The 55,824-nt window shown below is 69.9% G+C and carries 54 protein-coding genes and 1 tRNA gene (1 of these 55 only partly in view); 22 read left to right on the top strand and 33 right to left on the bottom strand.

Translation table 11 applies throughout. The features are described from left to right. The 8 genes from ACZ63D_RS40105 to ACZ63D_RS40070 form a co-directional block, all read right to left on the bottom strand. Positions 1–121, bottom strand: partial view of an IucA/IucC family protein gene (locus ACZ63D_RS40105; protein ID WP_465359561.1) — the 5' portion only. 3,557 nt of this gene lie to the left of the window's left edge; only the first 121 of its 3,678 coding nucleotides appear in the window; its start codon is at positions 119–121; the stop codon falls past the left edge of the window. Between the two features lie 420 nt (positions 122–541). Next, positions 542–1,612 carry a serine hydrolase domain-containing protein gene (locus ACZ63D_RS40100; RefSeq protein WP_465359560.1) on the bottom strand — a complete coding sequence of 357 codons (1,071 nt, stop codon included), beginning with the start codon at positions 1,610–1,612 and terminating at the stop codon, positions 542–544. Between the two features lie 15 nt (positions 1,613–1,627). After that, positions 1,628–2,830: a vWA domain-containing protein gene (locus ACZ63D_RS40095; protein WP_465359559.1), complete on the bottom strand. Its 1,203-nt coding sequence runs from the start codon at positions 2,828–2,830 to the stop codon at positions 1,628–1,630. Beyond that, positions 2,830–4,032 (bottom strand): AAA family ATPase, encoded by a 1,203-nt coding sequence (locus tag ACZ63D_RS40090; protein ID WP_465359558.1) that lies wholly within the window; start codon positions 4,030–4,032, stop codon positions 2,830–2,832. The genes ACZ63D_RS40095 and ACZ63D_RS40090 overlap by 1 nt, the downstream gene beginning before the upstream one ends. A 40-nt stretch (positions 4,033–4,072) precedes the next feature. Beyond that, positions 4,073–5,341 (bottom strand): hypothetical protein, encoded by a 1,269-nt coding sequence (locus ACZ63D_RS40085; protein WP_465359557.1) that lies wholly within the window; start codon positions 5,339–5,341, stop codon positions 4,073–4,075. Positions 5,342–5,499: 158 nt separating this feature from the next. Further along, on the bottom strand, positions 5,500–6,366 hold the full coding sequence (locus ACZ63D_RS40080; protein ID WP_465359556.1) for a manganese catalase: 867 nt from the start codon (positions 6,364–6,366) through the stop codon (positions 5,500–5,502). 100 nt (positions 6,367–6,466) lie between these two features. After that, positions 6,467–7,954, bottom strand: a complete 1,488-nt coding sequence (locus ACZ63D_RS40075) for an FAD-dependent oxidoreductase (protein WP_465359555.1) — start codon at positions 7,952–7,954, stop codon at positions 6,467–6,469. Then, positions 7,954–8,388: a DUF4383 domain-containing protein gene (locus tag ACZ63D_RS40070; RefSeq protein WP_465359554.1), complete on the bottom strand. Its 435-nt coding sequence runs from the start codon at positions 8,386–8,388 to the stop codon at positions 7,954–7,956. Before ACZ63D_RS40070 ends, ACZ63D_RS40075 begins: the two co-directional genes overlap by 1 nt. A gap of 163 nt (positions 8,389–8,551) precedes the next feature. Between ACZ63D_RS40070 and ACZ63D_RS40065 the strand changes: the two genes are divergently transcribed. Next, positions 8,552–9,571 carry a DNA topoisomerase IB gene (locus tag ACZ63D_RS40065; RefSeq protein ID WP_465359553.1) on the top strand — a complete coding sequence of 340 codons (1,020 nt, stop codon included), beginning with the start codon at positions 8,552–8,554 and terminating at the stop codon, positions 9,569–9,571. Positions 9,572–9,798: 227 nt separating this feature from the next. Here ACZ63D_RS40065 and ACZ63D_RS40060 read toward each other — a convergent pair whose 3' ends face one another. Continuing rightward, complete coding sequence (locus ACZ63D_RS40060; protein WP_465359552.1) at positions 9,799–10,653, bottom strand: alpha/beta fold hydrolase; 855 nt, start codon at positions 10,651–10,653, stop codon at positions 9,799–9,801. Between the two features lie 57 nt (positions 10,654–10,710). On the opposite strand from ACZ63D_RS40060, the gene ACZ63D_RS40055 reads away from it, so the two are divergent. Then, on the top strand, positions 10,711–11,490 hold the full coding sequence (locus tag ACZ63D_RS40055; protein ID WP_465359551.1) for a helix-turn-helix domain-containing protein: 780 nt from the start codon (positions 10,711–10,713) through the stop codon (positions 11,488–11,490). Here the strand turns inward: ACZ63D_RS40055 and ACZ63D_RS40050 are convergent. The 7 genes from ACZ63D_RS40050 to ACZ63D_RS40020 form a co-directional block, all read right to left on the bottom strand. Further along, a complete protein-coding gene (locus tag ACZ63D_RS40050) occupies positions 11,480–12,283 on the bottom strand; it encodes a SigB/SigF/SigG family RNA polymerase sigma factor (RefSeq protein ID WP_465359550.1) in 804 nt (267 codons plus the stop codon). The two genes, ACZ63D_RS40055 and ACZ63D_RS40050, sit on opposite strands and share 11 nt — an antisense overlap. A 211-nt stretch (positions 12,284–12,494) precedes the next feature. Beyond that, positions 12,495–12,929, bottom strand: a complete 435-nt coding sequence (locus tag ACZ63D_RS40045) for a DUF6292 family protein (RefSeq protein ID WP_465359549.1) — start codon at positions 12,927–12,929, stop codon at positions 12,495–12,497. Beyond that, positions 12,926–13,444 (bottom strand): hypothetical protein, encoded by a 519-nt coding sequence (locus ACZ63D_RS40040; RefSeq protein ID WP_465359548.1) that lies wholly within the window; start codon positions 13,442–13,444, stop codon positions 12,926–12,928. The genes ACZ63D_RS40045 and ACZ63D_RS40040 overlap by 4 nt, the downstream gene beginning before the upstream one ends. A 97-nt stretch (positions 13,445–13,541) precedes the next feature. Beyond that, positions 13,542–14,987 (bottom strand): CYTH and CHAD domain-containing protein, encoded by a 1,446-nt coding sequence (locus ACZ63D_RS40035; RefSeq protein WP_465359547.1) that lies wholly within the window; start codon positions 14,985–14,987, stop codon positions 13,542–13,544. 14 nt (positions 14,988–15,001) lie between these two features. Next, positions 15,002–16,126, bottom strand: coding sequence for an NAD(P)-dependent malic enzyme (locus tag ACZ63D_RS40030; protein ID WP_465359546.1), 1,125 nt, complete (start codon positions 16,124–16,126; stop codon positions 15,002–15,004). Positions 16,127–16,323: 197 nt separating this feature from the next. Then, the gene (locus ACZ63D_RS40025; RefSeq protein WP_465359545.1) at positions 16,324–17,136 is read right to left on the bottom strand and encodes a family 1 encapsulin nanocompartment shell protein; all 813 of its coding nucleotides are present in this window, start codon (positions 17,134–17,136) and stop codon (positions 16,324–16,326) included. Further along, positions 17,133–17,696, bottom strand: a complete 564-nt coding sequence (locus ACZ63D_RS40020; protein ID WP_465359544.1) for a hemerythrin domain-containing protein — start codon at positions 17,694–17,696, stop codon at positions 17,133–17,135. Before ACZ63D_RS40020 ends, ACZ63D_RS40025 begins: the two co-directional genes overlap by 4 nt. A gap of 77 nt (positions 17,697–17,773) precedes the next feature. Between ACZ63D_RS40020 and ACZ63D_RS40015 the strand changes: the two genes are divergently transcribed. Together ACZ63D_RS40015 and ACZ63D_RS40010 are read left to right on the top strand one after the other, a co-directional pair. After that, complete coding sequence (locus tag ACZ63D_RS40015; protein ID WP_465359543.1) at positions 17,774–18,391, top strand: UdgX family uracil-DNA binding protein; 618 nt, start codon at positions 17,774–17,776, stop codon at positions 18,389–18,391. A gap of 43 nt (positions 18,392–18,434) precedes the next feature. Then, positions 18,435–19,625 (top strand): zinc-dependent alcohol dehydrogenase, encoded by a 1,191-nt coding sequence (locus ACZ63D_RS40010; RefSeq protein WP_465359542.1) that lies wholly within the window; start codon positions 18,435–18,437, stop codon positions 19,623–19,625. A gap of 26 nt (positions 19,626–19,651) precedes the next feature. Here the strand turns inward: ACZ63D_RS40010 and nrfD are convergent, their stop codons facing one another. From nrfD to ACZ63D_RS39980, 6 genes are all read right to left on the bottom strand, one after another. Further along, positions 19,652–20,587: an NrfD/PsrC family molybdoenzyme membrane anchor subunit gene (gene nrfD / locus ACZ63D_RS40005; RefSeq protein ID WP_465359541.1), complete on the bottom strand. Its 936-nt coding sequence runs from the start codon at positions 20,585–20,587 to the stop codon at positions 19,652–19,654. Continuing rightward, a complete protein-coding gene (locus ACZ63D_RS40000; RefSeq protein WP_465359540.1) occupies positions 20,584–21,420 on the bottom strand; it encodes a 4Fe-4S dicluster domain-containing protein in 837 nt (278 codons plus the stop codon). Before ACZ63D_RS40000 ends, nrfD begins: the two co-directional genes overlap by 4 nt. Then, a complete protein-coding gene (fdh, locus tag ACZ63D_RS39995) occupies positions 21,413–24,625 on the bottom strand; it encodes a formate dehydrogenase (protein ID WP_465359539.1) in 3,213 nt (1,070 codons plus the stop codon). The genes ACZ63D_RS40000 and fdh overlap by 8 nt, the downstream gene beginning before the upstream one ends. 4 nt (positions 24,626–24,629) lie before the next feature. Further along, a complete protein-coding gene (gene selB / locus ACZ63D_RS39990; RefSeq protein ID WP_465359538.1) occupies positions 24,630–26,384 on the bottom strand; it encodes a selenocysteine-specific translation elongation factor in 1,755 nt (584 codons plus the stop codon). Then, positions 26,375–27,664, bottom strand: a complete 1,290-nt coding sequence (gene selA / locus ACZ63D_RS39985; protein WP_465359537.1) for an L-seryl-tRNA(Sec) selenium transferase — start codon at positions 27,662–27,664, stop codon at positions 26,375–26,377. Before selA ends, selB begins: the two co-directional genes overlap by 10 nt. Continuing rightward, positions 27,664–27,758, bottom strand: a tRNA-Sec gene (locus ACZ63D_RS39980). The genes selA and ACZ63D_RS39980 overlap by 1 nt, the downstream gene beginning before the upstream one ends. Before the next feature lie 54 nt (positions 27,759–27,812). Here ACZ63D_RS39980 and selD point away from each other — a divergent pair. From selD to ACZ63D_RS39935, 9 genes are all read left to right on the top strand, one after another. After that, the gene (gene selD, locus ACZ63D_RS39975; RefSeq protein ID WP_465359536.1) at positions 27,813–28,805 is read left to right on the top strand and encodes a selenide, water dikinase SelD; all 993 of its coding nucleotides are present in this window, start codon (positions 27,813–27,815) and stop codon (positions 28,803–28,805) included. A 146-nt stretch (positions 28,806–28,951) separates the two neighbouring features. Beyond that, positions 28,952–29,407 carry a Na+/H+ antiporter subunit E gene (locus ACZ63D_RS39970; protein WP_465359535.1) on the top strand — a complete coding sequence of 152 codons (456 nt, stop codon included), beginning with the start codon at positions 28,952–28,954 and terminating at the stop codon, positions 29,405–29,407. Then, the gene (locus ACZ63D_RS39965) at positions 29,404–29,655 is read left to right on the top strand and encodes a monovalent cation/H+ antiporter complex subunit F (RefSeq protein ID WP_465359534.1); all 252 of its coding nucleotides are present in this window, start codon (positions 29,404–29,406) and stop codon (positions 29,653–29,655) included. The genes ACZ63D_RS39970 and ACZ63D_RS39965 overlap by 4 nt, the downstream gene beginning before the upstream one ends. Beyond that, entirely contained in the window at positions 29,652–29,951 is a 300-nt protein-coding gene (locus tag ACZ63D_RS39960) for a cation:proton antiporter (protein WP_465359533.1), read from the top strand. The genes ACZ63D_RS39965 and ACZ63D_RS39960 overlap by 4 nt, the downstream gene beginning before the upstream one ends. Next, positions 29,948–30,184: a Na(+)/H(+) antiporter subunit B gene (locus ACZ63D_RS39955; protein ID WP_465359532.1), complete on the top strand. Its 237-nt coding sequence runs from the start codon at positions 29,948–29,950 to the stop codon at positions 30,182–30,184. Before ACZ63D_RS39960 ends, ACZ63D_RS39955 begins: the two co-directional genes overlap by 4 nt. Further along, positions 30,181–30,897 carry an MnhB domain-containing protein gene (locus ACZ63D_RS39950; protein ID WP_465359531.1) on the top strand — a complete coding sequence of 239 codons (717 nt, stop codon included), beginning with the start codon at positions 30,181–30,183 and terminating at the stop codon, positions 30,895–30,897. The genes ACZ63D_RS39955 and ACZ63D_RS39950 overlap by 4 nt, the downstream gene beginning before the upstream one ends. Continuing rightward, positions 30,894–31,247: an NADH-quinone oxidoreductase subunit K gene (locus ACZ63D_RS39945; protein ID WP_465359530.1), complete on the top strand. Its 354-nt coding sequence runs from the start codon at positions 30,894–30,896 to the stop codon at positions 31,245–31,247. Before ACZ63D_RS39950 ends, ACZ63D_RS39945 begins: the two co-directional genes overlap by 4 nt. 2 nt (positions 31,248–31,249) lie before the next feature. Beyond that, positions 31,250–33,031 (top strand): complex I subunit 5 family protein, encoded by a 1,782-nt coding sequence (locus tag ACZ63D_RS39940; protein WP_465359529.1) that lies wholly within the window; start codon positions 31,250–31,252, stop codon positions 33,029–33,031. 86 nt (positions 33,032–33,117) lie between these two features. Then, positions 33,118–33,555, top strand: a complete 438-nt coding sequence (locus ACZ63D_RS39935; RefSeq protein ID WP_465359528.1) for a TIGR03618 family F420-dependent PPOX class oxidoreductase — start codon at positions 33,118–33,120, stop codon at positions 33,553–33,555. 132 nt (positions 33,556–33,687) lie between these two features. Here the strand turns inward: ACZ63D_RS39935 and ACZ63D_RS39930 are convergent, their stop codons facing one another. Beyond that, positions 33,688–33,879 carry a DUF2795 domain-containing protein gene (locus ACZ63D_RS39930; protein ID WP_465359527.1) on the bottom strand — a complete coding sequence of 64 codons (192 nt, stop codon included), beginning with the start codon at positions 33,877–33,879 and terminating at the stop codon, positions 33,688–33,690. Between the two features lie 72 nt (positions 33,880–33,951). Between ACZ63D_RS39930 and ACZ63D_RS39925 the strand changes: the two genes are divergently transcribed. Both ACZ63D_RS39925 and ACZ63D_RS39920 read left to right on the top strand, forming a co-directional pair. Further along, positions 33,952–34,317, top strand: coding sequence for a VOC family protein (locus tag ACZ63D_RS39925; RefSeq protein WP_465359526.1), 366 nt, complete (start codon positions 33,952–33,954; stop codon positions 34,315–34,317). Positions 34,318–34,653: 336 nt separating this feature from the next. Beyond that, positions 34,654–35,037 (top strand): histone-like nucleoid-structuring protein Lsr2, encoded by a 384-nt coding sequence (locus tag ACZ63D_RS39920; protein ID WP_465359525.1) that lies wholly within the window; start codon positions 34,654–34,656, stop codon positions 35,035–35,037. A gap of 257 nt (positions 35,038–35,294) precedes the next feature. On the opposite strand, the gene ACZ63D_RS39915 is transcribed toward ACZ63D_RS39920, so the two are convergent. Beyond that, positions 35,295–35,417, bottom strand: a complete 123-nt coding sequence (locus tag ACZ63D_RS39915; protein WP_465359524.1) for a hypothetical protein — start codon at positions 35,415–35,417, stop codon at positions 35,295–35,297. A 73-nt stretch (positions 35,418–35,490) separates the two neighbouring features. Between ACZ63D_RS39915 and ACZ63D_RS39910 the strand changes: the two genes are divergently transcribed. From ACZ63D_RS39910 to sbnA, 6 genes are all read left to right on the top strand, one after another. Next, positions 35,491–36,078 (top strand): nitroreductase family protein, encoded by a 588-nt coding sequence (locus ACZ63D_RS39910; protein ID WP_465359523.1) that lies wholly within the window; start codon positions 35,491–35,493, stop codon positions 36,076–36,078. A 1,963-nt stretch (positions 36,079–38,041) separates the two neighbouring features. Beyond that, entirely contained in the window at positions 38,042–40,543 is a 2,502-nt protein-coding gene (locus tag ACZ63D_RS39905; RefSeq protein ID WP_465359522.1) for a Pls/PosA family non-ribosomal peptide synthetase, read from the top strand. Between the two features lie 32 nt (positions 40,544–40,575). Continuing rightward, positions 40,576–43,047, top strand: a complete 2,472-nt coding sequence (locus tag ACZ63D_RS39900) for a non-ribosomal peptide synthetase (RefSeq protein WP_465359521.1) — start codon at positions 40,576–40,578, stop codon at positions 43,045–43,047. Positions 43,048–43,090: 43 nt separating this feature from the next. Next, positions 43,091–44,104 carry a TauD/TfdA family dioxygenase gene (locus ACZ63D_RS39895; RefSeq protein ID WP_465359520.1) on the top strand — a complete coding sequence of 338 codons (1,014 nt, stop codon included), beginning with the start codon at positions 43,091–43,093 and terminating at the stop codon, positions 44,102–44,104. Continuing rightward, positions 44,101–45,168 (top strand): 2,3-diaminopropionate biosynthesis protein SbnB, encoded by a 1,068-nt coding sequence (sbnB, locus tag ACZ63D_RS39890; RefSeq protein ID WP_465359519.1) that lies wholly within the window; start codon positions 44,101–44,103, stop codon positions 45,166–45,168. Before ACZ63D_RS39895 ends, sbnB begins: the two co-directional genes overlap by 4 nt. 41 nt (positions 45,169–45,209) lie before the next feature. Next, a complete protein-coding gene (gene sbnA / locus ACZ63D_RS39885; protein WP_465359518.1) occupies positions 45,210–46,184 on the top strand; it encodes a 2,3-diaminopropionate biosynthesis protein SbnA in 975 nt (324 codons plus the stop codon). Positions 46,185–46,227: 43 nt separating this feature from the next. Here sbnA and ACZ63D_RS39880 read toward each other — a convergent pair whose 3' ends face one another. From ACZ63D_RS39880 to ACZ63D_RS39850, 7 genes are all read right to left on the bottom strand, one after another. Beyond that, positions 46,228–47,400: a L,D-transpeptidase gene (locus ACZ63D_RS39880; protein WP_465359517.1), complete on the bottom strand. Its 1,173-nt coding sequence runs from the start codon at positions 47,398–47,400 to the stop codon at positions 46,228–46,230. A gap of 49 nt (positions 47,401–47,449) precedes the next feature. Beyond that, positions 47,450–48,349, bottom strand: coding sequence for a M56 family metallopeptidase (locus tag ACZ63D_RS39875; RefSeq protein ID WP_465359516.1), 900 nt, complete (start codon positions 48,347–48,349; stop codon positions 47,450–47,452). Then, on the bottom strand, positions 48,346–48,693 hold the full coding sequence (locus tag ACZ63D_RS39870) for a BlaI/MecI/CopY family transcriptional regulator (RefSeq protein ID WP_465359515.1): 348 nt from the start codon (positions 48,691–48,693) through the stop codon (positions 48,346–48,348). Before ACZ63D_RS39870 ends, ACZ63D_RS39875 begins: the two co-directional genes overlap by 4 nt. 69 nt (positions 48,694–48,762) lie before the next feature. Further along, positions 48,763–49,710: a cation diffusion facilitator family transporter gene (locus ACZ63D_RS39865; protein ID WP_465359514.1), complete on the bottom strand. Its 948-nt coding sequence runs from the start codon at positions 49,708–49,710 to the stop codon at positions 48,763–48,765. Between the two features lie 73 nt (positions 49,711–49,783). Further along, on the bottom strand, positions 49,784–50,452 hold the full coding sequence (locus ACZ63D_RS39860) for a M23 family metallopeptidase (protein ID WP_465359513.1): 669 nt from the start codon (positions 50,450–50,452) through the stop codon (positions 49,784–49,786). A gap of 59 nt (positions 50,453–50,511) precedes the next feature. Continuing rightward, positions 50,512–51,252 carry an SDR family NAD(P)-dependent oxidoreductase gene (locus tag ACZ63D_RS39855; protein ID WP_465359512.1) on the bottom strand — a complete coding sequence of 247 codons (741 nt, stop codon included), beginning with the start codon at positions 51,250–51,252 and terminating at the stop codon, positions 50,512–50,514. A gap of 25 nt (positions 51,253–51,277) precedes the next feature. Then, positions 51,278–52,018 carry an SDR family NAD(P)-dependent oxidoreductase gene (locus ACZ63D_RS39850; protein ID WP_465359511.1) on the bottom strand — a complete coding sequence of 247 codons (741 nt, stop codon included), beginning with the start codon at positions 52,016–52,018 and terminating at the stop codon, positions 51,278–51,280. Between the two features lie 78 nt (positions 52,019–52,096). Between ACZ63D_RS39850 and ACZ63D_RS39845 the strand changes: the two genes are divergently transcribed. Beyond that, positions 52,097–52,912: a helix-turn-helix transcriptional regulator gene (locus tag ACZ63D_RS39845; protein WP_465359510.1), complete on the top strand. Its 816-nt coding sequence runs from the start codon at positions 52,097–52,099 to the stop codon at positions 52,910–52,912. On the opposite strand, the gene ACZ63D_RS39840 is transcribed toward ACZ63D_RS39845, so the two are convergent. Then, a complete protein-coding gene (locus tag ACZ63D_RS39840) occupies positions 52,909–53,607 on the bottom strand; it encodes an SGNH/GDSL hydrolase family protein (protein ID WP_465359509.1) in 699 nt (232 codons plus the stop codon). The genes ACZ63D_RS39845 and ACZ63D_RS39840 overlap by 4 nt on opposite strands. 392 nt (positions 53,608–53,999) lie before the next feature. After that, complete coding sequence (locus tag ACZ63D_RS39835) at positions 54,000–54,695, bottom strand: LysM peptidoglycan-binding domain-containing protein (RefSeq protein WP_465359508.1); 696 nt, start codon at positions 54,693–54,695, stop codon at positions 54,000–54,002. Between the last annotated feature and the right edge of the window lie 1,129 nt (positions 54,696–55,824).

Raw genomic sequence — 55,824 nt, 5'->3', positions numbered from 1 at the left:
ACAGCCGCTTCTCCGCGAGAAAATCCCACAGCAGCAACGGATCGGCGACCTCCTGGCCGTCGAGGCGCACCGGACCGGCCAGGACCAGCCGGCCGGTCTTCGTCGCCGGGCGCAGCCGCATTTCCAGGCCTCGTTCGCGGGCCGTTCCCGTGCTCAGCAGACCTTCGCGAACCACAGCGGAAAGCAGGCGGGACATTGTCGCCGCGCGGGCCTCGGGAAGACATTCAACGTATTTTCGGGAAATACCGGCAGGCGCGGCCGGTCCCCATTCTTCGAGGCAGTCGAATACGGCACGTTCTTCGGGAGAAAGGGCGTCTCCCGGCGGGGTGATGAAAGCATTTTCACTAACCTGGGCGGGGGAGGACATGGTCGATTATGGTGACGGTGCCAAGGTTAACCAGACAGGAACGTAGAGGTTAACAAAAGATGAACACACCTATCACAACCCGATAAACTCGGACATTCCCGCACTCGTTCGCGCCCCCCGCGCGGCCCGGTTGAGGACTCAACTGGAGCAGTGTCTCATACTTTGCCACGCCAATTAACTTTTCGTCCTTTCCCCGCCGCGAATCCGCCGATCGATTTCGCGGATCACGGCCAGGCTTCCGTATTCGGCGTTGGACAGCACCGCCACGTCGAGGTCTTCCGCGGGATAGCGGCGCGCGATGCCGCCGGCCCCGGCGTTGCCGCCGTCCTTGTAGTAGCTGCGCACCGAACCGTCCGGCGCCACCACGAATTCCAGCCCGAAACCGAACCACACGTCGCCGTCCTCGGCGTGGTGGTGCGGCACCTGCGGGGTGAGGAACTGTTCGGTTCCTTCGGCGGACAGGAGTTCGCCAGCGCGCAGGGCACGCAGGAACCGCACCAGGTCGGTCGCGGTGGCGTGCGCTCCGCCGTCGGGCGCGCCGATCGACGGATAGCTGAAGATGTTCTGCTCCCAGCCGACGATCCGCCCCGCGGCATCGGCGACCGGATCCCAGCCCTCGGCGACGTCCGGCGCCGCTTCCCGGCGGTCGTAGAAGCCCGACGCGGTCATGCCCGCCCGAGCGAAAACAGCGCTCCGGACGTGCTCGCGGTAGGCGGCTCCGGTGATTTCCTCGATCGCGAGGCCGACCAGCAGGTAGCCGGCGTTGCAGTACCGGCACCCCTCCCCCGGCGGGAAATTCGGTGGCTTGCCGGCGAAATTCGGCAGGTGGTCCCGCGTTCGCACGACCGAGTAGACCGGTTTGTCGGCCCACACCGCCGCATAGCTCTCGCCAGCTTCCTCGTCCGCGTCGTCGGCGATGCCGGAGGTGTGCGTGAGCAGCTGCCGCACGGTCACGCGCGGAGAGATCGCCGTACCGGTCAAGTCGACGATCTCGGTGATCGGCGTGTCCAGCTCCAGCCGTCCCTCGTCCACCAGCTGCAAAGCGGCCACCGCGGTGAAGAGCTTCGTGATGGACGCCGTGTCGAACCGCAGGGCGAGCCGGTTCGGCACCGCCCATCGACGGCTGGCCTGCCCGTACGCGCCGGAGAACACCGCCTTCTCGCCGCGGCAGATCAGCACCACGCCGGAGAACTCGCCGACAGCGGCTCGGGCGCTGAGCCAGCCGTCCAGGCCGGTGAAGGTCATGCTCCGAAAGTTAGCTCATCCCACCGTGACCACCCGCGCCCAATCCGGTGGCGTGTCCGGCCGGTAGGAGGGATCGTTTTCGTTCAGCCGGCTCTCGCGCGGGAACAGGCCCACCACCGTCCGGCACGGCGGTCTTGAGCTCGGCCAAGGGGTTTGGCCGTCGGTCAGTGCCACGATCACGTCGGGACGGGGCGTGCTTCGCAGTGCCGAGGCGAACCCGCTGCGCAGATCCGTGCCACCGCCTCCCAGCAAAGGAATTCCTTCGGCACGGCACAGCTGTTGCGTGGCATAAGCGGCGGCGTCGCACGACAGCACCGAGACAAGATCACGCCGGCCGCCGAGCGCGCGGACGATCGCGGCGATTTCGAGGATCGCGCTGCCCAGTTCGGCGTCGCTCACCGAAAGCGAGGTGTCGACGATGACGCACACCTGCGGCGGCCGGCGGCGCAGGCTCGGCAGGACGACGTTGGGCAGGCTGGCCGACCGGCGCGCGGGACGGCCGTAGACGTAATCCTCGCCCGCGCCGGAAACCGCGGACCGCAGCGCCGCGCCCAGCAGTTCCCGCCACGGCTGCGGCGGGTGGAACGCTTCCTCGGCCCAGCGTTTCCAGCCTGCCGGGACGTTGCCCGGATTTCCGGTGATGCCGTGCGCGACCCGGAAGCGGACCGCGTCTCGTTCCTGCTCGCTGAGCGCGTTCGCGCCGTCCGGGCCCAGGTCCCACTCGCGGTCCAAGCCGTCGGCGCCGCTGCCGCAGTCGAGCCAAGCGTAAGCGGCGGTGTAGGGGCCGAGCCGGAATTGGGCCAGGTATTCCTCCATCAGCTGCCCTTCGCGCAGCCTGAGCGTTTCCGGCTGGACCGCGCCCGCTGGCCGGGGAAGACCGTCGCCGAAGACATCGTCGTTGATTTCGCAATCCGCCGCGATGTTCATCCGCAACCGCTCCCCCGGCCCGGTCAGCTCGTGCCGCACGGCGTACCGGTCGCTGCGGCCGTGGTGGTCGCGCAGCAGGTGCGAGACCTCGTGGACCCAGACCCCGGCCAGTTCTTCCAGCGGCATCCGGTCTACGAAGCCCGGCGAAACGTAGCAGCGCCAATGCCGGTCCACGGCCATCGTCGGCACTCGCCGGGACTCCACCACGTGCAAGGCGAACAACGCCGTGGCCAGATACGGCCGTTGGCGGACGGCATACAGCCGCGCGGCGTAAAGCTTCTCCTCGTCCATCACTTCTCACCCGCGGAGTCCGCCCGCCGGGACAAGGACACCGCTCCGGCAAGGCGTTCGATCGCCCGCGGCACTTGCCAATCGTCGCGGCGCAGCGAGGCGAGCGTCGTCGCGGGCACGACGACCAGATCCGGCGCGCCGGTCTCCAGCGCCAGCACCAGCAGCGACCACGCCGCGTCCCACCGGGACTGTTCCGGGCGCTCGCGCACTGCCTCCACCACGCCGTCGAGCACGGTCTGGCGCAGGTCGCCGCGTTCGGGCAAGACCGCCGCGGCAGGGTCCGCGAGCAACGTTTCCGGGTCCGGCAGGTCCATCCGGTCCAGGCTGGCCAGCAATTCCAGACCGGGACCGTCCCCGACCGTGCCCCGCACCAGCATGGACAGCACTTCCCGCGAAACCTCCGCCGCGGTGGCGAAAGCGACCAGCCGCAGGGTCATTTCCCAACTGCGCGGAGAAGGCCACGGGCCGCCGCGGCGGGTTTCGCTTTTCGGCAGTTGATGCACGAGCGCGGGCCGGGTGGTCAGAAGTCCGCAGACCGCGCGGCGGGCGAACGTCACGGCCTCGGTCAGCAGCGCCGGATCCAGCTGGGGCAGCGCCGCTTTCGGCCAGGTCCCGCCGAGCCCGCGCACCACGACGTCGTGGTCGTGAGTCCACTGCAGGTGCACGAACCGGTTGGCCAGCGGCGGGCTCAGCTCCCAGCCGTCGGCCGCGGAGGAACGCGGGTTGGCCGCGCCCACGATCCGGACGCCCGGCGGAAGCCGCAGGGCGCCGACCCGCCGCTCGAGCACGACGCGCAACAGCGCGGCTTGGACGGCCGGCGGTGCGGTGGAAAGCTCGTCCAGGAACAGCAATCCCCGGCGCTGGCGGACCAGGCGCACGGCCCAGTCCGGCGGAGCCATCGGCACGCCCTGCGTCGCGGGATCGTCGCCGACCACCGGCAGGCCGGAGAAGTCGGACGGCTCGTGCACGCTGGCGATCACCGTGGTCAGCGGCAGTTCGAGCGTCTCGGCGAGGTGGTTCAGCGCGGCGGTCTTTCCAATGCCCGGCTCGCCCCACAGCAGCACCGGCAGATCGGCGGACACGGCCAGCGTCAGCGCTTCCAGCTGACTGTCCGGGCGCGGTTCGGTTTTCGTGTCGTCCAGCAGGGCGAGAAGCTCGCTGGCGACATCCAGCGGTCGGCGGGTTTCAGGCACGATTTCCATGACAGCAGACAGTTTTGGTCACCTCGGGGGTTGAGTAGGTTCAGTGGGAACGGGCGCGGCGGCGGGTGTCCGAAGTGGACCGAAGCGGTCCGGCACCGGCCAGCCCGGCCCGGTAGAGGCCGTGCGCGATCCGGCGGCGCGCCGCCGTTTCCAGTTCGTCGCGCAGAGCGCCGCTGCGCAGGAGCACGTCCGGGCCGAGCAGGCCCTCGACGATCGCGAGTGCCCCGGCGGCGTCTCCGTGATCGAGCCGGGCGCGGACGTCCACGAGATTTTCCGGAAACCGGTGCGCCTCGTCGATCGCCCGGCGACACGGAAGTTCCGCTCCGCCCAGCGCGCCCAGCAGTTCCTCGCGACGGATCTCGTCCGGATCGTGGTCCAGCGGGACGAGCACGCCGTTCACCACCCCGATCCGGTGGGTGGCGCCGCGGCACTCGACGAGGCGGGAAGTGCTTGCACCGTCCGAGATCCGGTCCGCGCTGGGCTGATGATCGGGCCGAAGTGCCGACGCGACAAGGGGATGCAGCTGGCCGACGTCGAGCAGCCCGGCGTGGAGCAGTTCCAGATCGGGCAGGACCCAGGTCGCGGCGTCAGGCAAGACCGGCATCGCACGGGTGCGGTCCCGGGTCGCCGCGCCCAGGTTGAGCGTCAGCCGGTGCCGGGAGGTGAGCCGTACGGAGACGAGGCCGCCCGCGTCCCCGTCGGCGCGCAGCAGCAACGCCGCCTCGGCCAGCCACCGGTCCACCGCGGCTGGAAACGCGCTGCCGTTGTCCGGGGGCCAGCGTCCCGACCGTTCCCGCAGCTCGCCCGCTCGGCGCACGTCCCACAGGTGGCGGTGCAGATCGAGGCGATAACGCCGGTCCGGACGGGGATGCGGGTGCAGACCGGCACCGCGCTGGGACGGCGACCACAGTGCGAGGCTGATCCGTTGCCCGGCATCGGCCCACGCCGGCGGTGTGCGCGCGACCAGGTGGATTTCGCCGTCCGGCGGACGGTACCGGGCCAGGGCCACCGTGAGCCCTGGCCGCAGCAGGCCGTCCGGGGCGATCCTCGGGAAATGCCAGCGAAGCAGGTCAGGGGCCAGATGCCGCAGATCGGCGCGGACCTGCGCGACCAGCTGACCGCCGTGGATCCGGCTTGCTGCGCGCAGATCGAAGTCCACGTCGACGCGGGCGGCGGCACAGGCTCCGGCCCAGTCGCCTGCCGTCCGGCGGGCGGTCGCTGACTCGATCATCGACGGCGGCACGGCGAACTCTCGCACGCGCGCCCAGGAAAGAAGGCGGGGATTCTCGTTCGCGGGGAATGGGTGCATCAGCACTCACCTGCGGCGAACGGAACCTCCGATCTGTTCGAGTAGGTGCTCATCACGGTCAGCGTAGCAGGATCGGCGCCGGACGCGGCAGAGCGCGGGTCCGGCGGACACGACGCGGGACCCCGGGCACAGTCGGCCCGAGGTCCCGGCGCTCGTGGTCACTTAGCCTTGTTCTTCACTTCTTTCGCTTTCCCCTTGAGCGACCCTTTGACGTCCTGCATCGGCGAATACGTCCCGTACAGCGCGGGGTCCGGCTTCGGCGCCGTGCCGGGGCCGCCGAGCGGCTTCGGGTCGGTGAGGTATTCGATGCCCTCCCCGCCGAAGCTCCAGCCCGCCTTCGCCCCGTCCGGGCCGTCGGACAGATGCCACACCGTGTTGTTGTGGTCCTGGTTTTCCTCGTCGAACAACGCCGTCGGCGCGATGTCGCTTTCCAGGCCGTCGGCCTTCAATTCCTCGATCGCGGCCAGCCACTGTTTCTGGTGCACCGTGTCGCGCGCGAGATTGAACTGCAGCATCGCTTTCACGCCCGGGTCGTCGGTCATCTGGTACAGCCGCGCGGTCTGCAGCCTGCCCTGCGCCTCGGCCGCCGCGTTCGCGCGGAAGTCGGCCAGCAGGTTGCCCGAGGCGACGATGTACTTGCCGTTCCACGGCGTGCCGTTCGAGTCGGCGGGCAGCGCGCCGCCGCCGGCCACGATCGCCTGCTGCGGGTCCATCCCGCCGATCACCGCGGCCATCACCGGGTCCTTCACCGCTTCCGCCGTCGCGGTCGCCGGCGCGCCCTCCAGCAGCCGCGCGACCATCGTGGCGAGCATTTCGACGTGCCCGATCTCCTCGGTCGCGGTGTCCATGATCAGGTCTTTGTACTTGCCCTCGATGCGGCAGTTCCAGCCCTGGAACAGATATTGCATGGTCACCGTCATCTCGCCGTACGCGCCGCCGATCAGCTCTTGGAGCTTGTGCGCGTACACCGGATCCGGCTTTTCGGGCTTCGCCTCGAACTGCAGCAGCTTGGTGTGTCGGAACATCAGCGTCCTTCCCGCGGATTCGAGCCGGGCGGGATTCCCGGCGAGTCCGGCCCGAGTGCCCGCGATCAGCCTTCCTACACACGGCAATCGGGGCGGGTTTTCACGGAGTCCGGCGGGGCAGCGGCTCGGTGGCCGGGCCTTCGAGCACGGTGCCGTCGACGTCGAACCGCGAACCATGGCACGGGCAATCCCAGCTGCGTTCCGCCGCGTTGAACCGCACGAAACAGCCGAGATGCGTGCAGCGCAGGGAAACCCCGTGCAACGTGCCCTCGCGGTCGCGGTAGACGCCCTTGCGGCCGTGGCCGTCCGCCAGCACCTTCGCCTGGTCCACGGCGATGTCGTCGGTGCTCTTCGCATCGGTGGGAGCGAGCCGGTCGCCGACGAAGTCCTTGGCCACCTTCGCGTTCTGCTGGACCAGCTTCGGCGCCGAGCGCAGCGAAATCCGCTGCGGGGAAAAGAGGTCCCGATGCGGATTGGCCGATCCGGTGATCCCGTCGGCTACCACGGCCGCCGCGGCGGTGCCCATCGCCAAGCCCCATTTGCCGAACCCGGTTTCGACCCACAGCTTGCGAGCGCCCGGGAAGTACGGCCCGGCGATCGGGATGCTGTCGTAGGCCTTCGGGTCCTGGGCGGACCACCGGTGCGTGACCGCGTCGACGTCGAAGTGACGCGCGGCGAACTCACCCAATTCGGTGTACCGCGCGAAGTCGACCGGGTCGCCCGCGGGATGGCCTTGGCCGCCGAGGATCAGCCGGTCCTCGTACGAGGCGAATGACCACAATGGACTCCCGGCGCTGATCGCGAGCTCCTGCGGCGGCTTGCCGGACTTCAAGGTCGCGGCCACGCAGTACGACCGCTGCACCTCCAACCGGGGAAAGAACAGCCCGCGGTCGAGGATCGGATAATGCGTCGCGACGACCACGTTTTCCGCGTCGAGCGCGCCGTTCTCGGTCGTGATGCGATACGGCGGAGTCGCGCTGACCTGCCGCACCCGGCTTTCCTCCAGCACGCGACCGCCTTCGGCCTCGACGGCGTCGGCGAGCCCGCGCACGTAGTCGGCCGGATGGAGGGCGAGCTGGCCGGGCAACCGCACCGCGCCGTGCACGGGCACCGGAAGGTCGAGCATGGTCGTCCATTCGACCGGCAGTCCGGCTTGCTTCGCCGCTTCGTACTCGGCCTGGACGGTGTCCACCTCGTCGGCGTTCATCGCGAACGTCGCGGCCGGCAGCCTGCGGAGCCCGCAGTCGATCGGTTCCGCCAGCTCCGCCACCAGTTCCACCCCGGCCAGCGCAACCTCGGCGTAGGCCGTCGCGGTGGCGGCATCGTGTTCGCGGGCCAGCGTCGAGTACACAGTGGACTGCAACGCGGTGACCTTGGCGGTGTTGTTGCCGCTGGCCCCTTCCGCGACGCGTCCCGCTTCGAGAACCGTCACGCGCACGCCTCGGCGGGCGAGCAGCAACGCGGTGGTCATCCCGGCGATGCCGCCGCCGATGACGGCGACCTCGGTGCGTTCCCGGCCGCGCAGGGACGAACGGCTGGTCGCCGAGCCGGTCGCGAGCCATAGGGACTGCTCTGCGGTAGTGGTCATCAGAGGCTCCGCCGGGTGGCCATCGGGAGGACGCCGAGCACGATCATCGCCACCGCCAACCCGAGGTGCAGCCAGTTGTCGGCGGTGTTGACCGGGATGAAGTTGGCCGAGCTGCCGTGGTCGATGATCAGCCCGTACACCCACAGCGCCAGGTAGATCACGCCGCCGACGACGAGGAAGCTCTGCGCCCCGCCGGGCGTGCGGGCCAGCAGGAGCCCCGCGACGCCGAAGGCCAAGTGGACGGCGTTGTGCAGGATCGACACGCTGAACAGCCCGAGCAGCAACGCGCCCGAATGGTGCCCGGCGCCCGCGAGCTGGTCGTAATGCGTGGTGACGCCCGGGATGAACCCGAGGATGCCGACGAGCAGGAACACCGCGCCCACGGCGGCGGCGACGAGCTGGCGCGGCGTGCGCCGCGCAACGGCAGTACTCATGTCCGGAGCCCTCCCTGAATCGCCCGCGCCGGTCCCGGCGCGGAGTTAGCCGGATAGCCGGTGCGGGGACGGGCAAACCTCCCGCTCGCCGTCTTCGCCGGTCCGGTGCGCATCCGGTGCGCGGATTCCGGTTTGAACCGGGCGGTCGCGGGCAACCGCGAGCATGCGGCTACGGCGGAGCGAGCTGTCCTCGCCAGGCATCAAACGGCAGCGGCGCGGCCGCGGTTTCCGGTACCTCGCGCCGGACGGCTCCCCGGTGACCGATCCGGAGGTCCTCGACCGCATCCGCGGCCTCGTCATCCCGCCCGCGTGGCGCCGGGTGTGGATCTGCCCGCATCCGACCGGGCACATCCAGGCCGTCGGGACCGACGACGCGGGCCGCCGCCAATACCTGTACCACTCCGAATGGCGGCGAGCGCGCGACGAGGAGAAACACGACCGGGTGCTCACGCTGGCGAAGGAGCTGCCGGACGTCCGCGCCGCCATCGACCAGGACCTGCACCGGCGGCGCCTCGATCGCCGACGCGTCTCGGCCGCCGCGCTGCGGATGATCGACCGGGGCGTGTTCCGCAGCGGCGGCGAGGAGTACGCCGAAACCAACGGCTCCCACGGCGCCACCACGCTGCTGCGCGAACACGTGAAAATCAGCGGCGACGAGCTGACCTTCTGCTACCCGGCCAAAAGCGGCCTCGTCCGCTCGCTGAGCATGCGCGACGGCGAACTCGCCACCGTGCTCAACTCGCTCCGCCGCAGCCGCACCGGCACCTCCCGCCTGTTCGTCTACCGCACCGGCGACGGCTGGCAGGAACTGCACGCCAGCGACGTCAACGAGCGGTTCAAGGAACTCGCGGGCGAGGAATTCACGGTGAAGGACCTGCGGACCTGGCACGCGACGGTGCTCGCCGCGGTCTCGCTCGCCGCCAAGGAGACGCCGACCTCGCAGCGTGGCCGGGCGCGAGCCGAATCCGCTGCGATGAAGGAGGTCGCGGAGGAACTCGGCAATACGCCTGCGGTCGCACGGCGTTCGTACGTCGACCCACGCGTATTGCGGGAATTCGAGCGCGACAACACGATTCGCCGCGCTCTTCGCAAGGCTGATGCTGACGGGCTCGTGGAGGAGGAGTTGCGGGCACGGATGGAGAAAGCGGTGATCCGGCTGTTGCGGCAGGCTTCCCGCAGGTGACCGCCGTGGTTTCTTCCCCCGGAGCAAGGCCCGCGGCCGAGAAGCGGGAACACCGGGCGGCACGCGATACTCAGCAGGATCGGAGCGTGCTCCATGCGTTGGGCGGGGTTCGTCAAACAGCCGGAGCGTCGCGGGGAATCGCTGGTACCAGTTGCCGTCTACCGGCCGAGGGCCACGAGCATCGCGTTCCGGAAGACGTCGCGGCTGAGCGTTGCCCGGAACGCCGGTCACCGGCAGGTGCCGATCGCTTCGAGAACCCGCTCCCGGTCGTCGGGCCGGAGATAGAGGTAGTGCCCCGCGTCGGCCAGGATTTCCACCTCGGCATGCGGGACGAGCCTGCGGAGATTCGCCGCGGCGGCGACCGGATCGTGCACGGCACTGCGGCCGCCGAACAACGCCAGCACCGGCGTCCGGATCGCGCGCAGGGCGTCGTCGGGCGGACAGGTCTGGAGCGGGATCCGGGCGCGATAGGCGCGGATCCCGGCGACGACCACTTGCGCGGCGGGCTGGCCGAATATGTCCTCGCCGGCTGACCAGGCCACGAAGCGCCGCCAGTCGCGGTCGCGGTTCAGCACCATCGCGGCGAGGGCACGTCGCTGGGCGGCGGCCGAGAACTTCGCGCTGACTGTCGTCGGGTCGAGCAGGCAGAGCGCGGCGAGCCGGTCCGGGGCGTGGATGGCCTGGTTGACCGCATGCCAACCACCAGTCGATCCGCCGACCAGGCAGACCTCGCTCAACCCTAGCCCGGCCAAGACGTCGTCGAGACCGAGCGCACGCTCGCGGATATCGGCGAACGGCCGGGTCTGCACGCTGCGCCCGGCCTCGCCGAGGGTGTCGACCGCGTAAACCGGACCGTCGAGCCCCGGAATGAGCGGCGCGTAACAGGCAGCGGTGGCCATGAGGCCCGGCAGAAGCACAATCGGACGCTCGCCGTCGCCGAAGCGGTAGACGCGAGTGGTCCCGTGGCGGCACGCGACGTCGAAAACCTCGTCAGGCTGGGGACAGTCGCGCATCGCCTGCTCGTAGACGGTGAAATAGCGTTGCCGCGCCTTAGGACTCTTGAACCGGCCGATCTTCTTCATGACCGGGACGCTATTCCCGGGCTCCCGGCCGGTCTTGGACAAAAGTAAGATAGCGAGATGGCGGAGTGGTCGCTCGTTGTCCCGCGCCGGGAGATCACGGCCTCGCGGGGACGACATGCCTTCGGGGTTTCCCGCGTCCCCGGCGTCCTGGACTACGCGGGCCACGAATTCCCGGATTCCGCCGAAATGCCTTGGCGGGTGACGCCGTTGGGCGCGATCACCGTGATCCTGGACTTCGAGCCGCCCGCCCGGTCGCTGCCGTCGTCACCGGTATTAGGACTGCGAGACCGCCCTCTGCTCGTGTCGCAGGCCGGGCCCGCGCGGGGAATCACGGTCGCGCTGACCCCGCCCGCCGCGCACGCGCTGTTCCGGCTGCCGCTACGCCTGCTGGCGAACGAGAGCCTCCCCGCGACCGACCTCCTCGGCCGCGACGCCGGCTTGCTCATCGAACGGCTCGCGTCCGCTCCCGACTGGACCGCGCGATTCGCCCTGCTCGACGACTTCCTGCTTCCCCGCGTGCTGTCCGGCCCGGCCTTGGCCCGCCCCGTCCACGCCGCATGGCGCCGCCTGACCGCCGCACCGGCCCGGGTGGACGCGGTGGCGGCCGAAATCGGCTGGACGCGGCAGCATCTGAACGTCCGTTTCCGCGAGCAGATCGGCCTTTCGCCCAGGACTGTCGGCCGGATCGCACGCCTGCACCGCGCGGTGTCCCGTCTCCCGGCGGCGCGGTCGTGGGCGGAGTTGGCGATCCGCTGCGGATACGCCGATCAATCCCACCTCAACCGCGATTTCCGCAGTCTCACCGGGTGCACTCCGACGGAATACCTTACGAACTAGGGCTCGACGCCTCGGTGAGCTGCTCCCGCAACGTGCTTAGCGTCCGGGCCAGCAACCGCGAAACCTGCATTTGCGACAGCCCGACCCGTTCGGCGATCTGGCTTTGGGTCATGTTCGAGAAAAACCGCATGACGAGAATCGCGCGTTCGCGTTCCGGCAGGCTTCGCAGCAGCGGTTTGAGCGTTTCCCGGTCTTCGAGCTTTTCGATTTCGGGGTCGTCGTCCCCGAGCGTGTCGGCCAGCGAGATCGAACCGCTGTCGTCGTGGGCCGGGTAGTCGATCGAGGAGGCCTGATAGGCGTTGCCGGCGTGCAGGGCTTCGGTGACCTCGTCGAGATCGAGGTCAAGATGGTCGGCGAGTTCGCGCGCGGTGGGCGCGCGGCCGAAGCGCTGGCCCAGTTCGGTGGCGGCCTGGCCGATCCTCAGGTGGAGTTCCTTGAGCCGGCGCGGGACCCGGATCGACCAGGTGTGGTCGCGGAAGTAGCGGCGGACCTCGCCCATCACCGTCGGGACGGCGAAGGCGACGAAATCCGTCTGGCGCGCCGGGTCGTAGCGGTCGACGGCGTTGATCAGGCCGATCCGCGCCACCTGCAGGAGGTCCTCGGACGGCTGGCCGCGCCGGGCGAAGCGCCGGGCGATGTGCTCGGCCAGCGGCAGGTGCTCCTCGATGAGGCGGCGGCGCAGCCGGGAATGCTCGTCGGTGTCCTCGGCGAGGCGGCTGATCTCCTCGAACAAGACCGCGCAGTGCCGGTAGTCGTCGCTGCGCCGGGTGCGGGTCATGGTCGCCGCGGTCATGCAGGTCCTCCTGACAGCCGAAGGGATCGTGACTCGGATAGTGCCCTGGTGCCCGTCGCGTAGCCGACACTCATCATCCTTAGTGGACAGTGCTCGGCGTCGCAAGGCGAGCGGACGCCGGGCCGGCGCGCTCCCCAGGAAGCCGAAGTGTCATGGCCAGCAGGTACCCGTTCGAGGACAAGATCAATCAGCCACCCACTCGAATGGGGGCTCAAGCCGTGCTGTGCTGACGCAGCAGAGCGGCGAGACCGGCGGAACTGCCCACGCAGCGCAGGGTTGGCGGCGTGAGCTGCCCGATGCGGTGATCGTCCTCACGCACCGCGGTGAGGAACCGGACAAGCTGCGCGGGCGGCGGAACGACGCTGGGGCCGCCGAGATAGCGGACGACGATGAGATCTTCGCCGGAATGGGTTTCGATCGCGGCCGCCCATCCGTGCACCTCGTCCCACAGGAGCGCGACGTCGCGGCCGGGGTAGCCCGGCAGCCGGTCGTCGAGGGCGAGGTACGCCGACAGCGGCGAGTCCTGGTCGACCGTGCAGGATTCCAGGCCGACCCCCAGTGCGCGCGCGACCTCGGCGAGGTAGTCGCGCAGCGCGGCGAGGACGGCGTGCGAATTGCCGGACGGCAGGTAGGGAGTTGTGGTCACGAGCGCCTTTCTCCAGAGGAATCGGTTTCCGGCCGCCGCCGTCCGCGCAGCGAGCGCCGGTCGGTGCGGCTGAGCACACCCGAGGTGTCGCGCGTCCAGTGGCCGCCGCGGGAATCGGTGAAGGACAGGCCCGGCACGGCAGCCGCCGAGTACAGGTCGTCCACCGGCAGGGCGTCCTCGCCGAACGGCAACGCGCGCACGGCGGTCGCCTTCGGCGGGATGATCGCGAACCGGACGCGGTGCGGTTCGTCCTCGTCCGGGCGGTGGACTTCCAGCGAGCAGTCGAACACCGGTGCGTCGCCGCTGTTGTGCGCGCACACGACGTAATCCTCGTCACGATCGTGCCGGGCGCCCTCGTCGAGCCACGCCGACACCGATTGCGCTTGCTGCTCCTGCCGGACTTCCGCTTGGTCCTTGCGGTTGAGCAGCATGATCCATACGTACGAGGCGAATCCGAGCAGCGAGCCCGCGCTTCCGATCGCGGATACCCACGTGGCGGTCAGTTGTGATCCCATTTCGCCTGGGGTTCCCCGAACCGGCCTCGGTAAACCTGCCCACACAGAGGTCTAGACCTCACCGGGCGTTCCGCTGTCCTCAATGGACAGCCAGCGCTCAGACCTTCAGCCAGCCCGGGTGAGCGCCCTTCCGCAAGGTGCGCCATTCGTCGGCGAACCTGTCCCGCAACATGCGCGCCGCAGCTTCGTCGCGGCCGTAGAGGAGACCGAAGGTGAAGGTGTTCTGGTTCTCGCTGAAACCGTCGATAGCGAAGTGCCGCAACGCTTCCCGGTCGACCACGCTGTCCTGGTGCTTGCCCAGCGTCTGCTGCACCGCCTTGACGTTCTTGCGCCAGGTACGCAGCTTCTTGCCGAACGCCGGGCGAACGGCGTCCGCGGCGTAACGGGCGCGCTTAGCCTTCTTCCGGACGTTGTGCAGCGCCTTCTCCAGCTCGGTGCCGCTGAGGCCCTCCGTCGCCGCGGTGGCGCGGTAAAGTTTGCGCGCGGTTTTGCGCAAGGGCTTCCGCAACGCCTTCTTGCCCACCGGCGGTACCGTGTCCACCAGCTCGGCGATCGACTGCAACAAGGTCAGATACCGGCTACTGGACAAGGCTTCCATCGCGCGAGCCAGCTCCGTCTGGGAGGTCCGGGCGAAGCGGCGGGCCAGGTATTGGCGCAGCGGTCCGAAAATCAGCTCGGACGGGACGTCGTCGAGACAGTCTTCGAGGCGGGCTTGGCTGACTTCCGCGTCGCGCGCGGGGGCCAGTTCGGCTCCCAGCCACTTCAATTCCGCCGCGATCGCGTCGGCCTTCTTCTTGCCTAGCAACGATTTGAACGTCTGGAGGGCGCTCCGCAGCTTCCGCGCCGCCACCCGCACCTGGTGCACCGAATCGTCTTCCCCGATCCGGAAACCCAAGTCGGCGCGGCGCAACCGCTCGAATTGCTCGGCCAGATACGCGGACAAGACGTCGCGGGAATCGTGCTCGTCCTCCGCGCTGGAACCCATCAGCCGTTCCAGTTTCGACGGCCACCAGGCGTTTTCCGCTCCCCGCTTCCGCAAGGACCGATCGACCCGGTCGAGCAGCTCCGGCCCGGCCTCGACTTCCAGTTCCCGCCAGCGGTCGAGCCGAACCGATTCTCCCCCCAGGACTTCGCCGGTGACGTGGTCGTCGGCCAGCGTCGCGAGAGTGCGGCCGGACGGGTCGGTCAAGCGGTGGGTGAACCGGTCGGTCCGCACCTGCGCGACCGGGCGCAGCTTCCGGCCGAGGGTGTACGCGCGGACCAGCGCCACCAGTTCGCCGGGCACTTTTGTTTCGTCGCCGAGCGGAAACCGCTGCTCCGGGCCGACGTCCGCGGAGAAAGGCAGTCTCAGGCTCCACCCGGCGTCGGTGCTTCTTCTCAACGTCAGTCCAGCTCTGGACAACCGGAAATCCTTGGTGTCGTAATAAACGGCCGCCAACGTCCGCGCGGCGGGAGCTTCCTGGGTGATCCCCTTCCCCGCCAATTGCGGCACCCGGGCGGTCAGGCTCAGCTCGTATTTGCGTTCGGATTCCGCGCTCTTCATTTCCGCTCCCTGATTCAGTCGTTTTCCGCCGCGCCCGCGACGGCCTCGGCGATCGCGGGGACCAACCCCTGGTCGAAAACGCTCGGCACGATGTGCTCCCGGTCGAGGTCGTCGCCGATCGTCCCGGCCAGCGCGTGCGAAGCCGCGAGCAGCATCCGCGCGGTCACCGTCGAGGCACCGGAGTCGAGCAGCCCGCGGAACATCCCCGGGAAGACGAGGACGTTGTTGATCTGGTTGGGCAGGTCGCTGCGCCCGGTCGCGACGATCTCCGCGTGCTCGCGCGCGGCGTCCGGGTCGGCTTCCGGATCCGGATTGGCCAGCGCGAACACGATTGCCCGGTCGGCCATGCGGGCGAGATCGTCGCCCTTGAGCAGGCCGCCGACGCTCACGCCAATGAACACGTCCGCGTCCTGCAACGCGTCTTGGAGACTCCCCCGCACCGCGTCACCGCGGTTGGTGTTTTCCGCGAGCCATTGCTTCTCGCCGGTCAGGTCGCGTTCGCCGTGCAGCGCGCCCTGGCTGTCGCAGACCACGATCCGCTCCGCGTCGAAATCCGCCTTCAACAGCAGCCGCGCGATGGCGGACCCGGCCGCGCCAGCGCCGGAGATCACCACCGAGGTGTCGCCGGGCGTGCGATCGGTCAGCTTCACCGCGTTGTGCAACGCGGCCAGCACGGCGATCGCGGTCCCGTGCTGGTCGTCGTGGAAGACGGGGATGTCCAGCTCGTCGTGCAGCTGCCGCTCCACCGTGAAGCACCGGGGCGCGGCGATGTCTTCCAGGTTGATCGCGCCGAAGGACGTCGCCAGGTCCTTGGCGGTGCGCACCAGGTCCTCCGGTTCGCGGCTGACCGGGCAGATCGGCCACGCGTCGACGTCGGCGAACCGTTTCAGCAGCGCCGCCTTGCCCTCCATCACCGGCAACGCGGCGGCCGGACCCTGGTCGCCGAGACCGAGCAGCGCGGACCCGTCGGAGACGATCGCGACGGAATTGCTCCGCACGGTTTCCCGCGCCAGTACCGACGGGTCCTCAGCGACGCGTTTGGCCAGCTCGGCGACGCCGGGCGTGTAGTGCTCGGCGAGATCGTCGGCGTCGTCGAGCCGCACCCGGGTGGTGACTTGGATCTTTCCGCGACTGCTCATGGCAGTCGGATACCCGGCCGCGCGGCGGCGGAATCGTGCTCAGCCGAGCATGAACGCCGTCCGGCTCGGTCGCCTGGGAACTCGTGACCAAGCGCCCGCATCCCCGCCGGGCCAGCTCGGCACTACGGGCCGCCCCGCAGCCCGCGTGCACCGCCGCACGCCCGGCGGAGCTGGCCGCGCAAGAACGCCCGCTGACCTCAGTCGAGCACGAACGCCGCGTCCGGCTCGGTCACCCGGAAGCTGAAACTCTCCTCCAGGTACAGCGTGAGCCTCTCCGCGTCGTGATGCCGGTACCCCACCGACAGGTCCTGCCCGAGCTCCAGCACGAAGTCCCCGCCGGACAGGCTCAGCACGACCGCCCCGGTCAGCCCCGGCGTCCGCTTCACCCGGCCGCCGCCGAGTGCGCGGCGCAGGTGGTCGAGCACGAGAAGGCCGCCGTGCTCGGTGCTCTCCACGATCGCCGTGTACCCCTCCGGGTTGATCGCCAGCGCGTACGGCCCCTCGATTCCGTTGCACCGCAACGTGTTCACCGCGTTGGCCACTACGTGCGGAAACCGTTCCGGGTCGGTGCCCAGCGTCCCGTGGTCGTACGGGCTCGCCTCCACGATCCCGGTGATCCCGGCGTCCGGCCAGCCGTGGAACACCGTGCGGTTCTCCAGCAGCCCCACCTGGGCGGCGGCTTGGTCGAGGTCGTCGAACTCCAGGTCGTCGGCTCCGCGTTCGGCGTCCTCCAGCTCCGCGCGCTCGACGGTGAACGGCACGCGCACCTCCACCAGCGGCAGCACCCGGCGCTGCCGCGCGAGGGTTTCGCGGTCCCGGGCCTTGTCCGGCGGTTCGATGCGCCGGGTCCGGCCCAGGGAGGTGGCCGAATGCGGCCAGCCGTGCGGGCCTTCGACGTCGACCATCTTGCGGGCCGCCAGGTGCGTGGTCAGCCGCTCCCGCGCCTCGTCGTCGATCTGCTTCCAGCCTTCGGCCGGGATCGGCGCGAGCTCGCGCATCAGGTGGTTCATCGTGCTCCCTTCAAGCCGCCGATGCCCAGCGACCCGTCGTCCGGCGGGTTCTTCCCGGCTTTGCGCTCCTGCTCCGCGACGTACCGCTCCGGGTCGACGTCCCCGGTGTCGATGCCCTTGCCGCCCTTGTGCTCGGCCTTGAAGGCGAGGAACTTCCGGCCGAGCTCCTCGCGCAGGCCCGGGTCGGCGTGCTGGCGGAAGTCGGCGAGCGCGTCGTCCTCTTCCTCGGCCATGTGCTCGCTGTTGGCGGTGCGGGCCTGCCGGACCGCCGCGAGCCAGGCCGCGCTGCCCGGCGGGTGCCTGCGGGTTTCGGCGACGGCGTCGCGGATCTCGTTGTGGTCGCCGACCGCGTCGAGCGTCTCGTCCTCGGCGTCGGCGCCGCGCTGGATCAGCTCGGGGTAGAAGACCGCTTCCTCGGCCGCCGCGTGCAGGTCCAGCAGGTCGGCCAGCGGCTCCCACGCCCGCGCCAGCTCGTCCGGCCCGTCGAGGTCGTCCAGTGCCGCGAACGCCCGCCGGAACCGTTCGTGATCGTCGAGGATCAGGCTGGTGATGTCGGTCATGGCCCCCGACGTTAGCTCCCCCGGCGGCGGCGCGCCCGTTGTGTTTGCGCGAGGCTCGTTGCGGGTAACGGATTCCGATGGTCGCGCGTCACGAACCGGGAGCCGAACCGCCGGACACCACCAGTCTCGACAAGCTTCGCCAAGCCGCCAGCGAGTGCCGAGGCTGCGGCCTCTACCGCGACGCCACCACGACCGTTTTCGGCGTGGGCGGCAAGGGCGCGGAGATCTTCGCCCTCGGCGAGCAGCCCGGCGACCAGGAGGACCGGCACGGCGAGCCGTTCGTCGGCCCGGCCGGAAAACTGCTCGACCGAGCTCTCGGCGACGCGGGCCTGGACCGCGATTCGCTGTACGTGACCAACGCGGTCAAGCATTTCAAGTTCCAGCTTCGCGGCAAACGCCGGATCCACGAAAAACCGGCGCGCTCCGAGGTCGTAGCGTGCCGTCCGTGGCTGGTGGCCGAGTTGCGGGCCGTTCAGCCGCGGCTCGTGCTGCTGCTCGGCGCGACAGCGGCGCAATCGGTGTACGGCAGCAGTTTCCGGCTCACCCGGCATCGCGGCGAGCAGCTTGATCCACCGGAAGAGTTCGCCGGCATGTTCGCCAAAGCGGTCGCCACCGTGCATCCGTCCGCGGTGCTGCGCGCGCCGGACCGGGACACCGCCTACGACGAGTTCGTCGCCGATCTGCGCGGTCTCTGACCCGCGGACGTTTGCCCGCCCTGGCGAGGGGAACCCGAACGCCATGAAAGCAGTGACCTGGCACGGCAAGCGGGACGTCCGCGTCGACAACGTCCCGGACCCGAAGATCGAGAAGCCGACCGACGCCGTCGTCCGGGTGACCTCGACCGGCATCTGCGGCTCGGACCTGCACCTGTACGAGGTCCTCGGCCCGTTCATGACCGAGGGCGACATCCTCGGCCACGAGCCGATGGGGATCGTCGAGGAAGTGGGCAGCGCGGTGAGCTCGCTGAAACCCGGCGACCGCGTCGTGGTGCCGTTCAACATCTCCTGCGGCCATTGCTGGATGTGCGAGCGCGGGCTGCAGTCGCAGTGCGAAATCACCCAGGTGAAGGACCAGGAAAAGGGCGCGGCGCTGTTCGGCTACACGAAGCTCTACGGCCAGGTGCCGGGCGGGCAAGCCGAGTATCTGCGCGTCCCGCAGGCCCAGTACGGCCCGATCAAGGTGCCCGACGGCCCGCCGGACGAGCGGTTCGTCTACCTCTCCGACGTGGTCCCGACCGCGTGGCAGGCCGTCCAGTACGCCGACGTTCCCGACGGCGGTTCCGTCGTGGTCTTCGGCCTCGGCCCGATCGGCCAGATGTGCGCCCGCGTCGCGCGGCACCTGGGCGCGGGCGAGGTGATCGGGGTCGATCTGGTGCCGGAACGGCTGGCGCGGGCCCGCGCCCACGGGGCGACGACCCTGGACCTGCGCGACCACCGGCGGATCGGCGACGCGATCCGCGACCTCACCGGCGGCCGCGGCGCCGACTCGGTGATCGACGCGGTCGGGATGGAAGCGCACGGCGCGCCGATCGGGAAACTCGCGCACAACCTGGTCGCGCTGCTGCCGCAGACGATCGGCGCGAAGGTGACCGAGAAGGCCGGGATCGACCGGCTGAGCGTGCTGTACGCGGCGATCGACAGCGTCCGGCGCGGCGGCACGATCTCGCTGTCCGGGGTGTATGGCGGGATGGCCGACCCGATCCCGATGATGGAGCTGTTCGACAAGCAGATCCGGCTGCACACCGGGCAGGCGAACGTCCGCCGGTGGGTCGACGACGTCCTGCCGGTGTTGACCGCGGACGGCGATCCCCTCGGCGTCGAAGGCTTCGCGACCCACAGGCTCCCGCTGTCCGACGCGCCGCGGGCGTACGAGATGTTCCAGAAGAAGCTCGACGGGGTGCAGAAGATCCTGCTCGAACCGGCGGCGTAACGGCACGCGCAAAAGTGCCCGGGGCTTTACCGGCCCGGGCGCTTTTCCGTGCGCTGGGCAAGCCGTTCCCGCTGCGGGACCACGACGTACTTCGGGTCCTTTGTGGACTCGACACCCGCCGCGTACACCCCGAACCGCGTGCACAGCCCGGACGCCAGGTAAGCCGCCCCCGCGGCAATTCCCGCCGCGCGGTTCTTCCGGGCCGCCAACGACAACGTCGCACCCGCTGCGGTAAGCACCTTGGCCGCCTTCAGCAACCGCCCCGCTCGACCGGTCCGGTACGGCTCCGAAGCCAGCCCCAGCCCGGTCTCCAAGTGATGCTCCGCGGCCAATTCCGCGACAGCCCCCGCGAGCCCCGCCCGGATCACCGGCCCGTTTTCCTTCCGCGGCACCGAAATCAGCGCGATCCCGGCCCCGCTGGTCACCGCGCTGCCCGCGAACAGCACCGGCAGCGTCCCGTGCGCTTCGTGCCAGGACGGCGTCGCCGTGTCGGCCAGCAGCACCGCGGTGTATGTGCACATCGCCGGGCCCAGCACGCCCGCCCCTGCCCCGGCCAGCCGGCCGAGCCGCGGGAATCGCCCGGTCAGCGCGGACAAAGCCGCCCCCGCTGCGAGGCCGGAGAACGGCGACAGAATCCACGAACCCACCGACAGCGGCGAAGTCGGCTTGAGCACGCGCAGCATGTTCAGGAACCGCGTCGGCTTGCCGAGATCGTGGATCAACGCGACGACGCTGGCGATCGACCCGCCGGAGGCGGCCAGCCGGCCGACCTTCGCCAGCTCCGGCCGTCCGGTCGCGTCGGCGAGCGCGGCCATCGACGCCGAAGCACCGGCCGCGCCGCCGAGGAACAGATACAGCGGCACGTCCGGCTGTTTCCAGGCGGGTTCTTTGAGGATCGGCCTGCCGTAGTAGGAACGGAATTCGGCGGGCTCGACCATCGCCCGTTCGCGGCGCGGGCTCATCGGCGCCGTCCCAGGAACGACACGACGAGCGCGGCGGCCACCCCGGCGGCCGTGGTCGCGGCCCGCTTCCACATCTGGGACAAATCGCGGGTCGTCACGACGGGGTCCGGGGGAAAGCCGTAGACCTCGGGTTCGTCCAGCAGCAGGAAAAACGCGCCGTCGCCGCCCACCCCGTCGCCGGGATCGTGCCCGTAAAGCCGCGCTTCCGGCACGCCGTCCTCGTGCAGCGCCGACACCCGCGCGGCGGCGCGTTCGCGGAGTTCGTCCAGCTCGCCGAACTGGATGGAGTCGGTCGGACAGGCCTTGGCGCACGCGGGTTCCATCCCGGCGCCGAGCCGGTCATAGCACAGCGTGCACTTGAACGCCCGGCCGTCGCTTTCGCGTTTTTCGATGACCCCGTACGGACACGCCGGAACGCAGTAACCGCAGCCGTTGCAGATGTCCTGCTGCACCACGACCGTGTCGAATTCGGTGCGGAACAGCGCGCCGGTCGGGCAGACGTCGAGGCACGCCGCGTGCGTGCAGTGCTTGCAGACGTCGCTGGACATCAGCCAGCGCACGCCCGGCTCCTCCGGGTGCTGCTCCGGCGCGCCCACCGTCGGCATCCCGAGCTCCACCGCGGGTTTCTGCTGCTCGATGAAGGCGACGTGCCGCCAGGTGTTCGAGCCGAGATCGCCGGTGTTGTCATACGACAGGCCGAGCAGGTCCGGCGCGCCCTCGGCCTCCGGGACGCCGTTCCATTCCTTGCACGCGACCTCGCACGCCTTGCACCCGATGCACACCGACGTGTCGGTGAAAAAGCCCATCCGGGGCTGGGCGCCGTACTCAGCCATTGGCTCGCCTCCGGTACTCCGCCACGAACTCCAGCAGCTCCGGCCCGCGGGGCCGCCGTCCGGGGCGGATGTCGCAGGTGGCCGCTTTGGCCTCCTGGATGTGCACGTTCGGGTCCAGCACGATCGACAGCAGGTCGTTGGCCGCGTCGCCGCGGGACAGGCCGTTCGGGCCCCAGTGGTACGGCAGCCCGACCTGATGGACGGTGCGGCCGCGCACCTTGAGCGGTTTGACGCGGTCAGTCACCAGCACGCGGGCCTCGATCGCCGTCCGCGCCGAGACGATGGTGGCCCAGCCGAGATGCGCCAGCCCGCGTTCGGCGGCCAGCGCGGGCGAGACCTCGCAGAAGAACTCCGGCTGCAGCTCCGACAGGTACGGCAGCGTCCGGCTCATCCCGCCCGCGGTGTGGTGCTCGGTGAGGCGGTAGGTGGTGAACACGTACGGGTACACCTCGCTGCGCGCCGGGTTGTACTGGTTCACCGGGCTGTCCAACGTCTGGCGCACCGGCGACTCCTGCTGGCCGTACAGCGCGTTGGCGACCGGGCTCTCGAAGGGCTCATAGTGCGTGGGCAGCGGGCCGTCGGCCAGCCCGGCGGGGACGTAGAGCCAGGCTTTGCCGTCAGTCTGCATGATGAACGGATCGCGGCCGCTCAGCGCGTCCTGCGCCTTCGCCCCGTCCGGCGGGACGTGATCCGGAGGCTTGGCCGGTTCGAAGTCCGGAACGTCGGGGCCGGTCCACTTGGCCTGCTCGGCGTCCCAGTAGATCAGCTTTTTGCGTTCGCTCCACGGTTTCCCGTCCGGGTCCGCCGAGGCGCGGTTGTACAGGATCCGCCGGTTCGCCGGCCACGCCCAGGCCCAGCCCTTCGCGACCCAGTCCTGTTCGGAGCCGGGCTGCCGGTTCGCCGCGTGATTGTGCCCGTCGGCGCGGACACCGCAGTAGATCCAGCAGCCGCACGACGTCGAGCCGTCGTCCTTGAGCTGGGTGTAGGCCGAGAGCGGGCCGTCCGGGCCGTGGCCGTTGATCTCCGCGAGCACGGACTCCGCGCTCGGATCGTCCGTCGGCCCCTCGGTCGGATAGCTCCACGCCAGGTCACGCAGCGGGGCGTCGCGTTCGTCCGTGCCGATCCGCTCCCGGATCAGCCTGCCGAGGTGGTAGTAGAACCACAGGTCGCTGCGGGCGTCGCCGGGCGGTTCGACCGCTTTGTGGTGCCATTGCAGGAGGCGCTGGGTGTTGGTGAAGCTGCCGTCCTTTTCGGTGTGCGCGGCGGCGGGCAGGAAGAAGACTTCCGTGCCGATTTCCTCCGGCTTGAGTTCGCCGGTTTCGATCTCCGGGCCGTTCTTCCAGAACGTCGCGCTCTCGATCAGCTGCAGGTCGCGGACCACCAGCCAGTCGAGATTGGCGAGCCCGAGCCGCTGGAACTTCCCGTTGGCCGAGCCGACCGCCGGGTTCTCGCCGACCAGGAAGTACCCCTTGCACTCCCCCTCGATCTGCTTCTGCACCGTCGCGTACGTCCCGTGGTCGCCGGTCAGCCGAGGCAGGTAGTCGAAGCAGAAATCGTTGCGCGGCTGGGCGTTGTCGCCCCAGTACGCCTTGAGCAGGCTGACCGCGTACGAGCGCATGTTGCCCCAGAAGCCGGTCTTGCCCGCGTCGGATTCGACGAAACCGTCGAGGTCGAGGTGCTGGTGCGCGTGCGGCATCGGGATGTAGCCGGGCAGCAGGTTGAACAGCGTCGGGATGTCGGTCGAGCCCTGGATGCTGGCGTGCCCGCGCAGCGCCAGGATGCCGCCGCCCGGACGGCCGATGTTGCCCAGCAACGTCTGCAGGATCGAGGCGGTGCGGATGTACTGCGCGCCGACCGTGTGGTGCGTCCAGCCGACCGAGTACACCCACGCCGTGGTCCGGTCCCGGCCGGAGTTCGCGGTGATCGCCTCGGCGATTTCGGTGAACTGCTCGACCGGCAGGCCGCAGATGTCGGCGACCGCCTCGGGCGTGTAGCGGGAGAAATGCCGTTTGAGGACTTGGTAGACGCAGCGCGGATGCCGCAGCGTCTCGTCCCGCTTGGGCTTCGCGCCGATCGCCGCGCCGCCGCTGCCGTAGGACTCGGCGCGCGCGGAGCTCTGGTGCTTCTCGCCGCCGTGGTGCCCGCCGGTCTGCCCCGGGTCGCGAGTGCCGGCTGCCGGGCTCGCTTCCACGCCCTCGTACGCCCAGGTCGAGTTGTCGTACTGGCGCTTCTCCGGGTCGAAGCCGGAGAACAGGCCGTCGAGGTCCTCGGTGTCGGCGAATTCCTCGGTCAGGATCGCGGCGGCGTTCGTGTAGGCCACGACGTACTCGCGGAAGTCCAGTTCATGCTGCAGGACGTAGTTGATCAGGCCGCCGAGGAACGCGATGTCCGAACCCGCGCGCACCGAAGCGTGGACGTGCGCGACCGCGCTCGTACGGGTGAACCGCGGGTCGACGTGGATGATCTTCGCGCCGCGGGCCTTCGCCTCCATCACCCACTGGAACCCGACCGGATGGCATTCGGCCATGTTCGAGCCCTGGATGACGATGCAGTCGGCGTTGGCGAGGTCCTGCTGGAACGTCGTGGCGCCGCCACGACCGAAGGAGGTCCCCAGACCGGGAACCGTGGCGGAGTGTCAAATACGGGCCTGATTTTCGATCTGTATCGCGCCGAGCGCGGTGTACAGCTTCTTCATCAGGTAGTTCTCTTCGTTGTCCAGCGTCGCGCCGCCGAGGCTCGCGAAGCCGAGCGTGCGGTTGAGCTTGCGGCCCTGGTCGTCGACGTCCTGCCACGTTTCGGCACGTGTCTTGAGCACGCGGTCGGCGATCATGTCCATCGCCTGGTCGAGGGACAGCCGCTCCCAGTCGGTGCCGTACGGCCGGCGGTAGAGGACCTCGGTGACGCGGCTCGGGCTGGTCACGAGCTGCTTGCTGGCCGACCCTTTCGGGCACAGCCTGCCCCGGGAAATCGGCGAATCCGGGTCGCCCTCGATCTGGGTGACCGCGCCGTCCTTGACGTAGATCTTCTGCCCGCAGCCGACCGCGCAGTACGGGCAGATCGAGCGGACTACCTTGTCGGCGTCTTCGGTGCGGGCGTGCCAGCTCTCCGAACCACGCGATTTCGCCGCCGAGGCGCGCGCGGTGCGGTCGGGACCGGCCAGCTGCCGGTACACCGGCCAGCTCTCGATCCACTGCCGCATGCCCACGCTGTCACCGTAATCCGTTCTCCGCGCGCTCGCAGCGCGTCCGGCGGGTCCCGTCGCCGAGCGGTTCAGTGAGCCCGGCGGCGTCGAGGTGCTCCAGCAGCGGGATCATCACCCGGCGGGTGCTGTCCAATGCCTGCCGCGCCCGCGAGACGGTGAACGGTTCGCCGAGCGCGGCCAGCACTTCCGCCGCGCGCTGCGGCGCGTCCGGCCTCAGTACGACTCCGTCGGCGATCGCCCGCAACCGGCCCGCGCGGACCGCGGCGGCCAATTCCCGTTTGCCCAGCCCGAGTTTCCGCAGTTCGTCCGCTTCCGGCGCGCGGAACGGGTGCTCGGCGAACCGCGCTTCCAGGGTGCGGAGGGCGCTTTCCACCTCGGCGGTCAGTCCAGTGCCGGGCTTGCCGACGAGCCCGTCCTTGAGGACCAGCCCGCCGCCGAGGACCGCCGGGAGAAGGTCCGCGTCCGGCAAGCCGAGGCGTTGCCGGAGCGCCTCAGCCGGAATCCCCGCCGCCAGCGGATGTTCGCGGGTCCAGTCCGCGACCACTTTCGCGACCTCCGCCCGCAACCGGGCGAGGCGCGCCGGGTCGGCGTGCCAGCCGCCGAGCCGTTCGCCTGCCTCCGGCAGTCCCAGCGCGCGGAAGTCCTCGTGGCGCACGAAACCTTCGCGGCGAAGGTAGTCCCAGCCTGGTTCCGAGTCGGTCAGCTCTTCGCCCCGGGCTCGTGCGGCCCCGCGGCGCGCGAGCGACGGCGGCCGGACGTCCACCACGTCGAACCCGGCCGGAATGCGGTGCTCCCCCGGGTCGCGCAACAGCCCGCGGTCGCCCACCCGGAGTGGCAGCGGGTTCGCGAGCATCAGCCGCGCGGTGTCCGGACCGAGCGGGCGGACCCGGGTCGGCACCGCCGCAGATCCGATGTGCAGCACGAGGTTCCGATGCAGTTCGCCGGACGGGGCACCGCGCAACCGGACGTCGATTTCCGTCGCCGGACGCCACGCGCCCGGAGTCAGCAGCACGTCGCCCCGCCCGACGGAATCCTTGGGCACGCCGCGCACATTCACCGCCACCCGGGCTACCGCGGCCACGCTTTCGCGCGGTTCGCCCAGCGCCTGCAGGCCGCGGATCTGCACCCGGTTCGCGCCGAGCAGCAGCTCGTCGCCCGTTTTCAGCGTTCCGCCGCCCAGGGTCCCGGTGACGACGGTGCCCGCGCCCTTGATCGTGAACGCCCGGTCAATCCAGAGCCGGACGTCCGCTTCCAGCTCCGGTGGCGGCAACCGGCTGGCCAGCTTGGCCAGCTGAGCCTTGAGTTCCTCGAGCCCTTCGCCGGTCGTGCCGCTGACGCTGACCGCGGCCACCTCGCCGAGCGCCGTCGCCGAGATCTCCTTGAGCGCCCCGGCCGTCGCTCGTTCCGGGTCGGCGCGGTCGGCTTTGGTGACGGCGAGGAGTCCGTGCCGGACCCCGAAGGCGTCCAGCGCCGCCAGGTGCTCGGCCGATTGCGGCATCCACCCCTCGTCCGCGGCCACGACGAACAGGACCGCCGGGACGGGACCGACGCCCGCCAGCATGTTCGGCACGAACCGCTGATGCCCCGGGACGTCCACGAAGGCGAGTTCCTCGCCGCCCAGCCGGGTCCAGGCGAACCCGAGATCGAGGGTCAGGCCGCGGCGGCGTTCCTCGGCCCAGCGGTCCGGTTCCATGCCGGTGAGGCGGCGGATGAGCGTGGATTTCCCGTGGTCGACGTGCCCGGCGGTGGCGATCACCCGCATCGGCGGACCGCCTCGCGCACCGCCGCGTCGTCCGCCGGGGCCACCGTCCGCAGGTCGAGCAGGCACCGGTCCCGCACGATCCGGCCGACGACCGCGGGTTCGCCCGTCCGCAGCGCGTCGGCGTAGCGAGCGGGCAGCGCGACCGCCGCGCTGGGCAGTTCGACCCCCGGTGCGCCGCCTCCGCCCACGACGGCTGTCGAGTCCACCGCTTCGGCCTGCACACCAGCAGAACGAAGCGACCGGGCCAGAGCTTCGGCGCGCTCACGGAGGTCGCCGATTTTTGCCAGCAGCGCTGCCCGCACGGGTGGTTCCGGTCCGCGAAGGGTGGCTTCGAGCGCGGCGAGCGTCAGTTTGTCGACCCGCAGTGCCCGGGCCGCGGGATGCCGACGCAGCCGTTGCACCAATTCGGCATCCCCGAAAAGCAAGCCCGCTTGCGGACCGCCGAGAAGCTTGTCGCCGCTCGCGGTGACCAGGTTCGCGCCGTCGGCCAGTGCGGTCGTGACGTCCGGTTCGTCCGGCAGCAACGGGTGCGGCGCGAGCAGCCCGGATCCGACGTCGGAGACCACCGGCACCCCGAGCCCGGCCAGCTCGGCGACGCCCGCCTCCGAGGTGAACCCGGTGACCTGGTAGTTCGAGGGATGGATTTTGAGCACGAACCCGGTGTCCGGGCCGATGGCCGCCGCGTAATCCCCGGCGGACGTCCGGTTGGTGGTGCCGACCTCGCGCAGCCGGGCGCCGGTCGAGGCGAGCAGATCCGGGATGCGGAACCCGTCGCCGATTTCGACCAGTTCACCGCGGCTGACCACGATTTCCTTGCCGGGAGCCAAGGTCAGCGCGCACAGCAGCAGCGCGGCCGCGTTGTTGTTGACCACGTGCACCGCTTCCGCGCGCGGCACGGCCTCCGCCAGCGCGGCGAGAGTGCCGCGGCCGCGTTTCGCCCGTTCCCCGGTTTCGAGCGCGAACTCGACGTCGGTCGCCCCGCCCGCCGCGACGATCGCGTCCAGCGCGGCGGCCGACAGCGGCGCGCGGCCGAGGTTGGTGTGCACGAGAACGCCGGTCGCGTTGAGCACCGGCCGCAGGGACGACACCGTCGCAGGCAGCCGGGCGACCACCTCCGTGATGACCTCGCCAGGCTCGATCTCGCCCGCCCGGGCTCGCTGCTGTGCCGCGGCGACCAGCGACTTCACCAGGTCCCGGCCGAGCGTCTCGGCGGCTTTCGCGATCCTCGGCTCGCCGAGCACGGCGTCGGTGCGGGGGATGGCTCGGCGCGGGTCACCCATGGCGGAGGCGGACGGGAATCGAACCCGCCAGCGGCAGGACCTGCCGCTCAACGGTGTTGAAGACCGCGCCGGTCACCAGGCCGGATACGCCTCCCTGGGGCATTCCGCCATCCTGCCAAGACCGCCGCGCCCCCGCATGATGAACAGCATGAGCGTCCGGCTGACCCAGTACGCCCACGGCGGCGGCTGCGCGTGCAAAATCCCGCCCGACGAACTGGAAACCATCGTCCGCGGCCTGTCCGGCGCCGTGCCGGAAAACCCTCCCGGCGAACTCCTCGTCGGCCTCGACGACGGCGACGACGCGGCCGCCGTGCGGATCGCGGGGAACGTCGCGCTGATCGCGACGACCGACTTCTTCACCCCGGTCGTCGACGACCCGTACGACTGGGGCCGGATCGCCGCCGCGAACGCGCTGTCGGACGTCTACGCGATGGGCGGCGTTCCGGTGGTCGCGGTCAATCTGCTCGGCTGGCCGCGCGACGTGCTGCCATTCGACCTGGCCGCGGAAGTGCTGCGCGGCGGCCTGGCCGTCTGCGCGGAAGCCGGCTGCCATCTGTCCGGCGGGCACAGCGTCGACGACCCGGAACCCAAGTACGGTCTCGCCGTCACCGGCACCGCGGACCCGGAACGCTTGCTGCGCAACGATTCGGGCAAGCCGGGCACCCCGCTGACGCTGACCAAGCCGCTGGGGATCGGTGTGCTGAACTCGAGGCACAAAGCCACCGGCGAACGCTTCCCGCAGGCGATCGCCGCGATGACCACGCTCAATCGCGCCGCCTCCGCCGCCGCCCTGGAAGCGAGTGCGGTCTGCGCGACCGACGTCACCGGGTTCGGGCTGCTCGGCCACCTGCACAAACTGGCCCGGGCGAGCGGCGTCACCGCACGGCTCGACCCGGCGGCCGTCCCGTATCTCGAGGGCGCTCGGGAAGCACTGCGCGAGGGCTACGTCAGCGGCGGGACCCGCCGCAACCTCGACTGGGTCCGGCCGCACGCCGAGCTGTCCCGGATCTCCGAGGACGAGGCCCTGCTGCTGGCCGACGCGCAGACCTCCGGCGGGCTGCTGGTGGCGGGGGAATTGCCGGGACATCCGGTGATCGGCGAGCTGGTGCCGCGCGGTGAGCACACCATCGTCGCCGGCTGAGCGCTTCGCTGCCGGAAAGGTCCGTGAGGGGACCCCCACGGACTCTGATTCCCTCAGGGTTCCCCTCACGGACCTCTCACGGCCAGGGCGTCCGCCGCGGATTGGCCAGTGTCCGAAGTGGGTAGCCCCTCCCCCGAGGTGAGGACATGCGCGCTGCGACCGAAATCCTGCTGTGGTGGCTTGCCCTGACCGGGCTGTGGACCCTCACGCTGTCCACCCCGTCGGCTCCGGAACTGCTCGCCGGCGCCGCCGCCGCGCTGGTCTGCGCGATCGCCGCCCGCTCCGCGCGCCGGGCGATGCACGGTTCGTGGAAGTTCAACCCCCGCTGGCTGACCTGGCTGACCCCGCTCCCCAAAGCCGCTCTCACCGAGTCCGCAGCCGCCTTGCGCACCGCCTTCTCGCGGCCCGAAGCCGGAAAATGCGAGAAAGTCACGGTCCCCACCGCACCGCGCGCGGAACACGAAGCGCGACTCGCCGTCGCGACCGTGCTCGTCGGCTGCACGCCGGGCGCGATGGTCGTCGCGAGCCCGCCGGACGACACGAACGTCGTCGTCCATCGCCTGCTCCCCGGCTCCCCCACTCTCGATCGGGTGACGCGATGACGTGGCTGCTGCTCGCCGCACTGCTCCTGATGGCAGGCGGTCTCGGTACCGCACTGTGGCTGGCGGCTCGGGGCACTGCGATCGAACGTCTGGCCGGAATGCAGTTCGCCGGAACCGTCACGATCCTGACGCTCCTGCTGCTCGTCCAGGCGTACGGCCCGTCCAGCGCGATCATCCTGCCCCTGACGCTGACCGTCCTCGCCTTCGCCGGGACGCTCGTCTTCGCACGCCTCCTGGGGACCCGATGACGGTCGCCGCCCAGATTCTCGTCTTCGCCGGGGTGTTCGTCATCCTCGCGTCCGCGGCAGGTCTGCTGCGCGCGAAGGATCTGCTGACCCGCCTGCATCTGCTCACCCCGGCGACCACGCTCGGCGCGCCGCTCATCGGCGTCGGGCTCGTCCTGGTCAACGGCGTCCAGCTCAGCTCGGGCGCGATCCTCGCGACGGTCGTGCTGCTGGCGGTCACCAGCCCGATCCTGCAATCGGCCACCGCCCGGCTCGAAGCCCGCCACCGCGGCGAGATCGACGAGGATCTCCCCTTATGACAGCCGCCGTGCTGCTCGTCGCACTCGCACTGGTCGCGGTGGCCGGATTCGCCGTGGTCGCGACGCACGACCCGAGGCGGCAAGCGATCACGCTCACCGTGTATTCCCTGTGCCTGACAGTGCTTTTCGTCGTATTCCAAGCCCCGGACGTCGCGCTGTCCGAACTCGCCGTCGGCGCGGCGATCGTCCCGCTCCTGGTCCTGCTGACGCTGCGGAAGACAGGCAAGCGATGAGGACCCGCGACGTCGTCGGAGCCGCTGGGCTGGCCGGAGTCGCCGCGCTGTTCATCGCGGCGTTCACCCGGATGCCCGCCGCCGGGACCGCCAGCCACGTCTACCGGGACCTGGTGCTGCCCCTGGGGTTCCGGGAGGTCACTCCGAACCTGGTGTCGTCGGTCAACTTCGACCTCCGCGCGCTCGACACCCTCGGCGAGGAAACGATCGTCGCCGCCGCGGTCGTCGGCACGCTCGCACTGCTGCAGCCGCCCGAAAAAGAACCGAAAACGGACGGGACCGGCTACGTCCTGCCCGCCGTGAAGCTCGCTGGATTCCTGCTACTGCCGGTTTCGGTGCTGCTGGGCCTCGACATCGTCGTGCACGGGCACCTGACGCCCGGCGGCGGCTTCCAGGGCGGCGTCGTCCTCGCGACCGGCTGGCACCTGCTCTACCTCTCCGGCAGCTACGGCGCGCTGGCCCGGCTGCGCCCGATCGACTGGTGCGAATACGCCGAAGCGGCGGCGACCGGCCTGTACGTCGTGACCGGTCTGCTGGGACTCGCCGTCGGCGGTTCCTTCCTCGCGAACGTGCTGCCGCTGGGCGAATTCGGCTCGCTGCTGTCCGCCGGAACCGTCCCGGTGCTGAGCGTGCTGATCGGCATCGAGGTCGCCGCCGGGTTCGTCGTCCTGCTGTCGCGGTTCTTCGTGCACGGGCTCAAGGAGGACAAGTGACGGGCGTGGTGTCGGCGGCTTGCTACGGGGTGGCGGCGTGGCTGTTGCTGCTCGGCTGCGCCGGAATCATGCGCAGCCGGCACCTCGTGCACACCGTGGTGTCGCTGTCGGTCGCCCAATCGGGCACGTACGTGCTGCTGCTCGCGATCGGCTACCAGGACCAGGCGGGCGCGCCGATCGTGGCGCAAGGGCAGGCGCAGCCGGTGGTGGACCCGATGGTGCAGGCCATGACGCTCACCGACATCGTCGTCTCGGCGACCATCACCGCGCTCCTGCTCGCCCTGACGCTGCAGATCTCGCGCCGGCACGGCACGGTGGACCCCGACGAACTGCGGGCGCTGCGCGGCTGACCATGACGACTCTGCCCGCCCTCGCCATCGCCGTCCCGCTGCTCGCCGCCTGCCTGCTGCTCGGTCTCGGCGGCAAACTTCCCCGCCTCGCGGTCGACGTCACAGCTACGGCGACCGCGGCGGCGGTGTGCGTGCTGTGCCTGGTCCTGCTGACCTCCGCCCACCACGAGCGGGTGGTCAGCTGGCTCGGCAGGCAGGGACCGGAAGGCACCCGCTCGGTCGGCATCGTGCTCGTCGCGGACGGGCTCAACACGACGTTCGCCGCGCTGGCCGCGTTCCTGATGGTGTGTGCGCTGCTGTACAGCTGGCATTACTTCGAGGCTGTCGAAGCCCGCTACCACGCGATGATGCTGCTCTTCCTGACCGGCATGGTCGGCTTCCTCTTCACCGGCGACCTGTTCACGCTGTTCGTGTTCTTCGAGCTGATGAGCGGGGTCGCCTACGCCCTGACCGGGTACCGGATCGAGGAAGCGGACTCGGTGCAGGGCGCGCTGAACTTCGGCGTGGTGAACTCCCTCGGCGCGTACTTCACGCTGATGGGCATCGGCCTGCTCTACGCCCGCAGCGGCCAGCTCGGCCTCGCCCAGCTGGGCGTCGCGCTGGACGGCCGTCCGGCGGACGCTCTCGTCATCGCCGCGTTCGTGCTGGTGTGCACCGGATTGCTGGTCAAAGCCGCGAGCGTGCCGTTCCACTTCTGGCTCGCCGACGCGCACGCCGTCGCTCCGACGCCGGTGTGCGTGCTGTTCTCCGGCGTCATGGTCGAACTCGGCCTCTACGGCGTGCTCCGCGTCCGCACCACCGTGTTCGGAACCGTGCTCGACGACGCCACCGTCAGCCGGATCTTTCTCACCGCCGGCATCGCCAGCGCGGTGCTCGGCGCCGTGCTGTGCTTCACCCAGCGGCATCTCAAACGTTTGCTGGCCTACTCGACGATCGCCCACATTGGACTGTTCCTTTGCGGACTCGCCGCCACCGGAGGCGAAGCGACAGCCGCGTTCGTGCTCTCGGTGCTCGGGCACGCCGGAGCGAAAGGCGCGCTGTTCCTGCTGACCGGGGTGCTGAAAAACCGCTACGGCAGCGTCGACGAGGACGATCTCTTCGGTCGCGCAACGCATTCCCGGACGGAAGCGGCGTTGTTCCTGATCGCCGCGGCCGCGCTCGCCGGGCTGCCGCCGTTCGGCCTCGCCCTGGGCAAAGACGCCGCCGAACACGCGGGCCCGGAGTGGCTGATGGCCGTCTTCGCGGTGGTTTCCGCGCTGACCGCGGCGGCAGTGCTGCGCGCCGGGCTGCGGGTCTACTTCGGACTCGGCAGGCCGCCCTCCGACGATTCCGCGGATACGACGTCGGGCTCTGGCGAGGAACCCGAGACCGGCCAGCCGATCAAACGCACGCCGACACCGATGCTCGCGGCCATCGTGGTCCTGCTCGCTTTCGCGCTGGCCGCCGGGGTCGTGCCGTGGCTGCGCGACGTCGCCGCGGCGGCCGGGGCGCAGGCGGTCGACCGCGCGGGCTACCTGCACGATGTCCTGCCGACGCTGCCCGCGTCCCTCCCCACGGCGGCGCCCGAACTGTCCTGGACCGGACCCGGCCTGCTGTCCGCGGCTGCGACCGTCGTCCTCGCCCTCGGCGCGACGGCCTTCGCGCTGTGGTCGCGGCACCGGACCCCGAAACCGGTGCACGAGGCCCTCACCGTCCTGCATCGCGCACACTCCGGACAGGTCGGCGACTACGTGGCCTGGCTGCTCGCGGGCGTCGCCGTCCTCGCCGGGCTGACCTGGCTCTGACCTCTGCTCTGGCCTCTGTGGGTTTACCCGCCGGGCAACCGGGCAACCCGCAGGGCGGCCCGTGAACCCGAGCGTGAGGAGTCGCCGTGTCCGCCCGCACCGCAGACGGCCCGAAACTGCTGCCCGAGACCGAAGAGCTGGCCACCGGCAAGAACTTCGCCGCGGTCACCACCGTGCTGCCGAGCGGACGGCTGCAGACGCAGATGATCTGGGTGCACGTCGAGAACGGCAGGATCGTGCTCAACACCGAGACCCACCGGGTGAAGTACCGCAACGTCGTCCGCGACGACCGGATCACCGTCCTGATCCGCGACGAGCAGGATCCCTACCGCTACGCGGAGGTCCGCGGCCATGTGACCGGCGTCGAGACCGGCGAACGCGCGCGGCTGCAGGTCGACGAACTCGCCCGCAAATACACCGGCGGGGATTATCCGCCCGAAGCGATCAAATCCGAACGCGTCATCCTGCAGGTGACGCCGGAGCGGCAGACGTTCATCGACCAGAAGAAGGGCGTCGCCGACTGAGGTCCCGGCTACCGGCGGGCATACGAGGGAAACGTGCTGCCCGCCGAACCGTGCATGCGCACGGAGGCTTCACCAAATTGCGCCCTGAGGCGACCCGCCTGGCCGCCCCAGCCGTCGGTTGCCCCGCTGACCTCACGAATGCGGGTCGATGTCCTCCCCGAGCAGCCGGTGCACCGCCTCTACGTTCTCGTAGCGCTGCTCGGGCAGCTTGCCGAGATGGCCGATCACGTCGTCGCCCGCGCCTTTCGCGGCCGCCCGGCGGAGGAGTTCGCCGCGCTCGCACGGGTATTCGACTTCCGTCAGGTATTCACGGACGTCAGACATGGCGCTCCCTTCCTCGGGTTCCTCCCCCGCATACCCGCCCAGCCGCCGTTCAATGCGGGTTACGCTCGACTGGTGAACGACTCCCCCGAGCCCTCCCCGGCCAAGATCGGGAACGTCCTGCACCCGGTCGCCGACGTCGCCTCCGCCGTCCGGTTCTACGCCGCGGTCTTCGGCTTGCCCGAGAAATTCGTCGACGGAGACCGGTACGCCGCCCTCGACGCGGGCGGAACGACCCTCGCCCTCGCCGGTCCGGAGGAAGACGTCACCGACGGCGTCCCGGCCGCGTCGTTCAAGGTGCCCGACGTGGCCGCCGCACTGGACGCGCTGGTTGCTGGCGGCGGAACCATTGTGCGGCAACCGGAACAGGGACCGCACGAGATTCGAGCGGTGGCGCGGGATCCTTGGGGCAATACTGTGGTGGTTTACGGACCTCAGTAACCTCGTGATCGGCCTCAGGGAAACGAATCACACTTACCCCGGCGTGCGGGCTGAATCGGAAAACAGCGCCATTTCCGTCCCACTGCCGACGCACTAGCCCGGCGGACGGGAAACCTTTATCTGCCCGGCGTCGCACCACACGAAACGCGACCGGACGGGCACAGCCCGCATACCTCGAGGCGATCCGGCCCGGACCGGAAACCATCCGGGCCCGCTCCTCGCGGCGCGGCCGTTCTCCGGTGCGGCCCGCCGCACATTGTCTCCGGCGACCAGCCACAGTGGACTCCTGTTATGGTCTGCGGTGACCACGTCCCGTTTCCAGGAGGAGCCGCCGCGATGGCACAGAAAGTCCTCGTCGAGATGATCGACGACCTCGACGGATCCGAAGCCGGGCAGACTGTCCCCTTCGGACTCGACGGCGTCCAGTACGAAATCGACCTGTCCGACGAAAACGCCGCCGCCCTGCGCGAGGAACTGGCGACCTTCATCGCCGCCGCCCGCCGGACCGGCGGCCGCAAGACGACGGTGCGCGCCACCGCCGCGCCGACCGCCGAGGAACGCGAACGCTCCAAGGCGATCCGCACCTGGGCCCTGGACAACAACTGGGCCATCGCCGAACGCGGCCGCATCCCGCGCGAGGTGATCGCCGCCTACGAGGAAAGCCAGAAGCCGGAGCCGAAACCCCGCAAGCGCACCGCGAAAAAGCGCGCCGCGAAATAGACTCCCGGCCCTGGTTGATCATTTCGGGAATACCGGCTTCCTCTCCGGTGAAGTTTCGGCGGCGCCAGGTTTCCACCCCGCCGAGGTTCAAGGTCGTTGACTTTCAGCGTCGGCGGGGTTTCGGCTCCACCGGGGTTTCTCCGCCGATTGGCGGATACATCGCACTACGGCAACCTGGCCCCGGCCGCGTGCTCCTCGTCCGTTTGGCACGGCCGAGCGGGTGCCGTCTTCGTCCCTGACGCCGTCGGGCATAGTCGTCACGCCTTGGCCTCCCGCGTGCGGATGGCCTGGCCCGTGTGGTCGACGACCTCGCGCCAGGTTGCGCGCGACGACGGCTGCGCCTTCTTGACCGTGACTTCCCCCGGTTCTCCTGGGATCATCTCGCGAGGCAGCCGGGCCACCAGCCGGGAAAACCCGCTAGAGTGACCCGAAAACTTCCTCCAGGGGGCGGCGATGGAATTCCAGGAAGTCGTGCGGCGCAGGCGCATGGTGCGCAAATTCACCGACGAACCGGTGTCCGAGGACAGCATCCGCCGGATCATGCACAACGCGCTGCGCGGGCCGTCGGCGGGATTTTCGCAGGGCCAAGCGTTCCTGGTGCTGCAGGGCGACGACGTCCGGCGGTTCGCCGACACTCTCAGCTCGTGGACGCTGGACGACTCCCTCAAGGCCGCGCCGGTGATCGTGATCCCGTTTTCGGTGAAGGACGTCTACCTCGACCGCTACGCCCAGCCGGACAAGGGCTGGACCGACCGCAGCGAAGACCACTGGCCGGTGCCGTTCTGGTACATCGACACCGGGATGGCGGTCCTGCTGATCCTGCAGACCGTGGTCGACGAAGGGCTCGGCGCGGTGTATTTCGGCATCGGCCGGGAGGATTTCGCGAATCTGCGCGCCGAATTCGGAGTGCCCGACAGCCACGAGCCGATCGGCGCGATCGCCATCGGCCACGACGCCGACACCAAGGTCTCCGCCGGCGCTTCCCCGGCTACGCGGCGGAGAAAGCCGGAGAGCGAGACTGTCCATTACGGACAGTGGTAGGCCGCCGAGCCACGCTGCGCCGGATCCGCCGAGCCAACTGCGACCGCCGGTCGGTTTGACCCCGCTGGCACATGCCGCCGGGTCGAGTTCACGGAACCGCTCGGGTGCCGCGCCGCTGGACGCGGCTCGGGCTGACCCCGCCACGCTGGGCTGGGCCGTTTACGCGCATGGAGCGTGCGCCCGGGCTGGCCCGTCTCGTACGCCGAGCATGCGACGAGGCTCGGCCCGCCACGCTCGACCCAGCTTTGCCCCGCTCGGCCCGCCACGCTCGGCTCATCGCGTCTCGACTCATCGCCGCTCGGCTCATCGCGGCCCGCTACGCCCAGCCCGCCACGCTCAGCGCGGCTTCTCCCCCAGCGGCACGATCTCGACCGGCACCGTCGGCACGCCCGCGTCGAGCAGTTCGCCCGGATACGTCTTGTCGGTGTTCCACCGCACGACCGCGGCCGGATTGGTCGGCTCGGTCGGCCCGCTCGACCCGTGGCAGCTCGGCTCGACCCCGCCCCGCCCCGCCCCGGCTCGGCTCAGCCGGGCCGAGCCGAGCCCGCCACGCTCAACTCAACTCGGCCCGGCTCGGCCGCTCGGCCCCGCTCGACTCGGCTTGGCCCGCTCGGCCCGCCCAGCCCGGCTCGGCCCGCTCGGCCTGGCTCGGCCCGCTCAGCTTGGCCCGGCTCGGCCCGCTCGACTCGGCCCGCCAAGCACGGCACGGCACGGCACGGCACGGCACGGCACGGCACGGCACGGCACGGCACGGCACGGCACGGCACGGCACGGCACGGCACGGCACGGCACGGGAGGATAGTCACGCACCGGGCGTCGCTGGTGGGCCTCATTTCTCCGTGTTCACCGAATCCTCGCCCCTTGGCACCTTCCATACGCTTCCCCCAGCGCCCAGCGGGATGCCGTCCTCGGTGTCAAGGCCAGTTTGGCTGAATTGGCTCATTGTCCGCCCGGCAGCTCCCCAGATTGATCCGGTCGCCGACGCCTCGGCAGCGGCGACAGCGCCCGGTCTCAGGGCAACACATCCGCCCGGCGTGGCCTCCCCGCGACACACCCGAGCTGCGGCCCGGCAATCGCGGACGCGAGCACAGCATCGGACCTCACCACCGCAGCCGCATCCCGGGACCCCCGCCGGATCCGGGAACTCCGAAACAACACGAAAATATTTCAAGACTGCCGGAAAGCCGCGAGAAGCGACATAATTCCAATCCCGCCCCCGGCACTGAGGCGGGCCGCGGGAGGCGGAAACGCCCTCCCCAGCCGTTTCCACCCGGGAAAGCCCGCGTGAGAGTTCCCGTCAGCACCCGCCTAAAACACCGGCGGAGCAACATCCATCCGGCCGAACAGCGCAACCGCCCCAGCCGTCTGCCGCACAGTTCGCCTCGATGGCCCAACTCGGGGACAAAACGACGATTCCCACGAAAGCACCATTAATCCCGGGAAGCAGTACTTGCATATTCCGGAATGATGCGCAATGTCCCCGAATTCGAGGACCAAGGAACCTTGACGTCCTCGCCGCAGCGGGCCGCGCGGGACGGACCGCGATCAGACTCCGCTCCGCACAGCGACTTCGCGCCACTCGTCCTGCCACGAATTTCACCCCAGCGGAGCAGTTCGGCATCCGCCAACCGGGGAATTCCGGCCCCGGAAGAGGGGAATTCCTGGTAACCTCGGCCGTGCGGAGGATCGGCCTGCGGTAAATGCCCGACGACGATCAGACTTCGCCGGAAGCCCCGGCCAGGACGTCCCGGATCCGTCGAAAGGCGCCACGGGCGGTGGAAAAACAAAGACCATTCACGGCATTGGTCCTCTTTGCCAGATTAATGGTTCTTTACGTGGTCTAGACCTCAATCGAGAACCGTGCCGTATTTGTCAACCGGGACTCGCATCGAACAGGTCACGAAATTGTCAACACCGACGTCCGTAGGTTACGTCGGCGTTACATCCACCGATGATTAGCCATATGGATCTCACCGAGTACCCGACCGCCCGCCCCGGTCCGGCACCCGACACCGAAGAAGCATTCGCCCAGGTGATGGCCGACGTCACCGGGCAGGAAAACGTGTCGGTCGACAGCGACTTCTTCGCCGATCTCGGGGCGAACTCGCTCGTGATGGCACAGTTCTGCGCGCGAGTGCGCAAGCGTGCCGATCTTCCCAGCGTCTCCATCAAGGACATTTACCGGAATCCGACCATCGCCCGGCTCGTCTCCGCTTTGGCCGAGACCGAACCGGCCCCGGCCGAGGAACCCGCACCCGAGGAACCGGAGCCGGCGAGGAAGGCGAGCCGATTCGAATACCTCGGCTGCGGAATCCTGCAGGCGCTGGTCTTCCTGTCCTATTCCTTTCTCGTGGCCCAGGTGCTCGGCTTGGGAACCGGCTGGATCGTCACCGCTACCGGCCTGCTCGGCTACTACCTGCGCGCGGTCGGCTTCGGAGCCCTCGTGCTGGTGATTCTGTGCACCCTTCCGATCGCGCTCAAATGGCTCCTCGTCGGCCGCTGGAAGCCGCGCGAGATCCGCGTGTGGAGCCTCGGCTACGTCCGGTTCTGGGTGGTCAAAACGCTCGTCCAGCGGAACCTGCTGGTCCCGTTGTTCGTCGGCTCCCCGCTGTACTCGCTATACCTGCGTGCACTCGGCGCGAAGATCGGCAAAGGCGTCACGATTTTCTCGCGCTTCGTCCCGGTGTGCACCGATCTGCTCACCGTCGGGGAAGGCACGGTGATCTGCAAGGACACCTACTTCACCACCTATCGCGCGCAGGACGGGGTGATCCGGACCGGACCGGTCGCGATCGGCGCGCACGCCTACGTCGGCGAGATGTCCGTCCTCGACATCGAAACCCGGCTCGGCGAGAACTCCCAGCTCGGGCACGCCTCGTCCCTGCACGCCGGGCAAGCCGTCCCGGACGGGCAGAGCTGGCACGGCGTCCCGGCCGTCCCCGCGGACGTGCGCTACCGGCGGGTCGAACCGCGGGCCTGCGGCAGTTTCCGGCGGGCGTTCTTCGCCGTGCGCCAGGTGCTCACCGCGATCTTCCTGCTGGCCCCGGCGGTGCTCGGCCTGCTCGGCTTCATGCTGACCACGCTGCCGAACCTCAGCCCGGCGCTGGGGCTCGGCTCGGCCGTCCTCGACTTCACCGAACCGCAGTTCTACTGGAAGGCGCTTGTCGTCTCCTTCATCCTGTATTTCGGCCTCCGCCTCACCGGGTTCCTGATCGTCACCCTGGTGCCGCGCCTGCTGAACCTGGCGCTCAAACCCGGCGAGGTCTACCAGCTCTACACCTTCCGCTACACCGCGCACCGCGCCATCCGCGTGCTCACCAACCCGCGGTTTTTCAAGACCCTGTTCGGCGACAGCTCGGCCATCGTGCACTACCTGCGCGCGCTGGGCTGCAAGGTCTCCAAGGAAGAACAGACCGGGTCCAATTTCGGGCTGGAGGAGAAATACGAGAACCCGTACCTCTTCGAGGCCGGCGCGGGCACGATGGTCGCCGACGGGCTCTCGGTGGTCAACGCCGAGTACACCAGCACCTCGTTCCGGCTTTCCCGGGTGCGCGTCGGGGCGCGGAACTTCCTCGGCAACCACGTCGTCTACCCCGCCGGAGCCAGAACCGGGGACAACTGCCTGCTGGCGACCAAGGTCCTGGTCCCGCTCGACGGCCCGGTGCGCGAGGGCGTCGGCCTGCTCGGCTCCCCCAGTTTCGAGATCCCGCGCTCGGTGGAGCGCGACAGCCAGTTCGATCATCCGAAGACGCCGGAGGAATTCCGGCGCAGGCTCGCCGCCAAAACCCGGCACAACGTCGGCGGCATGCTGCTGTACTCCGTGGCGCAGTGGTTGTTCTTCTACGGCCTGCTCCTGCTGACCTGGGCCTCGGACGTCTACTACGACTGGATCGGCGCCCCGCTGTTCGCGATCGACACCGCGGTTTTCCTGCTCTACGGCATCGCTTTCTTCGTCGCGCTGGAACGGATCACGGTGTTCGTCCGGCCGCTGCGCCCGGTGTCGTGCTCGATCTACGACCGGCGGTTCTGGCGGCAGGAACGGTTCTGGAAAACCGCCGCGACGAACGCGCATCTGCGCACGCTCGACGGGACTCCGTTCAAGAGCGTGCTGTGGCGGCTGCTGGGCGTCAAGGTCGGCAAGCGCCTGTTCGACGACGGCGCGGGCGTCATCGAGAAAACGTTGGTGCGCCTGGGAGACGACGTCACCCTCAACGTCGGTTCGGTCATCCAGTGCCATTCGCAGGAGGACGGCGGTTTCAAGATGGACCGCATCTCGATCGGCAGCGGGTGCACGGTCGGCGTCGGCGCACTGGTGCATTACGGCGTGACGATGGGCGACGGCTCGTCGCTCGCTCCCGATTCCTTCCTCATGAAGGGCACTGAAGTTCCGGACCACGCGCACTGGGGCGGAAACCCCGCGCACGAAGTCCGGGCGGGCCGCCGTCAGCTGGCGGCGAAATCGTGACGGACCACCGAAACTCACGGGAAGGACAATCCATGAGAACCGGACTGGGCGCGGTTCGCGAGCATTGGCGCGAGGTACTCACCGCCGGCGGCCACACCAGCGTCCCCCGCTGGACGCTGGAGAAAGGCTCAGCGATCGGCGACCACGAAACGCCGGTCCCCCGCGGGAGCGCGGCCGCGCTGCGGCTGCTGGCCGAGCAGCTGCGTGTGCCGCTGAGCTCGGTGCTGCTCGCCGCGCACGCCAAGGTGCTCGCCGCGCTGTCGGGCGAAACCGAGGTGTGCACCGGCTACGTCGCCGAACCGGACGGTGCGCCGCTGCCCTGCCGGCTCAGCACCGAGCCGGAGACCTGGCGCGAGCTGATCGAGGCCACCGCGCGAGTCGACGCGCAGACCCTGGCCTTCCGGGATTTCCCGGTCGACGAGCTGCGCGCCGAACTCGGCCTCGCCGAGCCGCCGTTCGAGACGGTCTTCGACCCGACCGGCACCGCCGGGGACCTCGCCGCGGACACCGTGCTGCGGCTGGACGTTTCCCCGGATCTGGAGACGCTCCGGCTGCGCTTCCGCACCGAGGTGCTCGATTCCGAAGCAGCCGAACGCATCCTCGGCTACCACCTGAGCGCGCTCGCGCAGATCCGCGCCGACGTCTCCGCCTCGCACCGCGAAACGACGCTGCTGTCCGCGGCGGAACTCAAGCTGCAGCTGGAAGGGCTCGCCGGACCGCACGTCGAAGTCCCGGATCTGCGCTGCCACGAGCTGTTCCAGCGCAGCGTCGCCCGGAATCCGGACGCGATCGCCGCGGTGCACGGCGACCGGCAGTGGACCTACCGGGAGCTCAACGGGCGCGCCAATCGCCTGGCACGGGCGCTGGTGGCGCGCGGGCTGCGCCGCGAAGGCGTCGTCGCGGTGGTGACCGAACGCAATCTGGACTGGATGGCCGCCGTGCTCGCCGTGTTCAAGGCGGGCGGCGTCTACCTGCCCATCGAGCCGCATTTCCCGACCGACCGCATCGCGACCACGCTGCGCCGGGCCGACTGCGAATTGGTGCTGACCGAAGCGGGCAGCACCGCCACGTTGCGCAAGGCGGTCGAATCCCTTCCCGGCGTGCGCACGGTGTTCGTGGACGCCGCGTACGAGGAAGACCACTCCGAAGACGATCTCGATATCGCCGTCGACTCGGACCAGCTCGCCTACATCTACTTCACCTCGGGCTCCACCGGGGAGCCGAAGGGCGCGATGTGCGAGCACGCCGGGATGGTCAACCATCTCTACGCCAAGATCCACGATCTGGGCGTCACCGAGGATTCGGTGGTCGCGCAGGTCGCGCCGCAGTGCTTCGACATCTCCCTGTGGCAGCTGGTTTCCGCGCTGCTGGTCGGCGGGACGACGCTCTTGATCGAGCAGGACGTGATCCTGGACGCCGACCGGTTCGTGGCCAAGCTCGGCCGCGGCGGGGTTTCGGTGCTGCAGGTCGTGCCCTCCTACCTCGAGGTCGTGCTGTCCGCGGTGGACAAGAACCCGGTCGCGCTGCCGGAGCTGCGCTGCGTTTCGGTGACCGGCGAGGCGCTCAAGACCGAACTGGCGCAGCGCTGGTTCGCCACGATGCCGGACGTCAAGCTGGTCAACGCCTACGGGCTCACCGAAACCTCGGACGACACCAACCACGAGGTGATGGACCGCGCGCCGACGCGGGAGCGGGTGCCGCTCGGGCCGCCGGTGCAGAACGTGCGCGTGTACGTCGTCGACGAGCGGCTCGATCCGGTCCCGCTCGGCGCGCCGGGCGAGATCGTGTTCTCCGGGGTGTGCGTGGGCCGCGGTTATGTCAACGATCCGGAGCGCACCGCGCGGGCGTTCACCACCGACCCGCACCGGCCGGACTCCCGGCTCTACCGCAGCGGCGACCACGGCCGCTGGCTTCCGGAGGGCAAGCTGGAGTTCCTCGGCAGGCGCGATTCGCAGGTCAAAATCCGCGGTTTCCGGATCGAGATCGGCGAAATCGAGAACACGCTGCTGCGGGTGCCGGGCGTCCGCGACGGCGCGGTGGTCGTGGCCGACCGCGGCGGGCAGAGCAAGCGGCTGATCGCGTTCTACTCCAGCGAGGAACGCCTGGACCACGAGCAGATGCGGGAGCACCTCGGCGCCGCGCTGCCGGAGTACATGCTGCCCTCGGCGTTCCACTGGCGGGAGCAGCTTCCGCTGACCGCCAACGGGAAGATCGACAAGAAGAACCTCACCGCGCTCGCCGCCGAACTCGACGCCGCGGAAGAGGACTACGCCGAACCGGTCACCGGCACCGAACTGCGGCTCGCCGAGGTCTGGGCGCAGGTGCTCGGCGTCCGGCCCGGCCAGGTCGGCCGCCAGGACCACTTCTTCGACCGCGGCGGAACCTCGCTGTCCGCGGTGAAACTGGCGATCGCGCTCGACCGCGCGGTCTCCATCAAGGACGTCGCCCGCCATCCGGTCCTCGCCGACCTGGCCGCGCTGATCGACAGCCGGTCCGGCTCCTGAACCCGTGAACCTCGTGAACCGCGGAAATCGAAAGGATTCCACGATGTCGTTGTCCAAATCCCTGCCGAAGACGTCCCCGCCCGAGCCGGATTTCTGTCCCGGGCTGCCCGCGGTGCTGCGGGCCGAGGCGGGCGGCGACCCGGCGGGCTGGGCGAGCACGCACCGGGAGACGGTGCGAAGACTCGTCGCCGAATACGGCGCGGTGCTCGTCCGCGGTCTCGGGCTCGCCGACCGGGCCGCGGTCGCGGCCGTGTTCGGGAGGCTGACCGACCTGCTGACGACCGAGCGGGAGGCCTTCGCGCCCCGCACCGCCTATCCCGGCGGGGTGCACTCCTCCACGGAATGGCCGCCGAACCAGCCGATGTGCATGCACCACGAACTCAGCTACACGCTGGAATTCCCCGGCCTGCTGCTGTTCGCCTGCGTCAGCCCGCCGGATTCGGGCGGGGTCACCGGGGTCAGCGATTCCACCGCCGTGCTGGCCTCGCTGCCCGCCGACCTGCGCGCGCGGTTCGAACGCGACGGCTGGCTGCTCACCCGCAGTTTCAACGACGAGATAGGGGCGTCGGTCGCCGAGGCGTTCGGCACCGAGGACCGCGGCGCGATCGAGAACTACTGCCGCGCCAACCGGATCGAGTTCGAATGGCAGCCCGACGGCGGACTGCGCACGCGCCAGCGCCGCCACGCGATCGTCGGGCATCCGGTCACCGGGCAGCGGTGCTGGTTCAACCAGATCGCCTTCCTCAACGAATGGACGATGGCCCCCGAGGTGCACGAGTACCTGGTGGACATCTACGGGGCGGACGGGCTCCCGTTCAACACCCGCTTCGGCAACGGCGACCCGATCGGCGAGGACGTCGTGCAGCTGCTGAACGAGGTGTACGAGGACCACACCGTCCGCGAACCGTGGCAGGCGGGCGACCTGCTGCTGGTGGACAACGTCCGGACCGCGCACAGCCGGGACGCCTACGAGGGTCCGCGCGAGGTGCTCGTGGGGCTCGCCGACCCGGTCCGGCTTTCCGACTGCTCGCTTTCTTCCGAGGGGGAAACCCAGTGACCACGCAAGCTTCCGCCGCCGGGTCCGCGCCCGCCGAACCGGTCGCCGTGCCGCCGTTCGCGGTGATCTCCGGCGCCCAGGTCCAGCAGGCGCTGGCCGGGCGCGAACGGGAGGTCGTCGACCTCGTCGAAACCGCCTACCGGGTGCACGGCTCGGGCGACTCGGTCAACCCGCCCTCCTATTTCCTGCGCTTCCCGGACCGCCCGGCCGACCGGATCATCGCCCTGCCCGCCTCGCTCGGCGGGAAGACCAACGTCGCGGGCCTCAAGTGGATCTCCAGCTTCCCGGGCAACGTGGCCGCCGGGATCCCGCGGGCCTCGGCGGTGCTGATCCTGAACGACCTCGCGACCGGGTATCCGTTCGCCTGCCTGGAAAGCTCCATCATCAGCGCGACCAGGACGGCCGCCTCCGCCGCGCTCGCCGCGGACTGGCTGAGCCGGACCCGCAGCCGCCCCCGCCGCGTCGGGTTCTTCGGCGTCGGCCTGATCGCCCGCTACATCCACACCTTCCTCGCCGGAACCGGCTGGGAGTTCGACGAAATCAACGTGCACGACCTGCACCCGGACAGCGCCGCCGGCTTCCGCGGCTACCTCGAGCAGTCCGGGTTCGGCGGCGAGATCAGCGTGCACGAAACGGCCGAAGGCCTGATCCGCGACAGCGAGCTGGTGGTCTTCGCCACCATCGCCGGCGAACCGCACGTGCACGATCCCTCGTGGTTCTCGCACAATCCGCTGGTGCTGCACGTTTCCCTGCGCGACCTGGCGCCGGAAATCCTGCTGGCGTCGGCGAACATCGTCGACGACGTCGACCACTGCCTCAAGGCCAACACCTCGCCGCATCTCGTCGAACAGCGCACCGGCAGCCGGGACTTCCTGCTCGGCACCCTGGACGACGTGCTGTCCGGCCGGGTCAGCCCGCCCGCCGACCGGCCGCTGATCTTCTCCCCGTTCGGGCTCGGCGTCCTCGACCTCGCGGTCGGGGCCTTCGTCCACGAGAGAGTGTCCGACGCCGGCGGACTGCACGTCATCGAGGACTTCTTCCACGAACTGCGCCGGTATGGCTGAGCACCGTCCGCCACTGAGCTTTGCCTGACTAGGAGAACACTGTGCGAGTCATCACCGTTCCCGAAGCTTTCAACGAGGACGCGCTGTATGTCGACCTCCGCTGGAGTTTCGGCTATTCGCTCTACCTCAAATGCGAGGGTTTCAATTTCGCCGGCTCCATCAAGCTGAAAGCCGCCACCGAAATGGTCGACGCCGCCGAGCGCGACGGCGTCCTGCGGCCGGGCTCGATCATCGTCGAGTCCTCTTCGGGCAACCTCGGCGTCGCGCTGAGCATGATCGCGGCCAGCCGGGGGTACAAGTTCCTGTGCGTCACCGATTCCCGCTGCAACCTGGCGACGCGCCGCGCCATCGAAGCACTCGGCAACGAGGTGCACATCATCACCGAACCCGATCCGGAAAGCGGTTTCCTCGGGGCGCGCATCGGCCACGTGCGCATGCTGTGCGCCTCCGACGAGCGCTACGTGTGGCTCAACCAGTACACCAATCCGGACAACTGGGGAGCGCATTTCCACCGCACCGGGCCGGAAATCGCCGCCGCGTTCCCGAATCTCGACGTGTTGTTCGTCGGCGCGGGCACCACGGGCACCCTGATGGGCTGCGCGCGGTTCTTCCGGCAGTGGCACCGGCCGGTGCGCATTGTCGCGATCGACAGCGTCGGCTCGGTGACCTTCGGCGGCCCGGCCGGGCGGCGGATGCTGCCCGGGCTGGGCACCAGCGTGCGCCCGGCGATCCTCGACGAGTCCTATGTGGACGACATCGTCCTGGTCGAGGAACCGGATTCGGTCCGGGCGTGCCACCGGCTGGCGCGCAACGGGTTCCTGTTCGGCGGTTCGACCGGCACGGTGGTCAGCGGGGCCACCAGCTGGCTGTCCGAACACGACGCGCACCGCCTGACCGCGGTGGCCATCGCCCCGGACCTCGGCGAGCGCTACCTCGACACGATCTACCAGACCAACTGGCTGCAGGGCATCTACGGCGAGGACGTGCTCTCGCCGCGGACCTGGCAATCCGTCTGATCCGCGCGGCGGCGCACCGGGCAGCCCGGTGCGCCGCTGGCGGTCAGACCTTCTTCTGCCATTCGTCCCAGCTGAACCGCCAGTCGGTCCAGCCGTCGCCGGGTTTGAGGTCGACGCCGGTGTCGGTCACGACCACGACGTCCCCGCGATGGGAGTTCTCGTAGAACCACTTCGCGTTCTCGACGCTGACGTTGAGGCAGCCGTGCGAGGTGTTGGTGCGGCCCTGCTGCCGGACCGACCACGGCGCGGAGTGCAGGAACTGGCCCGAGTTGGTGAGCCGCAGCGCGTACTTGACCGTGGTGCGGTAGCCGCCCGGCGCGTCGGTCGGCACGCCGTACGTGCTGGAGTCCATGGTGTAGGGCGACTGCACGGTCATGATCAGCATGGTGCCGGAGACGCTGCGCGCCGACGGCTTGCCGAGGCTGACCGGCGACGTCAGGACGAGCTGGCCGTCCTTGTACGTCCGCATCTGCTTTTCGTGGTCGGACACCTTCGAGATGATCGACGGGCCGGTTTTGAAGGTGATCTTGCGGTCGGCCTTGCCGAACACCCCGTTGCCGAGCGCGCGGCCGGCGATCTTGATGTCGAGCGTGATCGTGGAGTATGCGGGCCAGTATTCCTTGGTGCGGTAGTGCACCTCGTCGTCGCCGAACCAGCGCCACGCTCCGGTGGCGGGCTTGTCGGAGGTGACGGTGAGCATCTTTTCCGCGGCGGCCTTGTCCGCGACCGGTGCGGAGAATTTGATCGTGATCGGCATGCCGACACCGGTGGTCTCGCCGTCGAGCGGGATCACCGACGGATACGCCTGCGCCTTCGCGGTCGCGGTGGTGAAGGTGCTCGTGCGGGTCGTCGGATTGCCGTCCGCGCCCACCGAACGCGCGGTGAGCGTGTACTTGGTGCCGTATTCCAGGGGCTTGCTGGCGGTCCAGTGCTGCTTAGCCGGGTCAAGGTCGCCAGGAACCGCGGTGCCGTCCGCGGCCGCGAGGGTGACCTCGCTGAGCGTGGACCCTCCGGCCGTCGCGGTGACGGGTTCGCCGGGCGCGACGTCGTTCGCACCGTCCTTCGGCCCGAGTTCGAGGGTCGCGGGCGCCGGCGCGGCGCTCGTTTTCTGGTCGTTCGCGGCGGCGGGACCGGGATCCGGTGCGGCGGTGCACCCCGCCGTCAGCGCCAGCCCGGCGAGGATCCCCGCGACGATCTGCGTTTTCCGCCCCAGCACCTGATCAGCCCCCGTTCGCGATTACTACCGGACATAGTAGTCATACCGGTCAGGCGTGGAGCAGGGCGGGAGCCGCCGTCCAGGCTCCGGCGACGATCAGGGCGGCGGCTGTGCTCACCGGGAGCAACGCCGCCGCTGCGAGAGCCAGAACGCCGGTGGCCGCGGTGCCGTGTCTGCGAGCGAGATGCTCCAGCCTGAGTGCGGTGTCCGCCGAACGCACCGGATCCATCCGGTCCAACGCCGCGCTGACGGTCGCCGGTCCGTGCCGGCGCCGGGCCGCCGCGTCCGCGCTCAATTCCACCGCCGCGGCGACGAACTCCGGCGACCGCCTGGCCAACGGGACGAACGGCAGCGCCGCCGCCACCGCGTGCGCGAACCCGACCAGCCGGTGGTGCCGTCCGCGCAGATGGGACCGTTCGTGGTCGACCACCGCCGCGAGTTCGGGTTCGGAAAGGTCCTTCGCGAGCCCTTCGGAGAGCACGACGAGCCCGGGCTTGCCCGCGACGCTGTAGGCGAGCGTCTCTTCCAGCGGAAGCCACCACACTCCTGCCTTGGCCCGGCACACCGTCGACAGTTCCGCGAAATGCCGTTCGTGCAAGCGAAGCTGGTGCCGGTACCGCCTGAACGCCGCCAGCGCGAACGCCCCGGCGGCCCCCACTGCGACAACCACGCCGGACACCCCGACCACCTCGTCCAAATGCAGCACCTCGTGATGGCGGAGGTTGTCGAGCCGAAGCCACGCGACAAACTGTCGCGCCACGTCGTGCCCCGGCCCGAACGCCGCCGCCACCGCACCGGCCCCGGCGACGATCATGCCGCCCAGCAACAGAATCCACGCCACGAAACGCAACGGCGCGGGCATTCGCGCCCGCAACACCCAGCGCAACAACCAGGGTCCGCAGCAGCCCACGATCACTGCGGTCGCGGCGAGTGCTGCGGAGACGATCACGAGCGCTTCCGCAGCCCGCGCCGCAACGCTTCCCGCTCCCCCTCGGACGCCGACCGCGCGAAATGCAGCAGCACTCCCTCGGGATCGCCGACGTCGGCGAGCAAATTCCGCATCGCGCGAGCCGCGGCTTCTTCTCGCGAGAGCGCTGGCGTGTAGCAGTAGGCGCGGCTGCGTTTTTCGCGTTCCGCCCAGCCCTTGCGGTGCAGGTGATCGAGCACGGTGAGAACCGTCGTGTAGGCCAGGTCGCGGTTCAGTTCCTCCAGCACTTCGCGGACCGTGCGCGCTTCGCCCGCGCGCCACAAGACGTCCATCGCCGCCGATTCCAGCTCACCGAGTCCGTGCACGCTCCGCATCCTAGGGCTCACTCATTCGACGCCGTCCGCGGTCGTGCGCGGTTCCCTTGTCCCGCACAGTCAGCCTCGTCCAGTGAATCGGTACGTCGGCCCGTGCGACCGCTCGCAATGCTCCACCCGGTCCTCGTCGACGTGGTCCACCTGCAGCGTCGTGTGGTCGAGCCGGTGGCGGGACCGCATGATCTCCTCGATCCCGGCGCGCACCGCGTGGCAGTCGGCGGCGGGCCGCACCAGCACGTGCGCGGACAACGCAGGCTCGCCCGAGGTGATCTGCCAGATGTGCAGATCGTGGACCTGCACCACGTCCGGGACGGACGCCACCTGCTCGCCGACCGTCCCGGGATCGATCCCCGGGGGCGCGGCCTCCAGGAAGATCCGGCCGGACTCGCGGACCAGGCCCCAGCCCGCCTTCGCCATCAGCACGGCGACCACGAGCGCGGCGATCGCGTCCGCGCGGTTGAAGCCGGTCCACCACACGATCGCGCCGGCCGCCGCGGTCGCGATGAAGGCGTAGAGGTCGTTGAGGATGTGCTGGAACGCGCCCTCGACGTTCAGGCTCGACCGGTTCGCCCGGCTGATGCACCAGCTCGCCGCGACGTTGACGACGATCCCGGCCAGCGCCGTGACGAACACCAGCGCGCCCTGGACCTCCGGCGGCTCGATCAGCCGGGTCACCGCCTCGTAGAGGAACCACGCGGTCAGCAGCAGCAAGGTGATCCCGTTGGCCTGCGCGGACAGGATTTCCGCGCGCTTGAGGCCGTAGGTGAACCCGCCCCTCGCCGGACGCGCGGCCAGCCGGATCGCGACCAGGGCGAGCACGATCGACGCGGCGTCGGTGAGCATGTGGCCCGCGTCGGTGATCAGCGCGAGCGACCCGGCGAGCACGCCGACGACCAGCTCGACGGCCATGAACCCGACGATCAGCACCAGCGCGCGGACCAGCCACTTCCGGTCCGCGCCCGCGGCAACGCCGTGCCCGTGGCCATGCCCCGTGTCGTGCTCGCTCACTCCGCACCGTCCCTGACATATAGTGAAACGTGCATGTATTGTCGCGCACGCCCCGGCCGCACGTCCACCGCGGTCACCCACCCGGTTCGAGCCGCACGCCGAGCGCGCGCAGCCAGCGCAGCGGATCGGTCTTGCGCTCCCCCGCCGCCCAGACCTCGAAGTGCAGATGCGGCCCGGTCGACTGCCCGCGGTTGCCCACCTCGGCGATCACCTGCCCGGCCGCCACCCGCTGCCCGGCGCGGACCGAGAAGCGGTTGATGTGGCCGTACACCGTGACGGTCCCGTCCTCGTGCCGAATCCGGACCCAGAGCCCGAACCCGCTCGCGGGACCGGCCTCGAGGACCGTCCCGGCGAGCGGCGTCCGGACCGGGGTGCCGATGGAGTTCGCGACGTCCAGGCCGTAGTGGGTTGTTCCCCAGCGGGAGCCGTAGTTCGACGTGATCGTGCCGGTCACCGGCGCGTACGCACGGGGCTTTTCGGGCTCCGTCCGTTTTTCTCGCTCAAGCCGCTCGTCGCGCACCTCGGCCGCGGACTTCAACACCGCCAGCTCCGCCGTGGGCGGACGTGCGGAAACCGGAAGCACCTCATGTCCTGGCAGCTCGGCTGTGCGCACCGCCGGAGTCGCCCGCGCCGCCGCGGCGAAGGCGGCGCCGCCCGCGAAACCGGCGAGGACGAGCCCCGCGCCGAGCCCGCCGCGCGCACCGGCGGAAACCCGGCTCGAACGCCTTCTGCGGGCACCCACCACGGTGTTCCTCTCGCCGGGACCGGATCTACTACGGTGGATAGTAGATGACGCTGGGGTCAATACGCGGTGAGGCCGCCGTCCACGATCAGTTCGGTTCCGGTGACGAACGAGGATTCGTCGCTGGCCAGGAAAAGCATCGCCCGCGCGACCTCGGCCGGGCGGCCCGCGCGGCGCATGGGCGTGCGGACGATGTCGGGCTGGCGGTCGCCCTGTTCGTCGAGCAGGTCCTGGATCATCGGCGTGGCGATGACGCCCGGGTGCACCGAATTGACCCGCACGCCGCGAGTCGCGTACTCGACCGCGGCGGTCTTGGTCAGCAGCCGCACCGCGCCTTTGGACGCCTGGTACGCGGCGGCCGCGCCGCTGCCGACCAGGCCCAGCACCGAGGAAGTGTTGACGACCGACCCGTTGCCGGAGGCGCGCAGCAGCGGCATCGCGGTCTTCATCCCGAGCCAGGTCCCGGTCTGGTTCACCGCGATCACCCGGTCCCAGGCGTCCGGCTCGGTCTCCTCGATGCCCGGCCAGTCCACGATCCCCGCGATGTTGACCAGGACGTCGAGCCTGCCGAACCGCTGCCGGGTCCGTTCGACGGTCTCGCGCCAGCCTTCCGCCGAGGACACGTCCAGCCGATCGGCCAGCACCTCCGGACCGAGCCGCCGGGCGAGCTCCTCCACCGCGGCCCGGTCCACGTCGGTGACCGCCAGGCTGGCTCCCTCGCGGGCGAACAGTTCCGCCGTGGCCTGTCCGATGCCACCGGTCGCCCCGGTGATCAACGCGACCTTTCCGTTGAGCCGCATAGCATTCCTTTCGTTTCGCATGATGTCAGGCCGCGGTGTAGCCGCCGTCCGCGGCGACCACGGCTCCGGTGACGAACGCGGACCGAGGCGAGGCCAGAAACCCGATTACCTCGGCGATTTCCGCGGGCTGCGCGACGCGGCCCAACGGGTGGGCGTCGCCGAAGGACCGCAGATACGCGCGGCTGTCGGGCCGGAAAGTGTCCAGCAGGTCGGTCTCGATCACGCCCGGCGCAACGACATTCGCGCGAATCCCGTGCGGACCGCCTTCCAGTGCGAGCACTTTCGTCAACTGCGCCAGTGCGCCCTTGGACGCGCTGTAGGCCGCCGCTTCGGCCATTCCGACCGTGGAAGCGAACGAGCCGACCGTGACAATCGCTCCCCCGCCGTGGTCGCGCATGACCCGGAAGGCCTCTCGCGCGTGCAAAAACGCGCCGCGGGCGTTGATGGCCATCAGCTCGTCCCAGTCGGCCGCGGTGGTCTCGGTGATCGGCTTGTTCACCGAACGACCGGCGTTGGCGACCAGGATGTCCAAGCCGCCGAACCGGTCGAGCGCCAAGGCCGCCGAACGCACCGCAACGTCCTCTTCGGACACATCGCCGACCAGCACGGCCACGCCGTCCTTGTCAGCGAGCTGTTCCACCTCGGGCCGGATGTCCGTGGCCAGCACTTGCGCCCCGTGCGCGCGCAGCCAAGCGACCGTCGCCGCACCGACCCCGCGCGCGGCCCCGGTGACCAGCGCGACCTTGCCCGCCAATTCACTCGTCATGGCTCCCAGTCTCAGCAGCCGCGGAGCCCGGTGACAGGACGTGCCACACCCACCCAGCCAGCGCCTACTCTGAATCGCATGGGCAGTACGGAACTGGGCGACTTCCTGCGGGCGCGCCGCGCACAACGCTCTCCGGACGACGCGGACGTGCGTTATTCCGGCAGACGCAAGGTCGCGGGCCTGCGCCGGGAAGAAGTCGCCGTGCTGGCCGGGGTCAATGTCGACTACTACGCACGCCTGGAGCAAGGCCGGGAAACGCACCCGTCGCCGCAGGTGCTCGACGCCCTCAGCCGCGCACTGGACCTGGACCCCGACGCCCGGGAACACCTCTACCGGCTCGCCGGCGCAGCCCCGCCGGACGCACCGGCCCCGGCACCGCGAACCGTCAGCCCGGAATTGCGGCAGCTCATGGACGGCCGACCGCACGCGCCCGCGTTCGTGCTCAACCGCATCCTGGACGTCCTGGCCACGAACACCCTCGCCGACGCGCTGTTCTCCCCCTTCGCCACCGCGGACAACCTGGCGCGAATGACGTTCCTCGACCCGGCCGGACCGCAGTTCTACGCCCGCTGGGACTGGACCGCCCAAGCCACCGTGGCGAACCTGCGAGCAGCCGCCGGCCTCGACCCGGGCCTGCCCGGGCTGGTCGAAGAACTCCGCGAGGGCAGCGCGCACTTCCGGGAGCTGTGGGAGACCCATCAGATCCGGGGAAAGACCCGGGAGCCGAAGCATCTCGTGCATCCGGCGGTCGGCCCGCTGACGCTGACCTATCAGGCGTTCGACGTGCGGAGCGCGCCCGGGCAGCAGCTGATCGTCTATCAAGCCGAGCCAGGCAGTCCCAGTGCTGACGCCCTCGCGTTGCTGCGGAGCGTTCCGCTCCGGGTGCGGCGTTAGCCGTCGAGCAACTCGGCGAGCGCGTCCAGATGCGGCCGGAAAGCCGTGAACCAGATCCGGTAGCCGAGCGCGTTGACGTGCGTGAAGTCGGCAGCGAACACATCGAACCGGCGCGCGGTCCAGAACGCGCGGGCGAAGTCCGCGTGCGCGACGTTCGCTTCGTCCGCGATCTTGGCGAGCACTCGTTGATACGGTTTGCTTCCGCGTTGCAGCGGCACGTCGGACAGAATCGTCTTGTCCGCCGGGAGGCGCTCGACGAGTTCGCGCACATCTGCCCGAAACCTGTCGAGCGGAACGCGGGCGATGGCGTCGGCGGACCCCGCCACCACGATCACCGCGTCGGCAGTGGCCAGATCCGCCCGGTGCAGCTGCGCCAAGACGGTCGAGACGGTGCCGCCGCCGGTCGAGAGGTTCGTCAGATGGACGGGCCGTCCGGAGCGCTCGCCGAGGTACGCCCCGATCCGGGCGACCAGGCTGTCCTCCGGCCGTCGCGCGCCGATGCCCATCGCTGCCGAATCGCCGAACGCGACCACTCGCAAAGCGCGGGGAGCTGGGGATTCCGCCGCGCGCGCTGCCCAATACCGCGGATGTGTCTTGGTTTGCCGGTACAACGCCAGCAACAAGGCGATCTCAGCGGAAACCAGTGCGCCGACGGCAATTCCAAGCGGTCGCCGGAGAACACGCCGTTTCAGCACGGAACTGTCCCGCCCGAGGCGATTCTCTCGTTGCATTCCATCGAACAGCCCCCATTAGAACGCGGCCGACCGAAACGGCGGTTCGCGTTCCGGGGATCTGGCCCAAGCGCGTGGTTCGTTTCCGACTCTACGCACGCGGGGCCGTACGCGTGGAAACGCCGCTGTCTCGCTGAACAGCAGGGGGTTTGCGCGATTTCTCCGCCCTCGCGGCGAGGCGTGCGGCGCGGACCGGCCCGGGTTCCCACGATGCGGGCCCGTCCGCCCCGCACGCCAGCCGCCGGGGTGCGCGTGCGGTGCCCGAGCGCACTTGCGCGCGCGTGCACCGGCGGCCTCCGGCTCGGGGCGCGTCGCCCGGGGGAAAGCGACGCGGTCCCGGCCGGGGCCTGCGCGGGTTACTTCGTGGCGATCTTCTGGCCGACCAGGATCAGGTTGGCGTCCGGGATGTACTTCGCGTTCAGCTGCTGCAGGTGCTGCCAGCCGCCGTCGACGTTGAGGTTCTTCGCGATGCCGGACAGGGTGTCGCCGGCGGCGACGGTGTAGGTGCCGTCCGGGTTCGAGGCAGGCGCGGCGTGCTTCGGCGCGGCCTTGACCTCGGGTTTGGTCTCGGACTTGACCTCAGCCTTGACCTCGACCTTCGGCTTCACGGCCGCGGCCTCGACTTCGGCGGAGCCGCCGGAGGTGTCGCCGCCGAAGTCCGCGTAGCTCGCCGGGCCGGAGCCGCCGCGGCACTGCCACGGGGCCGAGCCCTGCTTCGCGTAGATCCGGTCCGCGACGATCTGCTGCTGCGCGGGCGTGGCCTTGTCGGCCGTCGGGGCGAACTGGCCGCCGCCGTTGGCGAGCCAGGTCTTCGTGACGATCTGGAACAGGCCGGCGGGGCGGCCCGCGCGCTGGCCCGCGGCGGTGTTGTTGACCGCCGTCGGGTTGCCGCTGCTCTCGCACTTGACGATGCCGGCCTGCCCCGGGAAGGCGTTGGCCGTGCCGGCCCCGGCGAGGCCGATGCCGCCGAGGGTGGCTCCCGCGAGGGCCGCGGTCGCGCCGGTGCGCTGGAGGGTCGTCTTCGTCTTGCTGGGTTTGCTGTGCCGTCCCACGGTGGGTGGGCTCCTTCTCTGTCACGCCCCGGGACCGTCCTCGCGCTGGGAGGGCGCGAGCCGCGACGGTTCGCGGCGGCTTCGGGTCGCTGATCCTCGGGGTAGATCGCAGGTCACCGCGAAAGCGCGAGAAGATTACGAAACGGAAACAGCAGGTGTACAGAGGCAGTGGCATCGACCACAGATCGCCTCGGGGCGTAGCAGTCAGGCGACAGTGTGTCATGCTCTGTCCGAGCTACTTGGTTAGTAAATCACAGCTCAACTGCAACGATTTTAGCTCGAGGGCAGCATCAAATTAGCTCATATCTAGCCCGTTGGTAAATTTTGTCCTGTAAATTTCCTTGGTTATTTGCCTGCTTTGAGCAGGTTACGGCCGGGATAAACACTGCTTCCCGACACACCCGGAGCGCGACATCCGGCCGCCGGGGCGTCCCGCTGGACCAGGCCCCGCTCCCCCGGACGCACCCGCGGCCGCCCCTCTGCCCCCGGTGGTCTGAACCAGTGGACCAGCGGTCCAGACCACTGGCATGGTCTGGACCACGCTCCGCCCTTCGGGGGCGCCGAAACCGCGGCCCGTTCCCCGTCCTCAGCGGAAACCGCATCCGCGACCGGACTCCGACGGCGAAAAGACCAGAAATCACCCGGGCGTCCCGATATTTCCCTCAGCCGACATAGCGCGGAATCCTGCCGGTCATCCTCCCGAAAACATCTCACGGTGCGGACTCGCGGCCCGATTCACACGCCGGAAACGCAACGTGAATATTCACGATCCGTTTCGCGCGACCGCGAACACTGCCGCCGTTTGAGTCGTTCGGCCCAGTTCGGCGAACTCCGCGAAATCGCCGCGTTCACTCTCCCGGCGCATTGCCTTGCCTCATCCCGGCTGATTCTTTCCTTTCCGCAGCCGGGCCCGGGGCACCGCCGGGCGAAGCGCCGTCCGGGCGGATCCGGCTGCGCTACGCTGTGCCCCGCGGTATTCCAGTGAGGCCGGCCGGGGGGGGGGGGGGGGGGGGGGGGGGGCCCCCCCCCCCCCCCCCCCCCCCCCTTCTCCTTCCTTTTTTTTTTTCCCCCCCCCCCCCCCCACCAGAAAAAGAGCAACCGGGAACAGAAGCCCCACCGACGAACCACC

Source organism: Amycolatopsis sp. NPDC104775 (genome assembly GCF_055583325.1).
The sequence above is the reverse complement of the archived record's forward strand: the minus strand, read 5'-3'. Positions and strand labels throughout refer to the sequence as shown.

Bases quoted from the DNA above. Each gene is read 5' to 3' on its own strand.
- ACZ63D_RS40100 (WP_465359560.1), bottom strand. From the start codon at position 1,612: ATGACCTTCACCGGCCTGGACGGCTGGCTCAGCGCCCGAGCCGCTGTC.
- ACZ63D_RS40095 (WP_465359559.1), bottom strand. From the start codon at position 2,830: ATGGACGAGGAGAAGCTTTACGCCGCGCGGCTGTATGCCGTCCGCCAA.
- ACZ63D_RS40090 (WP_465359558.1), bottom strand. From the start codon at position 4,032: ATGGAAATCGTGCCTGAAACCCGCCGACCGCTGGATGTCGCCAGCGAG.
- ACZ63D_RS40085 (WP_465359557.1), bottom strand. From the start codon at position 5,341: ATGCACCCATTCCCCGCGAACGAGAATCCCCGCCTTCTTTCCTGGGCG.
- ACZ63D_RS40080 (WP_465359556.1), bottom strand. From the start codon at position 6,366: ATGTTCCGACACACCAAGCTGCTGCAGTTCGAGGCGAAGCCCGAAAAG.
- ACZ63D_RS40075 (WP_465359555.1), bottom strand. From the start codon at position 7,954: ATGACCACTACCGCAGAGCAGTCCCTATGGCTCGCGACCGGCTCGGCG.
- ACZ63D_RS40070 (WP_465359554.1), bottom strand. From the start codon at position 8,388: ATGAGTACTGCCGTTGCGCGGCGCACGCCGCGCCAGCTCGTCGCCGCC.
- ACZ63D_RS40065 (WP_465359553.1), top strand. From the start codon at position 8,552: ATGCGGCTACGGCGGAGCGAGCTGTCCTCGCCAGGCATCAAACGGCAG.
- ACZ63D_RS40060 (WP_465359552.1), bottom strand. From the start codon at position 10,653: ATGAAGAAGATCGGCCGGTTCAAGAGTCCTAAGGCGCGGCAACGCTAT.
- ACZ63D_RS40055 (WP_465359551.1), top strand. From the start codon at position 10,711: ATGGCGGAGTGGTCGCTCGTTGTCCCGCGCCGGGAGATCACGGCCTCG.
- ACZ63D_RS40050 (WP_465359550.1), bottom strand. From the start codon at position 12,283: ATGACCGCGGCGACCATGACCCGCACCCGGCGCAGCGACGACTACCGG.
- ACZ63D_RS40040 (WP_465359548.1), bottom strand. From the start codon at position 13,444: ATGGGATCACAACTGACCGCCACGTGGGTATCCGCGATCGGAAGCGCG.
- ACZ63D_RS40035 (WP_465359547.1), bottom strand. From the start codon at position 14,987: ATGAAGAGCGCGGAATCCGAACGCAAATACGAGCTGAGCCTGACCGCC.
- ACZ63D_RS40030 (WP_465359546.1), bottom strand. From the start codon at position 16,126: ATGAGCAGTCGCGGAAAGATCCAAGTCACCACCCGGGTGCGGCTCGAC.
- ACZ63D_RS40025 (WP_465359545.1), bottom strand. From the start codon at position 17,136: ATGAACCACCTGATGCGCGAGCTCGCGCCGATCCCGGCCGAAGGCTGG.
- ACZ63D_RS40020 (WP_465359544.1), bottom strand. From the start codon at position 17,696: ATGACCGACATCACCAGCCTGATCCTCGACGATCACGAACGGTTCCGG.
- ACZ63D_RS40015 (WP_465359543.1), top strand. From the start codon at position 17,774: ATGGTCGCGCGTCACGAACCGGGAGCCGAACCGCCGGACACCACCAGT.
- ACZ63D_RS40010 (WP_465359542.1), top strand. From the start codon at position 18,435: ATGAAAGCAGTGACCTGGCACGGCAAGCGGGACGTCCGCGTCGACAAC.
- nrfD (WP_465359541.1), bottom strand. From the start codon at position 20,587: ATGAGCCCGCGCCGCGAACGGGCGATGGTCGAGCCCGCCGAATTCCGT.
- ACZ63D_RS40000 (WP_465359540.1), bottom strand. From the start codon at position 21,420: ATGGCTGAGTACGGCGCCCAGCCCCGGATGGGCTTTTTCACCGACACG.
- selB (WP_465359538.1), bottom strand. From the start codon at position 26,384: ATGCGGGTGATCGCCACCGCCGGGCACGTCGACCACGGGAAATCCACG.
- selA (WP_465359537.1), bottom strand. From the start codon at position 27,664: ATGGGTGACCCGCGCCGAGCCATCCCCCGCACCGACGCCGTGCTCGGC.
- selD (WP_465359536.1), top strand. From the start codon at position 27,813: ATGAGCGTCCGGCTGACCCAGTACGCCCACGGCGGCGGCTGCGCGTGC.
- ACZ63D_RS39970 (WP_465359535.1), top strand. From the start codon at position 28,952: ATGCGCGCTGCGACCGAAATCCTGCTGTGGTGGCTTGCCCTGACCGGG.
- ACZ63D_RS39965 (WP_465359534.1), top strand. From the start codon at position 29,404: ATGACGTGGCTGCTGCTCGCCGCACTGCTCCTGATGGCAGGCGGTCTC.
- ACZ63D_RS39960 (WP_465359533.1), top strand. From the start codon at position 29,652: ATGACGGTCGCCGCCCAGATTCTCGTCTTCGCCGGGGTGTTCGTCATC.
- ACZ63D_RS39955 (WP_465359532.1), top strand. From the start codon at position 29,948: ATGACAGCCGCCGTGCTGCTCGTCGCACTCGCACTGGTCGCGGTGGCC.
- ACZ63D_RS39950 (WP_465359531.1), top strand. From the start codon at position 30,181: ATGAGGACCCGCGACGTCGTCGGAGCCGCTGGGCTGGCCGGAGTCGCC.
- ACZ63D_RS39940 (WP_465359529.1), top strand. From the start codon at position 31,250: ATGACGACTCTGCCCGCCCTCGCCATCGCCGTCCCGCTGCTCGCCGCC.
- ACZ63D_RS39930 (WP_465359527.1), bottom strand. From the start codon at position 33,879: ATGTCTGACGTCCGTGAATACCTGACGGAAGTCGAATACCCGTGCGAG.
- ACZ63D_RS39920 (WP_465359525.1), top strand. From the start codon at position 34,654: ATGGCACAGAAAGTCCTCGTCGAGATGATCGACGACCTCGACGGATCC.
- ACZ63D_RS39915 (WP_465359524.1), bottom strand. From the start codon at position 35,417: ATGATCCCAGGAGAACCGGGGGAAGTCACGGTCAAGAAGGCGCAGCCG.
- ACZ63D_RS39910 (WP_465359523.1), top strand. From the start codon at position 35,491: ATGGAATTCCAGGAAGTCGTGCGGCGCAGGCGCATGGTGCGCAAATTC.
- ACZ63D_RS39905 (WP_465359522.1), top strand. From the start codon at position 38,042: ATGGATCTCACCGAGTACCCGACCGCCCGCCCCGGTCCGGCACCCGAC.
- ACZ63D_RS39900 (WP_465359521.1), top strand. From the start codon at position 40,576: ATGAGAACCGGACTGGGCGCGGTTCGCGAGCATTGGCGCGAGGTACTC.
- ACZ63D_RS39895 (WP_465359520.1), top strand. From the start codon at position 43,091: ATGTCGTTGTCCAAATCCCTGCCGAAGACGTCCCCGCCCGAGCCGGAT.
- ACZ63D_RS39855 (WP_465359512.1), bottom strand. From the start codon at position 51,252: ATGCGGCTCAACGGAAAGGTCGCGTTGATCACCGGGGCGACCGGTGGC.
- ACZ63D_RS39850 (WP_465359511.1), bottom strand. From the start codon at position 52,018: ATGACGAGTGAATTGGCGGGCAAGGTCGCGCTGGTCACCGGGGCCGCG.
- ACZ63D_RS39845 (WP_465359510.1), top strand. From the start codon at position 52,097: ATGGGCAGTACGGAACTGGGCGACTTCCTGCGGGCGCGCCGCGCACAA.